This window comes from Streptomyces sp. NPDC053427 (assembly GCF_044544985.1).
GTDB lineage: Bacteria > Actinomycetota > Actinomycetes > Streptomycetales > Streptomycetaceae > Streptomyces.
Map to the genome: position 1 here is coordinate 1 of NZ_JBITYA010000021.1, position 49,524 is coordinate 49,524.

The 49,524-nt window shown below is 74.3% G+C and carries 9 protein-coding genes and 1 pseudogene; 6 read left to right on the forward strand and 4 right to left on the reverse strand.

Translation table 11 applies throughout. The features are described from left to right. The 4 genes from ACIGWZ_RS38430 to ACIGWZ_RS38445 all read left to right on the forward strand — a co-directional run. A partial coding sequence (locus ACIGWZ_RS38430) for a type I polyketide synthase (protein WP_400072531.1) occupies positions 1 to 15,534 on the forward strand: 15,534 nt, incomplete at its 5' end. Between the two features lie 20 nt (positions 15,535 to 15,554). Beyond that, positions 15,555 to 31,769: a type I polyketide synthase gene (locus tag ACIGWZ_RS38435; RefSeq protein ID WP_400072532.1), complete on the forward strand. Its 16,215-nt coding sequence runs from the start codon at positions 15,555 to 15,557 to the stop codon at positions 31,767 to 31,769. Between the two features lie 92 nt (positions 31,770 to 31,861). Then, complete coding sequence (locus ACIGWZ_RS38440) at positions 31,862 to 37,990, forward strand: type I polyketide synthase (RefSeq protein WP_400072545.1); 6,129 nt, start codon at positions 31,862 to 31,864, stop codon at positions 37,988 to 37,990. A gap of 96 nt (positions 37,991 to 38,086) precedes the next feature. Beyond that, positions 38,087 to 39,271: a cytochrome P450 gene (locus ACIGWZ_RS38445; protein ID WP_400072534.1), complete on the forward strand. Its 1,185-nt coding sequence runs from the start codon at positions 38,087 to 38,089 to the stop codon at positions 39,269 to 39,271. A gap of 74 nt (positions 39,272 to 39,345) precedes the next feature. Here the strand turns inward: ACIGWZ_RS38445 and ACIGWZ_RS38450 are convergent, their stop codons facing one another. The 4 genes from ACIGWZ_RS38450 to ACIGWZ_RS38465 all read right to left on the reverse strand — a co-directional run bounded on the left by ACIGWZ_RS38450 (position 39,346) and on the right by ACIGWZ_RS38465 (position 43,297). After that, complete coding sequence (locus ACIGWZ_RS38450) at positions 39,346 to 39,543, reverse strand: ferredoxin (protein WP_400072536.1); 198 nt, start codon at positions 39,541 to 39,543, stop codon at positions 39,346 to 39,348. A gap of 93 nt (positions 39,544 to 39,636) precedes the next feature. Then, on the reverse strand, positions 39,637 to 40,833 hold the full coding sequence (locus tag ACIGWZ_RS38455; RefSeq protein ID WP_400072537.1) for a cytochrome P450: 1,197 nt from the start codon (positions 40,831 to 40,833) through the stop codon (positions 39,637 to 39,639). Next, positions 40,830 to 41,888 carry a DegT/DnrJ/EryC1/StrS family aminotransferase gene (locus tag ACIGWZ_RS38460; RefSeq protein WP_400072539.1) on the reverse strand — a complete coding sequence of 353 codons (1,059 nt, stop codon included), beginning with the start codon at positions 41,886 to 41,888 and terminating at the stop codon, positions 40,830 to 40,832. Before ACIGWZ_RS38460 ends, ACIGWZ_RS38455 begins: the two co-directional genes overlap by 4 nt. Positions 41,889 to 41,905: 17 nt before the next feature. After that, entirely contained in the window at positions 41,906 to 43,297 is a 1,392-nt protein-coding gene (locus ACIGWZ_RS38465) for a glycosyltransferase (RefSeq protein WP_400072541.1), read from the reverse strand. A 318-nt stretch (positions 43,298 to 43,615) separates the two neighbouring features. On the opposite strand from ACIGWZ_RS38465, the pseudogene ACIGWZ_RS38470 reads away from it, so the two are divergent. Both ACIGWZ_RS38470 and ACIGWZ_RS38475 read left to right on the forward strand, forming a co-directional pair. Further along, positions 43,616 to 47,617 (forward strand): annotated as a pseudogene (locus ACIGWZ_RS38470) (type I polyketide synthase); the annotation flags it as partial. Positions 47,618 to 47,662: 45 nt separating this feature from the next. Then, the coding region (locus tag ACIGWZ_RS38475; protein ID WP_400072543.1) for a type I polyketide synthase at positions 47,663 to 49,524 on the forward strand (1,862 nt) is incomplete at its 3' end.

Here is a 49,524-nt window from a genome sequence, read left to right on the forward strand (position 1 = left end):
GGGGCCGTGGCGGAGGCCCTCGCGGCGAACGGTGCCGAGGTGCGCCGTCTGGTGCTGGACGAGGAGTGCGCCGACCGTACGGTGCTGCGCGAGCGTCTCGCCGAACCGGCGGGCGCCGACGGCCTCACCGGCATCGTCTCCGTCCTCGCCGAGGCGGAACGGCCCGGCGTACGGGGCACCGGTCTCGTCCTCGGTGTCGCGCTCACCGTCTCCCTGATCCAGGCGCTGGGCGACGCCGGCATCGACGCGCCGCTGTGGGCCCTGACCCGCGGCGCCGTCTCCACCGGCCGGTCCGACGCCGTCACCGCACCCGTCCAAGCCCAGGTCATGGGCATCGGCTGGACCGCAGCGCTCGAACACCCGCAGCGCTGGGGAGGCGTCGTCGACCTGCCCGGCACGCTCGACGTGCGCGCCGGGCAGCGGCTCGCGACCGTCCTGGCCGGCGCGGCCGGCGACGACGACCAGCTCGCCATCCGCTCCTCGGGCGTGTTCACCCGCCGTATCGTCCGCGCCGATGCCGCCCCGGCGCGTGCTTCCCGGGACTGGAAGCCGCGTGGCACGACGCTCGTCACCGGTGGCTCCGGCACCCTCGCCCCGCACCTCGCCCGCTGGCTCGCCGGACAGGGCGCCGAGCACCTCGTCCTCGTCAGCCGCCGCGGCCCGGACGCCCCCGGAGCGGCCGAACTCGCCCTGGAATTGCAGGAGTTCGGTACGGCCGTAACCGTGGCGGCGTGCGACATCACCGACCGCGACGCCGTCGCCGCGCTCCTCGACGGCCTCAAGGCGGACGGCCACACCGTCCGCACCGTCGTCCACACCGCCGCCACCATCGAGCTGCACACCCTCGACGTTACGACGCTCGACGACTTCGACCGCGTCCTGCACGCCAAGGTCACCGGCGCGCAGATCCTCGACGAACTCCTCGACGACGAGGAACTGGACGACTTCGTCCTCTACTCCTCCACCGCCGGCATGTGGGGGAGCGGGGCACACGCCGCGTACGTCGCGGGCAACGCCTACCTGTCCGCCCTCGCCGAGCGGCGCCGCGCCCGCGGTCTGCCTGCCATGTCCCTGTCGTGGGGCATCTGGGCCGACGACCTCGAGCTCGGCCGCGTCGACCCGCAGATGATCCGCCGCAGCGGCCTGGAGTTCATGGACCCGCAGCTCGCGCTCGGCGGGCTCGAGCGGGCCCTGGACGACAACGAGACGGCCATCGCCGTCGCCGACGTGGACTGGGAGACCTACCACCCCGTCTACACCTCCGGACGGCCCACGCCGCTCTTCGACGAGGTGCCCGAGGTCCGCCGACTGACCGCGGTCGCGGAAGCGAGCGCCCAGGCCGTCGTCGAGGGCGAGTTCGCCGCCGCGCTGCGCGCCCTGTCCGACGCCGAACAGCAGCGCAAGCTTCTGGAGACCGTCCGCGCCGAGGCCGCCTCCGTCCTGGGGCTGTCCTCCGCCGACGACCTCACCGACCAGCGGGCCTTCCGTGACGTCGGATTCGACTCGCTGACCGCCGTCGGCCTGCGCAACCGGCTCGCCGCCGTCACCGGTCTGACACTGCCGTCGACGATGGTCTTCGACCATCCCAACCCGGCCGCCCTCGCCGCGTTCCTCAAGTCCGAGATGACCGGCGTCCGGTCCGCCGGTGCCGCCGCCGTCCCCGCGAGCGGGCCCGTCGACGACGACCCGATCGCCATCGTCGGCATGAGCTGCCGCTACCCCGGCGGCGTCGCCTCCGCCGACGACCTGTGGCGGCTCACCCTCGACGAGGTCGACGCCATCTCCGGCTTCCCCGCCGACCGCGGCTGGGACGCGCAGAGCCTGTACGACCCGGACCCGGACCGGCCGGGCCGCACCTACTCCGTGCAGGGCGGATTCCTGCGCGACGTCGCCGACTTCGACCCCGGCTTCTTCGGTATCTCCCCGCGCGAGGCCCTCTCCATGGACCCGCAGCAGCGGCTTCTCCTGGAGACCGCGTGGGAGGCGTTCGAGCACGCCGGCATCGACCCCGTCGGCCAGCGCGGCGGCCTCACCGGCACCTTCATCGGTGCCAGTTACCAGGACTACGCCTCCAGCGTGCCGCAGAGCGAAGGCTCCGAGGGGCACATGATCACCGGCACCCTCTCCAGCGTGCTGTCCGGACGCGTCTCCTACCTGTTCGGTTTCGAAGGACCCGCCGTCACCCTCGACACCGCCTGCTCGTCCTCCCTGGTGGCGCTGCATCTTGCCTGCCAGTCCCTGCGCAACGGCGAGAGCTCCCTCGCCCTGGCCGGCGGCGTCAGCATCATGTCGACACCGATGCCGTTCGTCGGCTTCAGTCGGCAGCGCGCCCTCGCGGAGGACGGCCGCTGCAAGGCGTACGCGGAGGCCGCCGACGGCATGACCCTCGCCGAGGGCGTCGGCCTGATCCTCCTGGAGCGGCTCTCCGACGCCCGCCGCAACGGCCACCAGGTCCTCGCCGTGATCCGCGGCTCCGCCGTCAACCAGGACGGCGCCTCCAACGGCCTCACCGCCCCCAACGGCCCCTCGCAGCAACGGGTGATCCGCCAGGCCCTCGCCAACTCCGGCGTCCGGGCCGACGAGATCGACGTGATCGAGGGACACGGCACCGGCACCGCGCTCGGCGACCCGATCGAGGCCCAGGCCCTGCTCACCACCTACGGCCACGACCGCGACCCCGGCCGGCCGGTGCTGCTCGGCTCGGTGAAGTCGAACATCGGCCACACCCAGATGGCGTCCGGCGTCGCCAGCGTCATCAAGCTCGTCCGCGCTCTCCAGGAGGGCGTCGTACCGAAGTCCCTCCACATCGACCGACCCTCCACCCACGTCGACTGGTCGTCCGGCGCCATCGGCCTGCTGACCGAGCGCACCCCCTGGCCCGAGACCGGACGGCCGCGCCGCGCCGCCGTGTCCTCCTTCGGCCTCAGCGGCACCAACGTCCACACCATCCTCGAACAGGCACCCGCCGAGGACGGCGCACCCGCCGAGGACGGTGCGCCCGCGCCGCGGCCCCGCGACGGTCTCGTGCCTGTCGTGGTCTCCGGACGCGGCGAGGCCGCCCTGCGTGCCCAGGCCGCCCGGCTGCTGTCCCTCGTCGAGGAGCGGCCCGACCTGCACCTCACCGACCTCGCGCACTCCCTCGCCACCTCGCGCGCCGCACTGGAGCGCCGCGCCGCCGTCGTCGCCGCCGACCGCGACGACCTGATGCGCGGCCTGCTCGCCCTGCGCGACGGCCTGCCCGGCCCCGGCGTGGTCCAGGGCGGCGCGGGACGCGGCCGTACGGCCTTCCTGTTCACCGGGCAGGGCAGCCAGCGCGCCGGCATGGGCGGCGAACTGTACGACCGCTACCCCGTCTTCGCGGACGCCCTCGACGCCGTACTCGCCCGCGTCGACGGCGCGCTGGACCGGCCGCTGCGCGAGGTGCTGTTCGCCGAGGCGGGCTCCGCGGAAGCCGCCCTGATCGACCGGACCGGCTACGCACAGCCCGCGCTGTTCGCCGTCGAGGTCGCGTTGTTCCGCCTCGTCGAGTCCTGGGGCATCGCGCCGGACTACCTCGCCGGACACTCCATCGGCGAGATCGCCGCCGCACACGTCGCGGGTGTCCTCTCCCTGGACGACGCGTGCACCCTCGTCGCCGCCCGCGGCCGCCTCATGCAGGCGCTGCCCGAAAGCGGCGCGATGATCGCCCTCGAAGCCGCGGAGGACGAGGTCCTGCCCCACCTGGAGGGGCTGACCGGCCAGGTGTCCGTCGCCGCCGTCAACGGCCCGCGCTCCGTGGTCGTCTCGGGCGTCGAGGAAGCCGCGCTCACCGTCGCCGCCGTCTTCGCCGAACAGGGCCGCAGGACCACGCGCCTGCGGGTCAGCCATGCCTTCCACTCGCCGCTCATGGAGGCGCTGACCGACGACTTCGCCGCCGTCGCCCGCGGTCTGACCTACCACCCGCCGGTCATCCCGTTCGTCTCGAACGTCACCGGCACCCTCGCCACCGCCGAGCAGGTCTGCACGCCCGACTACTGGGTCGGACACGTCCGCGACGCGGTGCGTTTCGCCGACGGCATCGGCTGGCTGTCCGCCCAGGGCGGCGTCCGGACCTTCCTGGAACTCGGCCCGGACGGCGTCCTGTCCGGCATGGCCCGCGAGAGCCTCGCCGACACGCCGCGCACGGCGCTGCTGCCGACGCTGCGCGGCGACCGGCCCGAGGAGCAGGCACTGGTCACCGCCGTCGCCGCCGCCCATGCGCACGGCGTCGGCGTCGACTGGCCCGCCTACTTCGCCGGCAGCGACGCACGCCGCGTGGCCCTGCCGACGTACGCCTTCCAGCGCGAGCGCTACTGGCCCGACACGACCGGGGAACCGGCCGCCGAACCCGTGGGCTCCGCCCTCGACGCCGAGTTCTGGGCCGCCGTCGAGCGCGACGACGTCGAGGCGCTCGCCGCGTCCCTCGACCTCGACGACGCGACCGTCACCGCGATGGTCCCCGCGCTCACCGCCTGGCGCCGCCGCCGCGGCGAGCAGTCCGAAATCGACTCCTGGCGCTACCGCGTCACCTGGAAGCCCCGCAGCGGCTCCACGGCGCCCGCCACCCTCACCGGACGCTGGCTCGTCCTCGTCCCGCGCGACCACAAGGACGAGGCGACGGCCGCCTGGACCGCGGACGTCGAGGCCGCCCTGGGCACCGCCACCGTCCCCGTCGAGGTCGCCGGCACCGACCGGGCCGCCCTCGCCGACCGGCTCACCGAAGCCGCCGGAGACGGCGGCGAGTTCAGCGGCGTGCTGTCCCTCCTTCCGCTCGCCGCGGGAGACGCGGGCCACCCCGGCGCACCCGCCGCCCTCACCCTCACCACCGGCGCCGTGCAGGCACTCGGCGACGCGGGAATCGACGCGCCGCTGTGGAGCATCACCCGCGGCGCCGTCGCCGTCGGCCGCGCCGAGCGGATCACCGACCTCGACCAGGCCGCCGTCTGGGGCCTCGGCCGGACCGTCGCCCTCGAACTGCCCGCCCGCTGGGGCGGCAGCGTCGACCTGCCCCCGACGCTCGACACCCAGACCGCACGCCGCCTGCGCGCCGTCCTCGCCGGCACGGACGGCGAGGACGCCGTGGCCGTACGGCCCTCCGGCGTGTTCGTCCGCCGCCTCGCCCACAGCCCCGCCGGCACCGGCAGCGCCCGCACCGCCTTCGACCCGGCGGCCGGGACCGTCCTGATCACCGGCGGCACCGGCGGCATCGGCGGACACCTCGCCCGGCGCCTCGCCCGCGACGGCGCCGCGCACCTGCTGCTCACCAGCCGCCGCGGCCCAACGGCGCCCGGAGCCACCGAACTCCGCGCCGAACTGGAGGAGTTGGGCGCCCGCGTCACCGTCGCCGCCTGCGACGCCGCCGACCGCGACGCGCTCGCCGCCCTGCTGGCCGACGTGCCCGAGGACGCTCCGCTCAGCGCGGTGTTCCACACCGCCGGCGTGGTCGACGACCATGTCGTGGACGCCCTGACCCCGGACAGCTTCGCCACGGTCCTGCGCGCCAAGACCGTCGCCGCGCACCATCTGCACGAGCTGACCGCCGATCTGGACCTCGCCGCGTTCGTGCTGTTCTCGTCCACCGCCGGACTCCTCGGCGCCGCCGGACAGGGCAACTACGCCGCGGCCAACGCCCACCTCGACGCCCTCGCGGAACACCGCCGCGCCCAGGGCCTGACCGCACTGTCCGTCGCCTGGGGCCCGTGGGCCGGATCCGGCATGGTCGCCGACACCGCGGCGATCGCCGAGCGCGTCCGCCGGGGCGGATTCGAACCGCTGGCGCCCGAAGCGGCCGTCCGCGCGCTGCTGCATGCCGTCGACAATGACGACACCGCCCTCGCCGTCGCCGACCTGGACTGGGAGAAGTTCCTCCGCGCCTTCGCCGCGGTACGCCCCCTGCCCCTCGTCGCCGACCTGCCCGAGACCGCCCGCGCCGCGACGCCCGCCCCGCCCGGCGCCGAGTCCGGCCTGCGCCGGCAGCTCACCGACCTGCCCGCGAACGAACGCGCCGGGCACGTCCTCGACCTGCTGCGCGCCCAAGTGGCCGCCGTACTGGGCCACTCCGACCCGTGCACCATCGAGGACGACCGGGCCTTCCGCGACCTCGGCTTCGACTCCCTGACCATCCTGGAACTGCGCAACGCGCTCAACGCCGTCACCGGCCTGAGCCTGCCCGTCTCCCTCGTCTACGACCTGCCCACGCCGCGCGAGATGGCGGACTTCCTGCTCGCGGAACTGCTCGGCACCCTGCCCGACGACACGGCGGCCCCGCTCGCCACCACGGCCGTCGACGACGACCCGATCGCCGTCGTGGGTATCGCCTGCCGCTTCCCCGGCGGCGTCACCACACCCGAAGAGCTGTGGCACCTCCTCCAGGAGGGCCGCGACGGCATCGGCCCCTTCCCCGACGACCGCGGCTGGGACCTCCAGGCCCTCGGCGCCGGAGCCTCCGCCACGCTCGACGGCGGATTCCTGGACGGTGTCGCCGACTTCGACGCCCGCTTCTTCGGCATCTCGCCGCGCGAAGCCCTCGCCATGGACCCGCAGCAGCGCCTCCTGCTCGAAACGACCTGGGAGGCACTGGAACGCGCCGGGATCGACCCGGCCGCCCTGCGCGGCTCCGCCACCGGCGTCTTCGTCGGCACCAACGGCCAGGACTACCCGACGCTGCTGCGCCGTTCCGCATCGGACGTGGCCGGCTACGTCGCCACCGGCAACACCGCGAGCGTCATGTCCGGCCGCCTCTCCTACGCGCTCGGCCTGGAAGGCCCCGCCGTCACCGTCGACACCGCCTGCTCCTCCTCGCTCGTCGCCCTCCACTGGGCCGGCCGCGCGCTGCGGTCCGGCGAGTGCGACCTCGTCGTCGCGGGCGGCGTGTCCGTCATGTCGAGCCCGGATTCGTTCGTCGAGTTCAGCACCCAGGGCGGCCTCGCCCCCGACGGCCGCTGCAAGCCCTTCTCCGACGACGCCGACGGCACCGCCTGGTCCGAGGGCGTCGGCATCCTCGTCCTGGAACGCCTCTCCGCCGCCGTCCGCAACGGCCACGAGGTCCACGGCATCATCCGGGGCACCGCCGTCAACCAGGACGGCGCGTCCAACGGCCTGACCGCGCCCAACGGCCCGTCCCAGCAGCGCGTCATCCGCCAGGCCCTCGCCGGCGCCCGGCTCGCCCCGACGGACATCGACGCGGTCGAGGCGCACGGCACCGGCACCACCCTCGGGGACCCGATCGAGGCCCAGGCCCTGCTGAACACCTACGGCAGGGACCGGGACGACGCAAACCCGCTGCTGCTCGGCACCGTCAAGTCCAACATCGGTCACACCCAGGCCGCCGCCGGTGCCGCCGGTCTCATCAAGATGCTCATGGCGATGCGCCACGGCGCCCTCCCCAAGACCCTCCACGTGGGCACCCCGTCCCGGCACGTGGACTGGAGCGGCGGCGCCGTGGCGCTGCTCACCGAGCCGCGGGACTGGCCCGAGACCGGGCAGCCCCGGCGGGCCGGCGTGTCCGCGTTCGGCGTCAGCGGCACCAACGCCCACGTCATCGTCGAGCAGGCGCCCGCCGTCGAGGCCCCGGCCGCCCCGGAGCCCGTACCGGCGGTCGCGCCCGCCCTCGTCCCGTGGATCCTCTCCGGACGCAGCCGCGCGGCGCTCCAGGCGGGGATCGACCGGCTCACCGCCCACACCGCGGCCCACACCGACCTGTCGCCGCTGGACATCGGCCGTTCGCTGGCCACCGACCGCACCCTCTTCCCGCACCGCGCCGTGCTGCTCGCCGGCCCGGACGGGGTGCGCGAGGCGGCCCGCGGAAGCGCCGCACGCATCCCCGGAAGGACCGCGTTCCTCTTCTCCGGCCAGGGCGCCCAGCGCAGCCGCATGGGCCACGAACTGTACGAGCGCTACCCGGTCTTCGCCGACGCGCTCGATGCGGTCCTCGCGCAGTTCGACACCGAGCTCGACGTCCCGCTGAGGGAGGTGCTGTTCGCCGCGCCCGGCACCCCCGACGCGGAACGTCTCGACGAGACCGGATGGACCCAGCCCGCGCTGTTCGCCGTCGAGGTCGCGCTGTTCCGGCTCGTCGAGTCCTGGGCGCTGACCCCGGACCTTGTCGCCGGACACTCCATCGGCGAGATCGCCGCCGCACACGTCGCCGGTGTCCTCTCCCTGGAGGACGCCTGCCGGCTCGTCGCCGCCCGCGCCCGTCTGATGCAGGAACTCCCGCGGGACGGTGCGATGGTCGCCGTTTCGGCCACCGAGGACGAGGTCCTGCCGCTCCTCGACGAGCGGACCTCCCTCGCCGCGGTCAACGGACCGGACTCCGTCGTCGTCGCCGGAGCCGAGGACACGGTCCTCGCTGTCGCCGAACGCTTCGCCGCCGACGGCCGCCGCACCCGGCGGCTGCGGGTCAGCCACGCCTTCCACTCGCCGCTGATGGATCCGATGCTGACGACGTTCGCCCGCGTCGCCGAGTCCCTCACCTACCACGCGCCGCGCATCCCCGTCGTCTCGAACGTCACCGGCGCACCGGCCGGACCCGAACTCGCCACCCCCGCCTACTGGGTCCGGCACGTCCGCGAGACCGTCCGCTTCGCCGACGGGGTACGGGCCCTGCGCGACGCCGGCGCCACCACCTTCGTGGAGATCGGCCCGGACGGTGTGCTGTCCCCACTGACCCAGCAGATCCTCGACACCGAGACATCCGGCACCGGGACATCCGACACCTCCGGCGCCGCCGCGGTGGTCGTGCCGCTCCAGCGCCGCGACCGCGCCGAGGACCACGCGCTTCTGGAAGCCCTCGCCACCCTCCACACCCACGGCGCCGGACCGTCCTGGCCCGCCTACTTCGAAGCCACCGGAGCCCGCCGCGTCGCCCTCCCGACATACGCCTTCCAGCGCGACCGCTACTGGCCCGAGCCCGCCTCCCCCATGAGCGGCGACGCCCAGGACCCGGTCGACGCCGCCTTCTGGTCGGCCGTCGAGCGGGCGGACCTGGAGAGGCTGTCCGCCTCCCTCGGCCTGGACGGCGACACGGTCACCGCCATGGTGCCCGCGCTGTCCGCCTGGCGCCGCCGCCGCGGCGCGCAGTCCGCCGCCGACACCTGGCGCTACCACGACAGCTGGACCCCGCTCCCCACGCGTCAGGCACCCGCCGTCGGCGGCCGGGCCCTGGTACTCGTACCGGCCGGCCACGCCGACGCGGACTGGGTGGCCGCCGTCGTCACCGCGCTCGACGCCGACACCTTCACCGTCGACGCCGAACCCGGTTCGCTCGCCCGGCAGTTGGCCGCGGTCGAAGCCACTCCGTGGAGCAGCGTCGTCTCGCTCCTCGCCGCCGGTTCCGCCGCGCTGCCCGCCGACGAGTCCTGGCCCGCCGCCCTGCTCGCGGCACTGACCGACGCCGGCGTCGACGCCCCGCTGTGGTGCGTCACCCGCGGGGCCGTCGCCCTGGAGGGCGAGGCACCGACCGCCGTCGGACAGGCCGCCCTGTGGGGCCTCGGCCGGGTCGCCGCCCTCGAACACGCCGACCGCTTCGGCGGCCTCGCCGACCTGCCCGCCGACGTCGACGAGCACGCCGCCGGTCTGCTCGCCGCGCACCTGGCCGCGCCGGACGCCGAGGACCAGATCGCCGTCCGCGCCACCGGCATCCACGGCCGCCGCCTCGTCCGCACCCCCGCGGACCAGGACGGCGCCACCTGGCAGCCCCGCGGCACCGTCCTCGTCGTCGGCGGCACCGGCATCATGGGGGGCGCCGCCGCCCGCCGGCTCGCCCGCGACGGCGCCCGCCACCTCGTGCTGACCGCCCGGCCCACCGCGGAACCGGCCGACACCTCGGCCCTGCAGAGCGAGCTGCACGCGCTCGGCGCCACCGTCACGGTCGCCGTCTGCGACACCACCGACCACGACGCCCTCACCGCCCTCCTCGACGGCCTGCCCGACAACGAACCGCTCACCGCGGTCGTCCACGCGGGGGAGGACGGCGCCGCTTTCGCCGGCACCGCGGCCGCCCTGACGGCCGCGCTCGCCCCGGTCACCGCACTGGACGCCGCACTCGCCGGCCGGCCCCTGGACGCCTTCGTCCTCTTCGGCTCCCTCGCCGGAGTCTGGGGCGTCCGCGGCCGGGCCGCCGAAGCCGCGTGCGGTGCCTACCTCGACGCCTTCGCCCGCGCCCGCCGTGGGCGCGGCGCCCCGACGCTCGCCGTCGCCTGGGGAGCCTGGTCCGACCTGGTAGGCGCGTCGATGGCCGCCCATCTGCGGATGAACGGCCTGCCGGCGCTCGACGCCGACGTGGCCCTCACCGCCCTCGGCCGCGCCGTCGCCGACGGAAGCCCCGCCACGATCGTCGCCGACGTCCGCTGGGAGACCTTCGCACCGGCCCACCTGGAGGCCCGCCGCACCGCCCTGCTCCGCGCGCTGCCCGAGGCCCGCACGGCCCTCGCCGAGGCCGAACGCGACCGCGCCGAACGGCAGACGGCGACCGACGGCTACGGCCGGTGGCTCCTGGAGCAGCCCGAGGCGGACCGCGACGACATCCTGCTCGCCCTGGTGACCGAGAAGGCCGCCACGGTCCTCGGCCACGCCGACAGCTCCCTCATCGAGCCCGACCTGCCCTTCCGCGACCTCGGCTTCGACTCGCTGACCGCCGTCGACCTGCGCAACCAGCTCACCGCAGGCACCGGCATCGCCCTGCCCGCCACCCTCGTCTTCGACCACCCCAACCCGGCCGAACTGGCCCGCCACCTGCGCACCGAACTCCTCGGCGAACTCGCCCCCACCGCAGCCCCGGTGGCCGCCCTGGCCGTCACCGGCGACGACCCCGTCGTCATCGTCGGCATGGCCTGCCGCTACCCCGGCGGGGTCACCTCGCCCGAGGACCTGTGGCAGCTCGTCACCGACGAGGTCGACGCGGTCGGCGACTTCCCGACCGACCGCGGCTGGGACCTCGACGCCCTCGCCGGCGACGGACCGGGCCGCAGCGCCACCGCCCAGGGCGGATTCCTTTACGACGCGGCCGACTTCGACCCCGGCCTGTTCGGCATCTCGCCGCGCGAGGCCCTCGTGATGGACCCGCAGCAGCGGATCCTCCTCGAAGCGTCGTGGGAGGCGCTGGAGCGCACCGGCATCGACCCGGCGACGCTGCGCGGCAGCGGCACCACCGGTGTCTTCGTCGGCGGCGGCTCCGGCGACTACCGGCCGCCGGAGGAGGCGGGACAGTGGCAGACCGCCCAGTCCGCCAGCCTCCTCTCCGGCCGTCTCGCCTACACCTTCGGCATCCAGGGCCCGACCGTCTCGGTCGACACCGCGTGCTCCTCGTCGCTGGTGGCGCTGCACCTCGCCGCGCAGGCCCTGCGCTCCGGCGAATGCTCCCTCGCGCTCGCCGGCGGTGTCACCGTGATGGCGACACCGGTGGGCTTCGTCGAGTTCAGCGCCCAGGGCGCCCTGTCGCCCGACGGACGCTGCCGCGCCTTCTCCGACGACGCGAACGGCACCGGCTGGTCCGAGGGCGTCGGCATGCTCGTCGTCGAGCGCCTCTCGGACGCGCGGCGCAACGGCCACCGCGTCCTCGCCGTGCTGCGCGGTTCCGCCATCAACCAGGACGGCGCCTCCAACGGCCTGACCGCCCCCAGCGGACCGGCCCAGCAGCGCGTCATCCGCCAGGCCCTCGCCAACGCCCGCCTGGAGCCCGCCGAGATCGACGCCGTCGAGGCGCACGGCACCGGCACCAAGCTGGGCGACCCGATCGAGGCGCAGGCGCTGCTCGCCACGTACGGCCAGGACCGCGACCGGCCCGTGCTGCTCGGCTCGCTGAAGGCCAACATCGGCCACACGCAGGCCGCGTCCGGTGTCGGCGGCGTCATCAAAATGGTCCTGGCGATGCAGCACGGCCTCCTGCCGCGCTCCCTGTACGCCGAGAACCCGTCGTCGCACGTCGACTGGAGCGCGGGCGCGGCGCAGCTGCTCACCGAGCACACCGCCTGGCCCGAGTCGGGCCGCCCGCGCCGCGCCGGCGTCTCCTCGTTCGGCGCCAGCGGCACCAACGCTCATGTGGTCCTCGAACAGCCCGCCCACACCGCGCCCCCCGAGCGGCCCACCGGCGACGGCGCGACGCTGCCGGTCCTGCTGTCGGCCCGTTCGCGGAACGCGCTGCGCGACCAGGCCCGCAGGCTCCTCGCCCATCTCGACCGGCACCCCGCCGCCCGGCCGACCGACCTCGCCTACTCCCTGGCGACCACCCGCGCCGTCTTCGAGCACCGCGCCGCCATCACCGCCGGTGACCCCGAGACCCTGCGCACCGGCCTGGCCGCGGTCGCCGAGGGCGCCACCTCCGCGCATGTCGCCGAGCACCATGTCGAGCGGACACCGAAGCGCGCCGTGCTCTTCTCCGGTCAGGGCTCGCAGCGGCTCGGCACGGGCCGCGAACTCCACGCCGCGTTCCCGGTGTTCGCGGCGGCCCTGGACACCGTCCTCGACCACCTGGACGGCGCGCTCGGTGCGTCCCTGCGGGACGTGATGTGGGGCGAGGACGAAGCGCCCCTCAACGACACCGGGTACGCCCAGCCCGCCCTCTTCGCCGTCGAGGTCGCGCTGTTCCGGCTGTGGGAGTCCTGGGGCGTGCGGCCCGACTTCGTGGCGGGTCACTCCGTCGGCGAGATCGCCGCGGCCCATGTCGCGGGTGTGTTCTCCCTGGCGGACGCGTGCCGCCTGGTCGCGGCCCGCGCCGAACTGATGCAGGCCCTGCCGCGCGGCGGCGCCATGGTCGCCGTCGAGGCCACCGAGGACGAGGTGACGCCGCTGCTCACCGACGGCGTCTCGCTCGCCGCCGTCAACGGCCCGTCCGCCGTGGTCCTCTCCGGCGACGAGGACGCCGTCGGCAAGCTCGCCGGCGTCCTGGCCGAGCGGGGCCGCAGGACCTCGCCGCTGCGGGTGAGCCACGCGTTCCACTCCGCGCTGATGGACCCGATGCTCGACGCGTTCCGCACGGTCGCCGAGAGCATCGACTACCGGGAGCCGCGCCTCGCCGTCGTGTCGAACCTGACCGGCGACGTCGCCACGGCCGAGGAGCTGTGCACCGCGGAGTACTGGGTGCGGCACGTCCGCGAGACCGTCCGGTTCGCCGACGGGGTGCGGACCATGGCCGGCCGGGGCGTCGGCGTCTTCCTCGAACTCGGCCCTGACGCCGTCCTGTCCGCCATGGCGCAACAGAGCGCGCCCGACGCCGTCACCGTGCCCGCCCTGCGCCGCAACCGCGGCGAGGAGGACACCCTGATCGCCGCGGTCTCCCGGCTCCACGTGCACGCCGCGGGGCCGCGCTGGGACGCCTTCTACGAGGGCCGCGGCGCCCAGTGGCTCGACCTGCCGACCTACGCCTTCCAGCGCGGCAGGTTCTGGCCCGACGTCATGCCGGGCCTGGCCCCGGCAGCCGCCGCGCCGGGCGAGCCGGCCGAGACCGACGCGGCCTTCTGGGACGCCGTCGCGAAGGAGGACTTCACGTCGCTGGAGTCCGTCCTCGACGTCGAGGGTGACGCGCTCTCCAAGGTGCTGCCCGCGCTGTTCGACTGGCGCCGCCGCAAGGCCGACGAGTCCCAGGTGGACAGCTGGCGCCACCGCATCGTGTGGAAGCGGCTGACCGGCGCGGCCCTGGCCCACCGCAAACCGCTCACCGGCACCTGGCTGGCCGTCGTACCCGAGGGCCTCGCCGACGACGCCTGGGTGCGGACCGCGCTCGACGGACTCGGCACCCCGCTGGTCCGCGTCGAGGCACCGCGGGCCGACCGGAAGGCCCTCGCCGCCACCCTCCGCGACCAGGCACCGGACGGCACGCGCTTCGCCGGCGTCGTCTCGCTGCTGGCCCTGTGCGACACCGCCACCGGCGACGTACCCGACGGCGTCGCCCTGACCACCGCGCTCCTCCAGGCACTCGGCGACGCGGGCATCGAAGCGCCCCTGTGGTGCGTCACCCGCAGTGCCGTCGCCGCCAACCGCTCGGACCGTCCGCGCCGCCCGCTCCAGGCCGCCGTCTGGGGGCTGGGCCGAGTGGCGGCCCTGGAGTACCCGCAGCGCTGGGGTGGCCTCGTCGACCTGCCGGACCGGCCCGATGAGCGGGCCGCCACCGGACTCGCCGCCGTCCTGGCCGGACTCGACGGGGAGGACCAGGTCGCCGTCCGCGGTACCGCGGTCCTCGCCCGCCGCCTCGTCCCCGCCCCGCCCCGCCGGCCGGCCCGCGGCTGGGACCCGACCGGCACCGTCCTGATCACCGGCGGCACCGGCGCCCTGGGCGCCCACGTCGCCCGGCGGCTGGCCCACGACGGCGCCCAGCACCTCGTGCTGCTCAGCCGCCGCGGCCCGGACGCGCCCGGCGCACAGCAACTGCGCGACGAACTCGACGCGCTCGGAACCGACGTCTCCCTCGCCGCGTGCGACGTGGCCGACCGCGATCAGCTGACGGCGGTCCTCGACGCCATCCCGGCCGAGCGTCCCCTGACCGGCGTCGTGCACGCCGCCGGCGTCCTCGACGACGGCGTTCTCGACCGGCTCACCCCCGAGCGCTTCCAGGAGGTCTTCCGGTCGAAGGTGACCTCGGCGCTGCTCCTCGACGCACTGACCCGCGAGCGCGACCTCACCGCGTTCGTGCTGTTCTCCTCCGCCTCGTCCGCGGTCGGCAACCCCGGCCAGGGCAACTACGCGGCGGCCAACGCCGTACTGGACGCCCTCGCCGAGGAGCGGCGAGGGCTCGGCCTGCCGGCCACCTCGGTGTCCTGGGGAGCCTGGGGAGGCGGCGGCATGGCCGGCGCGGGCGGCGCCGGTGAGGCGGCCCGGCGCGCGGGTGTCGGCGCCATGGATCCGCGGCTCGCCGTCGAGGTACTGATGCGGCTCGTCACCGAGAAGGAGCCGACCGCCGTGGTCGCCGAGGTCGCCCTCGACCGGTTCGCCGGAGCCTTCGGCGGGGCACGGCCCGGCGCCCTGCTGCGGGAGTTCCCCGGCTACCGCGAGTCCGTCGCCGCCGCGGCGCCCCCTGCGGACACCGGCGGCCACCTCGCCGACCGGCTCGCGGCCATGCCGCGCGGCCGCCGCCTGGACACCGTCGTCGACCTGGTGCGCGCCCGCGCCGCGAAGGTCCTCGGCTATCCGGACACCGAGGCCGTCGGGGCCGAACGGTCCTTCAGGGACCTCGGTGTGGACTCGCTCGGCGCCGTCGAGCTGCGCAACCAACTGGGCACGGCGACCGGCCTGAACCTGCCGGCGACGCTGGTCTTCGACCACCCCACCCCCACGGCACTGGGTGAGTTCGTCCTCGCCCTGCTCGTTCCCGGCGAGCCCGCCGTATCCGACGACGAGAGCGAGATCAGGGCGGCACTGGCCTCCGTACCGCTCGACCAGCTGCGCGAGATCGGTGTCCTGGAGCCGCTGCTCCAGCTCGCCGGACGCGGCGGTCCCGCGGCCGACGCGGCCGACGAGTCCATCGACTCGATGACAGTGGCAGACCTGGTGCGGGCCGCGCTCAACGGCCAGTCCGACCTGTAGCGCGATTGATGGAGCAGACGATGAACGCGCCCGAGAACGTTGTGGAAGCACTCCGCGCCGCCGTCAAGGAGGCCGACCGGCTGCGACGGCAGAACAGGATGTTCGTCGCCGCGGCGAAGGAACCCGTCGCCGTCATCGGCATGGGCTGCCGCTTCCCCGGAGCCGTCGACTCCCCGGAGGCGCTCTGGGAGATGGTGGCGTCCGGCAGGGACGTGATGTCCGGATTCCCCGATGACCGTGGCTGGGACCTTCAGGCGCTGGCCGCCGGCGGCACCGACGCCCGCGACACGTCCGTCAGCCGGCAGGGCGGATTCCTGGACTGCATCGCCGACTTCGACCCCGGCTTCTTCGGGATCTCGCCGCGCGAGGCCGTCACCATGGACCCGCAGCAGCGGCTCCTGCTGACGACCGCGTGGGAGGCGATCGAGCGGTCCGGCATCGATGCCGGCCGGCTGCGCGCCACCCGTACCGGCGCGTTCATCGGCACCAACGGCCAGGACTACGCCTACCTCCTGGTCCGCTCCCTGGACGATGCGACCGGGGACGTCGGCACCGGCATCGCCGCCAGCGCCGCATCCGGCCGCCTCTCCTACACGCTCGGCCTCGAAGGCCCCGCGATCACCGTCGACACCGCCTGCTCGTCGTCGCTGGTGGCCCTGCACCTGGCCGTGCAGTCGCTGCGCGGCGGCGAGTGCGGCCTGGCCCTGGCCGGCGGCGTCAATGTGATGTCCACGCCGGGCTCCCTCGTCGAGTTCAGCCGGCAGGGCGGCCTCGCACGCGACGGCCGCTGCAAGGCGTTCGCCGACTCCGCCGACGGCACCGGCTGGTCGGAGGGCGCCGGTGTGCTCGTCCTGGAGCGGCTCTCCGACGCCCGCCGCAACGGCCACCCGGTCCTCGCCGTCATCCGCGGCTCCGCCGTCAACCAGGACGGTGCCTCCAACGGCTTCACCGCGCCCAACGGCCCCTCCCAACAGCGCGTCATCAAGCAGGCCCTCGCCAACGCCGGCCTCACCACCGGCGACATCGACGCCGTCGAGGCGCACGGCACCGGCACGCCGCTCGGCGACCCGATCGAGGCGCAGAGCATCCTCGCCACGTACGGGCAGGACCGCGCACGGCCGCTGCTGCTCGGCTCCGTCAAGTCCAACATGGGCCACACCCAGGCCGCGTCGGGCGTCGCCGGCGTGATGAAGATGATCATGGCGATGCGGCACGGCGTCCTGCCGAGGACCCTCCACGTCGACCGGCCCTCCACCCACGTCGACTGGACCTCCGGAGCCGTCGAGCTCCTCACCGAGTCCCGGCCCTGGCCCGACAGCGACCGGCCGCGCCGCACCGGCGTCTCCTCCTTCGGCGTCAGCGGCACCAACGCCCACGTCATCGTCGAGCAGGCACCCGAACCGCCCGCCGCCCCCGAGGACGACACCGCGCCCCGCGCCCCGCAGGCCCTGCCGTGGCTCGTCTCCGGCCGTACCGAAGCGGCCCTGCGCGACCAGGCCACCGCCCTCGTCGCCCACCTCGACGGCGCCCCGCGCGCCCTCGACACCGCGTTCTCCCTCGCCACCACGCGCGCCACCCACGAGCACCGCCTCGCCGTCGTCACCGACCCGGCCGGCACCACCGGCCGGGAAGCCCTCGCCGCCTGGCTCCGGGACGGAACGGCGCCCGGCACGTACGAGGGCCGTGCCGCGGGCCGCACCCGCTCCGCGTTCCTCTTCTCCGGTCAGGGCTCGCAGCGGCTCGGCATGGGCCGCGAACTCCACGCCGCTTTCCCGGTGTTCGCGGCGGCCCTCGACACCGTCCTCGACCACCTGGACGGCGCGCTCGGTGCGTCCCTGCGGGATGTGATGTGGGGCGAGGACGAAGCGCGCCTCAACGAGACCGGGTTCACCCAGCCCGCCCTCTTCGCCCTCGAGGTCGCGCTGTTCCGCCTCGCCGAATCCTGGGGCCTGGCACCGGACTTCGTCGCCGGGCACTCCATCGGTGAACTGGCCGCCGCGCATGTCGCGGGTGTGTTCTCCCTGGCGGACGCGTGCCGCCTGGTCGCGGCCCGCGCCGAACTGATGCAGGCCCTGCCGCGCGGCGGCGCCATGGTCGCCGTCGAGGCCGCCGAGGACGAGGTGACGCCGCTGCTCACCGACGGCGTCTCGCTCGCCGCCGTCAACGGCCCCGCAGCCGTGGTGATCTCCGGCGAAGAGGCCGCCACCCTCGCCGTCGCCGGGCAACTGGCCGCAGCGGGCCGCAGGACCACGCGCCTGCGCGTCAGCCACGCCTTTCACTCGCCGCTCATGGACCCGATGCTGGAGCGCCTGCGGGCCGTCGCCGAGAGCCTGTCCTACAGCGAGCCGGCAATCCCGGTGGTTTCCCATCTCACCGGCGCCGTCGCGACCACCTACGAGCTCTGCTCACCCGACTACTGGGTCCGGCAGGTCCGCGAGGCCGTGCGCTTCGCCGACGGCCTGCGCACCCTCGCCGACGCCGGCGTCGGCGTCTTCCTCGAACTCGGCCCCGACGGCGTGCTCGCCGCTATGGCCCAACAGTCCGCCACCGACGCCGTCGCCCTCCCCGTCCTGCGCAAGGGCCGCGCGGAGGAGCCCGCCGCGGTCGCCGCGCTCGCCCGCCTCCACACGGCCGGTGTGCCCGTCGACTGGACCGCCTTCTACGCGGGCACCGGCGCCCGCCGCACCGACCTGCCGACGTACGCCTTCCAGAACGAGCGCTACTGGCCGAAGGCCACCTACCGTGCCGCCGACGCCACCGGACTCGGCCTCGCCTCCGCGGACCACCCGCTGCTCGGCGCCGCGATGTCCGTCGCCGGCTCCGACGAACTCCTGCTCACCGGCACCCTGTCGCTCGCCACCCACCCGTGGCTCGCCGACCACGTCGTCGGCGGCATGGTCTTCTTCCCCGGCACCGGATTCCTGGAGCTGGCCGTCCGCGCCGCCGACCAGGCGGGCTGCGAACGCGTCGAGGAACTCCTGCTCGCCGCGCCCCTCGTCCTGCCGCGCACCGGCGCCGTCCAGGTGCAGATCTCGGTCGGCGCCGCGGACGAGGACGGCGGCCGCGACCTGCGCTTCTACGCGCGGCCCGGCGAAGACCAGGACGCCGACTGGACGCAGCACGCCACCGGCCGCGTCACCGGCGGCGAGCACACCATCGGCTTCGACACCGCCGTCTGGCCGCCGCGCGACGCCACCGCGGTCGACATCGACGGACTCTACGAGCGGTACGCGGGCAACGGCCTCGACTACGGCCCCGTCTTCCGCGGCCTGCGCGCGGTGTGGCGGCGCGGCGAGGAGATCTACGCCGAGGTCGCGCTGCCCGACGAGGTCGCCGATGCCGACGCCTTCGGCCTGCACCCGGCGCTCTTCGACTCCGTCCTGCACAGCACCCTCTTCGCCTCCGCCGACGGCGACGACCGCAGCCTCCTGCCGTTCGCCTGGCACGGCGTCTCCCTGCACGCCTCCGGCGCCGCCGCCCTGCGCGTACGCATCACCGGCTGTGGCGAGGACGCCGTCGAGATCGTCGCCGTCGACCCGCAGGGCGAACCCGTCGTCTCCGTCGAGGCGCTGACCCTGCGCGCCGCCGGACCGGCTCCGCAGGACGCGGGCCGGCGGGGCGACGTCAACTCCCTCTTCCGCATCGACTGGACGCCGCGCACCGCGCTCACCCCGGACACCCCCGCCACCTGGGCCGTCCTCGGCGACGACACCCTCGGCCTGAGCGCCGCGCTCACCGCCGCCCGCACGGACGGCACCGGCGTGGCCGCCGTCCGCGCGCCGCTCGCCTCCCTCGCCGAACTCACCGCCCGCGACGACATCCCCGTGCCCGACGTCGTCGCGGTGCCCCTGCACGGCGACACCGACCGGGGACCCGGCGCCGCCCACGACCTCACCCGCACCGCCCTCGACCTGGTGCAACGATGGCTCGCCGACGACCGCTTCGCGCGCTCACGGCTCGTCCTGGTCACCCGCGGCGCCGTCGCCGACGGCGAGGGCCGCGCGCTCGACCTGGCCGCCGCGCCGCTGTGGGGCCTGGTGCGTTCCGCGCAGTCCGAGAACCCCGGCCGCATCCTGCTCGCCGACCTCGACGACACCGCCGAGTCCGCCGCCCAACTGCCCGCACTGCCCGGCCTCCTCGACTCCGACGAACCGCAGGTCCTCGTCCGCTCCGGCACCGTCCGGGTCGGCCGCCTCGCCCGCCTGGAGTCCGGCCGCTCCCTCGTACCGCCCGCCCGCACCCCGTGGCGCCTGGACAGCCGGGCCAAGGGCAGCCTCGACGAACTCGCCCTCCTGCCCCACCCGGAGGCCCGGCGACCGCTGACCGGCCACGAGGTCCGCGTCGGCATCCGCGCCGCGGGCCTCAACTTCCGCGACGTCCTCAACGCGCTCGGCATGTATCCGGGCGAGGCCGGCCTGTTCGGCTCCGAGGCGGCCGGCGTGGTCACCGAAATCGGGCCCGACGTCACCGCACTCGCCCCGGGCGACCGCGTCATGGGCATGCTCTTCGGCGGATTCGGCCCGCTCGGCATCGCCGACGACCGGCTGCTCACCCGCGTCCCCGACGACTGGACCTGGGACGCCGCGGCCGCCATGCCGCTGGTCTTCCTCACCGCCTACCACGCCCTGGTCGACCTCGGCGCCGTGCGACCCGGCGAAAAGGTCCTCGTCCACGCGGGCGCCGGCGGCGTCGGCATGGCCGCCGTGCAGATCGCCCGGCATCTCGGTGCCGAGGTCTTCGCCACCGCCGGCGAGGGCAAGTGGGAGGTCCTGCGCTCCCTCGGTGTCGCCGACGACCACATCGCCTCCTCGCGCACCCTGGACTTCGCCGACGCCTTCGCCGCGGTCACGGGTGGCGGCGGCATCGACGTGGTCCTCAACGCCCTGGCCGGTGAGTTCGTCGATGCCTCGATGCGGCTGCTCGGCGACGGCGGACGGTTCCTGGAGATGGGCAAGACCGACATCCGCGATGCCGCCGACGTCCCGGACGGCATCCGCTACCGGTCCTTCGACCTCGGCATGGTCGATCCGGACCGCATCCAGCAGATGCTCACCGCCCTCGTCGAGCTGTTCGACGCGGGAACGCTCAGCCCGCTGCCGGTCCGCACCTGGGACGTCCGGCGCGCCAAGGACGCCTTCCGCTTCATGAGTACGGCCCAGCACATCGGCAAGATCGTCCTCACCCTGCCGCCCATCCCCGACCCCGACGGCACCGTACTGATCACCGGCGGCACCGGCGGCCTCGCCGCCGTGCTCGCCCGCCACCTCGTCACCGAGCACGGCGCCCGCCATCTGCTCCTCACCAGCCGCCGCGGCCCCGATGCGCCCGGCGCCCGGGAACTGCGCGACGAACTGGCCGCCCTCGGCGCCCAGGTCACCGTCGCCGCCTGCGACGCCGCCGACCGCGACGCCCTCGCGGCGCTCCTCGACGGCATCCCCGCCGCGCACCCGCTGACCGCCGTCGTCCACACCGCCGGCGTCCTCGACGACGGCACCGTCGCGTCCCTGACACCCGAGAGCCTCGGCACCGTCCTGCGGCCCAAGGTCGACGCCGCCTGGCATCTGCACGAGCTGACGCGCGACCTCGGCCTCGCCGCGTTCGTCCTGTATTCCTCGACGGCCGGCGTCATGGGCGGCCCGGGACAGGCCAACTACGCGGCGGGCAACGCCTTCCTCGACGCGCTCGCCGCGCACCGGCACGCCCTCGGCCTGCCCGCCACCTCGCTTGCCTGGGGCGCCTGGGAGCAGGGCGCCGGCATGACGAGCGGCCTGGCCGACCACGACGTACGGCGCGTCAGCGACGCGGGCGGCATGCCGCTGCTGTCCGTCGAGCGCGGCCTCGCCCTGTACGACGCCGCCACCGCCGCCGACGAGCCGCTGATCGTGCCGCTGGGCCTCACCGGCGGCTCGGTGCCCGCCGCCGTCGGCGTCCCCGCCCTCCTGCGGGGCCTGGTACGCGCCGGCGGGCGTCGCACCCGCGCCGGTTCCGCCGGTGTCTCCCGCGCCGGACTCGCCGAACGCCTCGCCGCCCTGCCGGAGGGGGAGCGGGCGCCGTTCGTCGTCGACCTGGTGCGCGCCGAGGCGGCCACCGTCCTCGGCCACCGCTCCGCCGCATCCGTCGACCCGTGCAGCGAGTTCCGCCGCCTCGGCTTCGACTCGCTCACCGCCATCGAACTGCGCAACCGACTCGGCAAGGCCACCGGCCTCACCCTGACCGCCACCCTGATCTTCGACTACCCGACCCCGGACCGGCTCGCCGCGTACCTCCTCGACGAACTCCTCGGCGCGGCGGCCGCCGTCGAAGTCTCCGCCCCCGAGCCCGCGACGGCCGCGACCGACGACCCGGTCGTCATCGTCGGCATGAGCTGCCGCTTCCCCGGCGACGTCGCCTCGCCCGAGGACCTGTGGGACCTGGTGGCCTCCGGCACCGATGCCATCAGCGGCTTCCCCGCCGACCGCGAGTGGGAACTCCACCCGCCGATCGGCGGGGGCGAGCCCGGCGACCTCGGCGGCCAGGGCGGATTCCTGCGCGACGTGGCCGACTTCGACGCCGCCTTCTTCGGCATCTCGCCGCGCGAGGCGCTCGCCATGGACCCGCAGCAACGCATCCTGCTCGAAGTGTCCTGGGAGGCCGCGGAGCGGGCCGGCATCGACCCGCTGACCCTGCGCGGCAGCCGCACCGGCGTCTTCATGGGCGTCAGCGGCCAGGACTACTCCGGCCTCGTGATGCGCTCCCGCGACGACATCGCCGGACACGCCACGACCGGCCTCGCCGTCAGCGTCGTCTCCGGCCGTCTCGCCTATGCCCTCGGCCTGGAGGGCCCGGCGCTGTCCGTCGACACGGCCTGCTCCTCCTCGCTCGTCTCGCTCCATTTGGCCGCCCAGGCGCTGCGCGCGGGCGAGTGCTCCATGGCGCTGGCCGGCGGCGTCACCGTCATGACGACCTCCGCGAACTTCGCCGGGTTCTCCCGGATGGGCGGCCTCGCCCAGGACGGCCGCTGCAAGGCGTTCTCCGACTCGGCCGACGGCACCGGCTGGTCCGAGGGCGCCGCTGTCCTCGTCCTGGAGCGCCTCTCCGACGCCCGGCGTTCCGGCCACCGCGTCCTCGCCGTGGTGCGCGGCTCCGCCGTCAACCAGGACGGTGCGTCCAACGGCCTGACCGCGCCCAACGGCCCGGCGCAGCAGCGCGTCATCCGGCAGGCTCTCGCGAACGCGGGCCTGTCCGCCGCCGACGTGGACGCCGTCGAGGCGCACGGCACCGGCACGCCGCTCGGCGACCCGATCGAGGCGCAGGCCCTCATCGCCACCTACGGCGAGGGCCGGAACCCCGAACGGCCACTGCTGCTCGGTTCCGTGAAGTCGAACATCGGCCACACCCAGTCCGCGGCCGGCGCGGCCGGGCTGGTCAAAATGATCATGGCGATGCGGCACGGCACCCTGCCGCGCACCCTGCACGTCACCGCACCGTCCTCCCACGTCGACTGGTCCGACGGCACCGTCCACCTGCTCACCGAGGAGACTCCCTGGCCCGCAACCGGCCACCCGCGCCGCGTCGGCGTGTCGTCCTTCGGCATCAGCGGCACCAACGCCCACGTCATCCTGGAGCACCCGCCGGCCGAACCGGCCCCGGCCGCCCGCGGCGACCGGCCCGCGCCGACCGCCGTGGCCTGGCCGGTCTCCGCCAAGAACGAAGCCGCGCTCGACGCCCAGCTCGCCCGCCTGCGCGCCGCACCCCTCCCCGCCCTCGACACCGCCCTCACCCTGGCGACCGGGCGCTCCGCCTTCGAACACCGCGCCGTCCTGCTCGCCCCCGGCGGAGAACACGCCCCCGGCGGAGACCTGCCGGAGGTCGCCAGGGGAGTGGCCGTGCCGCGCAGCACCGCCTTCCTCTTCTCCGGGCAGGGTGCGCAGCGTCTGGGGATGGGGCGTGAGTTGTATGGGGCGTTTCCGGTGTTTGCGGAGGCGTTGGATGCGGTGTTGGTGTTGTTGGACGGTGAGTTGGGGGTGTCGTTGCGTGGGGTGATGTGGGGTGAGGATGCGGGGTTGTTGGAGCGGACGCGGTGTGCGCAGCCGGCGTTGTTCGCGGTTGAGGTGGCGTTGTTCCGGTTGGTGGTGAGTTGGGGTGTGCGGCCTGATTTTGTGGCGGGGCATTCCGTGGGGGAGATTGCGGCGGCGTGTGTGGCGGGGGTGTTCTCGTTGGAGGATGCGTGCCGTCTGGTGGGGGCGCGGGCGCGGTTGATGGATGAGTTGCCTGCGGGTGGTGCGATGGTTGCGGTGGAGGCGGCCGAGGAGGAGGTGCTGCCGCTGCTCGGTGGGGGTGTGTCGATTGCGGCGGTGAACGGGCCGACGTCCGTGGTGGTCTCCGGTGAGGAGGCGGCGGTCCTTGCGGTGGCGGAGCGGCTGGCTTCGCGGGGTCGTAGGACCAGTCGTCTGACGGTCAGTCATGCGTTTCATTCGCCGTTGATGGATCCGATGCTCGACGCGTTCGCCGCCGTGGCCGAGAGCATCGCCTATCGCGCCCCGCGCATTCCCGTCGTGTCCCACCTTGCCGGTGCCGCATCCGGTACGGACCTGACCGATCCCGGCCATTGGGTGCGGCATGTGCGTGAGGCCGTCCGGTTCGGCGACGGTGTGCGTACGCTGGCCGACCGCGGCGTCACCGCCTTTCTGGAGATCGGGCCGGACGGTGTGCTGTCTGCCTTGGCGCGTGCCGTCCTGCCCGCCGACGCGGTCGTGACGCCCGCTCTGCGCAAGGGCCGTGACGAGGAGAGCGCCCTGCTCACCGGCATGGCCCGACTGCACGTCGCCGGCGCCGACGTCGACTGGGCCGCGGCCCTGGCAGGCACCGGGGCCCGCGCCACCGACCTGCCGACGTACGCCTTCCAGCGCGAGCGGTTCTGGCCGCGACTGGCCGTCGCCGACCCCGGCAGCGGCGCGGGCACCATGGACGCCGAGTTCTGGGCCGCCGTCGAGCGGGAGGACCTGGAGTCGCTCACCGAGCGTCTGGACATCGACGGCGACAGCCTCGGCGCAGTCCTGCCCGCCCTGTCCTCCTGGCGCATCCGCCGCCAGGCCGAGACGACCGTCAACGCTTGGCGCCACCAAGAGCGTTGGCGGCCTCTGGCCCTTGGCGGCGCGCCCACCGACGGCCACCGGCTCGTCCTCGTACCCGCTGCCGCCGCCGACGACCCCTGGGTCACCGACGTCGTCGCCGCCCTCGGCGCGGACACCCACCGCGTGGACCTCGCGGCCGAGGAAACCGACCGCGCCGCCCTTGCCGCCCTCCTCACCGAGACGGCGCAGCACAGTGACCTCACCGGCATCGTCTCGCTGCTGGCCCTCGACGAGCGGCGGAGCGCGGGCGGCGTGCCCGCCGGAACCACCGCCACCGCGGCACTCGTCCAGGCCCTCGCCGACACCGGCGTGGACGCACCACTGTGGGCCCTGACCCGCGGCGCCGTCGCCGCCGTCCCGGGAGAAGAGCTGCGCGCGCCCGCCCAGGCCGCCGTCTGGGGCCTCGGCCGCGTGGCCGCCCTCGAAATCCCGCGCCGGTGGGGCGGCCTGATCGACCTGCCCGCCGTACTCGACGAGCGCACCGCCCGCCGCCTGCCGGCCGCCCTCACCGGCGCGGGCGACGAGGACCAGATCGCCCTGCGCGCCACCGGAGCCGTCGGCCGCCGCATCACCCCCGCACCGGCCGCACCCGATGACGCCACCACATGGCAGCCGTCCGGCACGGTCCTCGTCACCGGCGGCACCGGAGCGCTCGGCAGCCACGTGGCCCGGTGGCTCGCCGCCCACGGCGCCGAACACCTCCTGCTGCTCAGCCGCAGCGGACCGGCCGCACCCGGTGCCGACGAGCTGACCGCCGAACTCACCGCACTCGGCGCCCGCGTCACCCTCACGGCCTGTGACGTCGCCGACCGGCAGCAGCTCGAACAGGCCCTCGCGGCCGTCCCCGACGACTGTCCGCTGACCGGTGTCGTGCACACCGCCGGAGTCCTCGCCGACGGCGTCCTGACCTCCCTCACCCCCGAGCGGTTCGAGGAGGTGTTCCACGCCAAGGTCGCCTCCGCCGTCCTCCTCGACGAGCTGACCCGCGACCTGGACCTTTCGGTCTTCGCCCTGTTCTCCTCCGTCGCGGGCGCCATCGGGAACCCCGGCCAGGCCGCCTACGCGGCGGCCAACGCGGTCCTCGACGCACTCGCCGGGCACCGCGCCGCCCAGGGCCGTGCGGCCACGTCGCTCGCCTGGGGCGCCTGGGCCGGCGGCGGTATGGCCGAGCGCAGCGCCCGCCCCGGGGCCAAGCCCGTCGGCCCGCTCGACCCGGCCCTGGCCATGAGCGCCCTGGCCCGCGCGGTCGCCGAGCCCGAACCGGCCGTCGTCCTCGCCGACCTCCGGCAGCCCAAGCTCCTGGAGACGCTCCTCACCCTGCGGCCCAGCCCGCTGCTCGCCGAACTGCCCGCCGCCCGCGCCGCAGCCCGGTCGGTCCGGGAGACCCGCCGCGACCGGCGGACCGCCGCCGGCGCCCTGCGCCACCGGCTCGCCGACACCGAGCCCGCCGGGCGCGTCGCCGTCCTGCTCGGCCTCGTACGGACCACGGCGGCCACGGTCCTCGGCCACGCGGGACCGGACGCGATCCGCGGCGACAAGCCGTTCCGCGGCCTCGGCTTCGACTCGCTGACCGCGGTGGAGCTGAGCAACGCCCTCGCCGCCGCCACCGACCTGGCCCTGCCCGCCAGCCTCGTCTTCGACTATCCGACGCCCCGCGCGCTCGCCGAGCACCTGGTCGGCGAACTCACCGGTGCGCACGCGGAAGCCCCGACCGCCACCACGCCGGCCCCCCTCCCGGACACCGACGACCCGGTCGTCATCGTCGGCATGGCCTGCCGCTTCCCCGGCGGCGTCCGCTCGCCCGAGGACCTGTGGCGGCTGCTCGCCGAGGGCCGCGACGGCATCGACGCGTTTCCGGCCGACCGCGGTTGGAACCTCGACATCCTCGCCGGCGACGGCCGGGGACGCAGCGCGACCCGCGAGGGCGGATTCCTCTACGACGCGGCCGACTTCGACGCCGCCTTCTTCGACATCTCGCCGCGCGAGGCGCTGGCGATGGACCCGCAGCAGCGCCTCCTCCTGGAAACCGCATGGGAAGCCGTCGAGCGCACCGGCACCGACCCGGCGCGCCTGCGCGGCAGCCGTACCGGCGTCTTCGTCGGCACCAACGGCCAGGACTACGCCGGCCTCGTTCTGCGCGCCCAGGAGGACGTCGAGGGCCACGCGGGCACCGGCCTCGCGGCCAGCGTCATCTCGGGACGTCTCTCCTACGCCTTCGGCTTCGAGGGCCCGGCGGTCACCGTCGACACGGCCTGCTCCTCCTCGCTGGTGGCGCTCCACTGGGCGGCCCAGGCGCTGCGCGCGGGCGAATGCTCGATGGCCCTGGTCGGCGGCGTCACCGTCATGTCGACCTCGACCGGCTTCGCCGGGTTCACCCGGCAAGGCGGCCTGGCACCCGACGGCCGCTGCAAGGCGTTCTCGGACGCGGCCGACGGTACCGGCTGGTCCGAGGGCGTCGGCGTCCTCGTCGTCGAGCGCCGGTCGGACGCCGTACGCAACGGCCACCAGATCCTCGCCGTGGTGCGCGGCTCCGCCGTCAACCAGGACGGTGCGTCCAACGGCCTGACCGCGCCCAACGGCCCGGCGCAGCAGCGCGTCATCCGGCAGGCTCTCGCGAGCGCGGGCCTGTCCGCCGCCGACGTGGACGCCGTCGAGGCGCACGGTACGGGCACCGTGCTGGGCGACCCGATCGAGGCCCAGGCCCTGCTCGCCACCTACGGCCGGGACCGCGATCCGGCGCGGCCGCTGCTGCTCGGTTCGGTGAAGTCCAACCTCGGCCACACGCAGGCCGCCGCCGGCGTCGCGGGCGTGCTGAAGATGGTCCTCGCCCTCCAGCACGGCAGCCTGCCGCGGACCCTGCACGTCACCGAACCGTCGGCCCGCGTCGACTGGTCGTCCGGCGCGGCCGAGCTGCTCACCGAGCACACCGACTGGCCCGAGACCGGCCGCGCCCGCCGCGCCGGCGTGTCGTCCTTCGGCATCAGCGGCACCAACGCCCACGTCGTCCTGGAACAGGCTCCGCCGCGCGAACCGGCCGCCCCCGCGACCGCCACCCGCACGCCCGCCGTCATCCCGTGGGTCGTCTCCGCGCGTTCCGAAGCCGCGCTCGACGCCCAGGTGGAGCGGCTGCACACCTTCGTCGCCGAACGGCCCGGCCTGTCCACGGCCGACATCGGACTATCCCTCGCGACAAGCCGCGCTACCTTCGAACACCGCACCGTCCTGCTGGCCGGCGCCGACGGCCTCACCCAAGCCGCCCGCGCCGAGGCACGCGAACGGACGACCGCCCTGCTGTTCTCCGGGCAGGGTGCGCAGCGTCTGGGGATGGGGCGTGAGTTGTATGGGGCGTTTCCGGTGTTTGCGGAGGCGTTGGATGCGGTGTTGGTGTTGTTGGACGGTGAGTTGGGGGTGTCGTTGCGTGGGGTGATGTGGGGTGAGGATGCGGGGTTGTTGGAGCGGACGCGGTGTGCGCAGCCGGCGTTGTTTGCGGTTGAGGTGGCGTTGTTCCGGTTGGTGGTGAGTTGGGGTGTGCGGCCTGATTTTGTGGCGGGGCATTCCGTGGGGGAGATTGCGGCGGCGTGTGTGGCGGGGGTGTTCTCGTTGGAGGATGCGTGCCGTCTGGTGGGGGCGCGGGCGCGGTTGATGGATGAGTTGCCTGCGGGTGGTGCGATGGTTGCGGTGGAGGCGGCCGAGGAGGAGGTGCTGCCGCTGCTCGGTGGGGGTGTGTCGATTGCGGCGGTGAACGGGCCGACGTCCGTGGTGGTCTCCGGTGAGGAGGCGGCGGTCCTTGCGGTGGCGGAGCGGCTGGCTTCGCGGGGTCGTAGGACCGGTCGTCTGACGGTCAGTCATGCGTTTCATTCGCCGTTGATGGATCCGATGCTCGACGCGTTCGCCGCCGTGGCCGAGAGCATCGCCTACCAGGACCCGCGGATCGCCGTGGTGTCCCATCTGACAGGCGAGGTGGCCGCGGCCGGGGAGCTGGGTTCCGCCGCGTACTGGGTGCGGCATGTGCGTGAGGCCGTCCGGTTCGGCGACGGTGTGCGTACGCTGGCCGACCGCGGCGTCACCGCCTTTCTGGAGATCGGGCCGGACGGTGTGCTGTCTGCCTCGGCGCGTGCCGTCCTGCCCGCCGACGCGGTCGTGACGCCCGCCCTGCGCAAGGGCCGTGACGAGGAGAGCGCCCTGCTCACCGGCATGGCCCGCCTGCACGTCGCCGGCGCCGACATCGACTGGGCGGACGTCCTCTCCGGTATCGGAGCCCGCCGCGTGGCGCTGCCCACGTACGCCTTCCAGAAGGAGCGCTACTGGCCCTCCCTCGCCGCATCGGCCCCCGGCGACGCCTCCGGGCTCGGCCTCGAGGCCGGACACCACCCGCTGCTCGGCGCCGCGACCACGGTCGCCGGATCCGACGAGTTCCTGCTCGCCGGCCGACTGTCGACCGCCGCGCAGCCCTGGCTCGCCGCGTACGAGGAGGACGGCACCGCCGTTTTGCCGGCGTCGGTCCTTGCCGAACTCGCCCTCCGCGCGGGCGACGAAGCGGGCTGCACGACCGTCGAGGACCTGACGGTCACCGCACCCCTCGTCCTCCGCGGCAAGGACGCGCAGCGCCTCCAGATCCGCGTGGCCGCCCCCGACGACACGGGTCGGCGCACCCTCGCCGTGCACACCCGGCCCGAAGGCGCCGCGACCGGCCCGTGGACCCTGCACGCCACCGGCGTCCTCGCCACCGGCGACCCGCGGACCCCGGCGTCCGGCACCGTCTGGCCGCCGGAGCGCGCCGGCGCCGTCGATGTCCTCCCCGAACCCGCCGGACCGGCCGTCCTGCGTGCGGCCTGGCAGCGCGACGGGGACGTCTTCGCCGAGATCGAACTCGCCGAGCAAGGCCCCGCCGAGGGTTCGTTCGCGATCCATCCGGGGCTCCTTGACGCCGCGGCCCGCGCCGGTGGCCTGCTGGACGGCGACGAGGCGCTCGACGCCGTCTGCTGGCAGAACCTCACCCTGCACGCCGCGTCCGCCACCACCCTGCGGGTGCGCCTCACCGCGGTCGGCGAGGGCACCTGGACGCTGGAGGCCGCCGACGCGCACGACGCGCCGGTCCTGTCCGCCACGGGCGTCACCCTGCGCGCCGTTGCCGGGCACCGTCCGGACCCGGCCGCGGGCACCGACGGCGCGACGCTGCTCACGCTCAACTGGACACCGGCGCGCACGGCCGCACCGGCCGGCGAGCGCCGCCGGTGGGCCGTCATCGGCGGCGACCTGCCCGAACTCGACGCCGCCCTCGCCGCGACGGAAGGCGTCCGTGCCGTGCGCGAGCCCTCGCTCGCCTCGCTCCTGGACAGCGGGATGCCCGTGCCGCCCGTCGTCCTCGCGCCGGTCACCGGCAACCCGGCCGCGACCGGCGGCCCGACCGCCGCCGTACGTGCCACCACCACCGCCGTCCTCGGCCTCCTGCAACGCTGGACCGCCGACGAACGCACCGCCGACTCCCGCCTCGTGGTCGTCACCCGCGGCGCCGTCGCCGCGGGCCGGGAGGACGTGCACGACCTGGCCGCGGCACCGGTCTGGGGCCTCGTACGTGCAGCCCGGTCCGAGAACCCCGGCGGCCTGCTGCTGCTCGACCTCGACGCGTCGGACACCGCCGACGAGACCCTCGCCGCCGCGCTCGCGTCCCTGCCGGCGCTGCTCGACGCGGGCGAGACCCAGGCCGCGGTGCGCGACGGCGTCGTCACCGTCGCCCGCCTCGACCACGCGGCGCAGGACCCTGCGGTGCCCGCCCCGCACCAGGTGCGGGACTGGGACCGCGACGGCACCGTCCTGATCACCGGCGGCACCGGCGGCCTCGGCGCCGCACTCGCCCGGCATCTCGTCACCGGCCACGGCCTCAAGCACCTGCTGCTCGTCGGCCGCCGCGGCACCGACGCGCCCGACGCCCAGGAGCTCAGCGACGAACTCGCCGTCCTCGGTGCGGAGGTCACCGTCGCCGCCTGCGACGTCGCCGACCGCGCGGCGCTCGACACGCTGCTCGCCCAGCTGCCCGCCGAGCACCCGCTCACCGCCGTCGTGCACGCCGCCGGAGTCCTCGACGACGCCACCATCGGCGCGCTGAGCGCCGAGCACCTGGACACGGTGCTGCGCCCCAAGGCCGACGCCGCCTGGCATCTGCACGACGCCACCCGCGGGCTGCCGCTCGCCGGGTTCGTGCTGTATTCGTCGATAGCCGGTATCACCGGCGCCCCCGGGCAGGGCAATTACGCCGCCGCCAACACGTTCCTCGACGCGCTCGCCGCGCACCGCGCCGCCCAGGGCCTGCCCGCCCTCTCGCTCGCCTGGGGACCGTGGGCACCGGACGCCGGGATGACCGGTGCGCTGAGCGCCACCGACCTGGAACGCATGGAGCGCTTCGGCGTGGCGCCGCTCACCGCGGAGCGGGGGCTGGCCCTGTTCGACGCCGCGATTGACCGCGGTGACGCGCTCGCCGCGGTCGTCCAGTTCTCCCGCGCCGCCGCACCGGCCACCGGAGACGTTCCCGCCGTGCTGCGCACCCTGGTGCGCGGCCGGCGCCGCACGGCGGCCACGGCCGCGCGCACCGGGGGACTGGCCCAGCGCCTCGCGGCACTCGATACCGAGCAGCGGCATCAGGCCCTGCTCGACCTGGTCCGCACCGAGACCGCGGCGGTGCTCGGCCACGCCACGGCGGCCGCCGTACCCGCCGAACGCGACTTCAGCCGACTGGGCTTCGACTCGCTGATGGCCGTCGAGCTGCGGACGCGGCTGTCCGCCGCCACCGGCGCCCGCCTGTCGGCCACGCTCGTCTTCGACCACCCCACACCGGACGCCGTCGCCCGGCACCTGGCCCCCGCCCTGCTGGGCGCGGCCACGGACGGCGCGAGCACATCGCCGCTGGCCGAACTCGACCGTCTGGAAGCGGCGTTGTCCGCCGACGGCGTCGACGAGGTCACCCGCAGCGGCGTCGCCGGACGGCTGCGGCAGCTGCTGGCGCGATGGGACGGCGCCGAGCAGGACAGCGGCCCCCGCACCGTCACCGAACGCATCGAGGCGGCGAGCGCCGACGAGGTCCTGGCCTTCATCGACAACGAGCTCGGCCGGTCGTCGGACTCCTGACCCCGCCCGAACTCCCACCAGCGCGCGAAACATCTGAGGAATCTGAGGAAGGTGCACGGACGATGCCCGACGAACAGAAGCTCGTCGCATACCTGAAGTGGGTCACGTCGGATCTCCACCAGACCCGGCGACGCCTCCAGGAGGCCGAGGCGGGCCGCCACGAACCCGTGGCGATCGTCGGCATGGCCTGCCGCTTCCCGGGCGGGGTGCGTTCCCCGGAGGACCTGTGGGAGCTGCTGGCCGCCGGCCGCGACGCCATCTCCCCGTTCCCGGCCGACCGCGGCTGGGACCTGGACGCCCTGGCCGGCGACGGACCGGGCCGCAGCGCCACACAGGAAGGAGGATTCCTGCACGAGGCGGCCGACTTCGACCCGGGCTTCTTCGACATCTCGCCGCGCGAGGCGCTGGCGATGGACCCGCAGCAGCGTCTTCTGCTGGAGACCGCGTGGGAGGCCGTCGAACGGTCCGGTATCGACCCGGCCGGGCTGCGCGGCAGCCGCACTGGCGTCTTCGTCGGCACCAACTCCCAGGACTACGCCCACCTGGTCCTCGCCGCCCAGGACGACATGGGCGGCTACGCGGGCAACGGCCTCGCCCCCAGCGTGATGTCCGGCCGCCTCTCCTTCGTCCTCGGACTCGAAGGCCCCGCCGTCACCCTCGACACGGCCTGCTCGTCGTCCCTGGTGACCCTGCACCTGGCCGCCCAGGCCGTCCGCGCGGGCGAATGCGGCCTCGCCCTGGCCGGCGGCGTCACCGTCATGACGACGTCGTCGAGCTTTGCCGGGTTCAGCCTCCAGGGCGGCCTGGCCCCCGACGGCCGCTGCAAGGCGTTCTCCGACGATGCGGACGGCACCGGCTGGTCCGAGGGCGTGGGCATGCTCCTCGTCGAGCGTCTCTCCGACGCACGGCGCAACGGCCACCCCGTGCTCGCCGTGCTGCGCGGCTCCGCCGTCAACCAGGACGGCGCGTCCAACGGCCTCAGCGCCCCGAACGGCCCGTCCCAGCAGCGCGTCATCCGCCAGGCCCTGGCCGGCGCCGGGCTCTCCCCGGCCGATGTCGACGCGGTGGAGGCGCACGGCACCGGCACCGCGCTCGGCGACCCCATCGAGGCCGGCGCGCTGCTCGCCACGTACGGCCAGGAACGCGACCCGGAGCATCCGCTGCGCCTCGGCTCGGTCAAGTCCAACCTCGGTCACATGCAGGCCGCCGCCGGTGTCGCGGGCGTCATCAAGATGGTGCTGGCCCTGCGCCACGGCCTGCTGCCGCAGACCCTCCACATCGACGCCCCGTCCTCGCACGTCGACTGGGACTCCGGTGACGTACGGCTGCTCACCGAACCACTCGCATGGCCCGGCGGCGCACGGGTGCGCCGCGCCGGGGTGTCGTCGTTCGGCATCAGCGGTACCAACGCCCATGTCATCCTCGAAGAGGCACCCGCCGCCGAGGAGACGTCCGCGGCCGAACCGGCGCCCGCCGGGACGGACGAACCGGCCGCCGCACCGCAGCCCCGTGTCACCCCGCGCGCCGTGCCGTGGCCGGTGTCCGCCCGCAGCGCCGCCGCCCTCGACGCCCAGCTGGAGCGCGTCCGCGCGCTCGCCACCACGCCCGGCGCGAACGCGGCCCGCATCGGCGCCGCGCTCGCCACCACCCGTACCGCCTTCGAGCACCGCGCACTCCTGGTCGCCGAGGGCGGCACCCTCGTCGAGGCCGCGCGCGGCAGGACGGCCACCGGCGACCGCGGCAGCCTCGCCGTCCTCTTCTCCGGCCAGGGCTCGCAGCGCCTGGGCATGGGACGCGAACTGCACGCCCGTTACCCGGTGTTCGCCGCCGCCCTCGACGAAACCCTCGCCCTTCTCGACGACCGGCTCGGCCACTCGCTGCGCGACGTCATCTGGGGCGAGGACCCCGTACGGCTCGACGACACCGGCCACACCCAGCCCGCGCTGTTCGCGGTCGAGGTCGCGCTGTACCGCCTGCTGGCCTCCTGGGGCATGCGGCCCGATTACGTCGCCGGGCACTCCGTCGGCGAGATCACCGCCGCGCACGTCGCGGGCGTCCTGTCCCTGGAGGACGCCTGCACACTGGTCGCCGCCCGCGCCACGCTGATGCGGGGCCTGCCGCGGGGCGGCGCGATGGTCGCGCTGCGGGCCACCGAGGAGGAGGTCCGCCCGCTGCTCGGCGACCGTGTGGCGATCGCCGCGGTCAACGGCCCCGAGTCCGTCGTCGTCTCCGGCGACGAGGACGCCGTCCTGGCCGTCACCGCGCACTTCACGGCACTGGACCGCCGCACCACCCGCCTCTCCGTGAGCCACGCCTTCCACTCGCCGCTCATGGACCCCATGCTCGACGCGTTCGAGAAGGCCGTCGGGGACCTCACCTTCGCCGCCCCGGCGATCCCCGTCGTCTCGAACCTCACCGGCGGCCTCGCCGCCGCCGAGGAACTGGCCACCGCGCACTACTGGGTGCGCCACGCCCGCCAGGCGGTCCGCTTCGGCGACGGCGTACGCACCCTCGCCGACCGCGGCGTGCGGACCTTCCTCGAACTCGGCCCCGACGGCGTCCTGTCGGCTCTCGTACGCGAGAACGTCCAGGACCCGGACCTCACCGCCGTCCCCGCCCTGAGCAAGCAGCAACCGGAGGAGACCACGGTGCTCGGCGCCCTCGGCGCCCTCTACACGCACGGCGCGGCCATCGACTGGGACGCCGTGTTCGCCGGGACCCACGACCCCCGGGCCGACCCCGTGGACCTGCCGACGTACGCCTTCCAGCGTGCGCGCTACTGGCCGACGCTACGCGCCAGCACCGGCGATCCCGCGGGCCTGGGGCTGACGGCCGCCGGACACCCGCTGCTCGGCGCGGCCGTCGTCCTCGCCGACTGCGACGAGACCGTCCTCACCGGCCGCCTGGCGCCCCGGTCCCACCCGTGGCTCGCCGACCACCGCGCCGACGGCCGCACCACCGTGCCCGGCGCCGTCCTCGCCGAACTCGCCCTGCGCGCCGGCGACCTGAGCGGCACCCCGCGCGTGGCGCAGCTCGACCTGCTCGCCCCGCTCGCGCTCGACGACCGCGACGCCGTCACCCTCCAGGTGCGCGTCGGCGCCGCCGACGACTCCGGGCAACGGCCACTCACCGTGCACGCCCGCCCCGCGGACCGGGACGACGCCCCCTGGACCGCATACGCCCGAGGCGTCCTGGCCACCGCCGCCGACACGGACCCGGTCGGCTTCGACACCGCGGAGTGGCCGCCGCGCGACGCCCGCCCCGTCCCCCTGGAGGAGTGCCCCGGCCACCCCCACGGCCCGCTGCCGCGCGGCCTCACCGGCCTGTGGCGCCGCGAGGGCGAAGTCTTCGCCGACCTCCAACTGCCCGCCGCCACCGGCCCCGACGGCTCCTACGGCATCCACCCGGCGCTCCTCGCCGGTGCCCTCCACGCCGCCGCGGCGCTCTACGGCGACGGCGACGGTGCCGTCGAGCCGACCGGCTTCACCGGCCTGGCGCTGCACGCCACCGGCGCCACCGCCCTGCGCGTCCGCCTGGCCACCGAAGGGCCCGACGCCGTCTCCCTCAGCGCCGTCGACGTCGAGGGCGGGCCCGTCCTGACCGCCGAAGCGCTCACCCTCGGCGCCGTCCAGGGCTCCCCGCAGACCGCGCCGACCGGCCGCACCGGACGCGGCGACCTGTTCACCCTGAACTGGGTGCCCGTCACCCCCTCCGCCCGCGCCACCGGCACCCGTTGGGCCGTCATCGGCGCCGACGAACTCGACCTCGGCTACGCGATGCACCGAGCCGCCGAGACCGTCAGCGCCTACGCGGACTCGCTCGGCGGAGCCATCGGCGACACCGGCATCGCCCCCGACGTCTTCCTCGTGCCCGTCGTCGGCGCCGCCGACGCCGGACCCGACGCCGTGCACGCCCTGACCTCCCGCGTCCTGGAACTGCTCCAGGAGTGGCTGGCGGAACCCCGCCTGTCCGGTGCCCGCCTCGTCTTCGTCACCCGCGGCGCCGTCGCCATGGACGGCGAGGACGTCACCGACCTCGCGGGAGCGGCCGTCTGGGGCCTGGTGCGCTCCGCCCAGACCGAGAACCCCGGAAGCCTGCTCCTCGTCGACCTGGACGACGCGTTCCTGTCCGCCGGCGTCCTGCCGGACCTCCTCACCCTCGACGAGCAGCAGCTCGTGGTCCGCAACCACTCCGTCCGCGCCGCACGCCTGGCCCGGCTGGCCGAGCCGGCCGCGGAGACCGCGCCCGCGTGGAATCCGGACGGCACCGTCCTGATCACCGGCGGCACCGGCGGCCTCGGCGCGGCACTCGCCCGCCACCTGGTCACCGCGCGCGGTGCCCGGCACCTGCTGCTCGCCGGCCGCCGCGGCCCCGAAGCACCGGGCGCCCAGGAGCTCGTGGCCGAACTGGCCGCCCTGGGCGCCGAGGTGACCCTCGCCGCCTGCGACGTCGGCGACCGCGCGGCCGTCGACGCGCTCGTGGCGTCCGTACCGGCCGCACACCCACTGACCGCGGTCGTGCACACCGCCGGCGTCCTCGACGACGCGCTCATCGGCTCGCTCACCCCCGAACTGCTGCGCACCGTCCGGCGGCCGAAGGCCGACGGCGCTTGGCATCTGCACGAGGCGACGCGCGGGCTCGACCTGGCCGCCTTCGTCCTGTACTCCTCGGTCTCCGGCGTCCTCGGCAGCCCCGGCCAGGGCAACTACGCCGCCGCCAACGCCTGTCTCGACGCACTCGCCCGGTACCGCACCGGGCAGGGGCTGCCCGCCGTGTCGCTCGCCTGGGGCCCGTGGGGACGGGGGAGCGGTATGACCGGCTCCGTCAGCGACCTCGACCTGGAGCGCATGGCGCGCGGCGGTATGCCGCCGCTGAGCATCGAGGACGGACTCGCCCTGTTCGACGCCGCCACCGCCCGCCCCGAACCGGTGATCGTGCCCAGCCGCATCAACATCGCCGGGCTCCAGGTGCAGCAGGCGCTGCCCGCGCTCTGGCGCGACCTGGTGCCGCGCACCCGCAGGACCGCGGCCGACGCCGGCCGCTCACCGGTCACCGTGCGCGAGCGACTGCGCCACCTGGACCCGGCGGGACGGCAGAAGCTGCTCACCGAGCTGGTCGTCGGCTACTCCGCCGGGCTCCTCGGCCACCCCGACCCCGCCGCCATCGACCCCGAACGCGGCTTCCTGGAGCTGGGCTTCGACTCCCTGGTCTCCGTCAGCCTGCGCAACCAGCTCGCCGAGATCCTCGGCCTGCGCCTGCCGACCTCGGTCGTCCTCGACAACAAGACCCCCGTCGAACTGGCCCGCTGGCTCCACCAGGAACTGGGCGAGCGCCCCGAGCCCGGCGCCGCCACCGGCACCACGCCCGCCGTGGCGCGCCCCTCGCAGCACGCCGACGACACACTGGAGGGCCTGTTCTACGGCGCGGTGCGCGCCGGCAAGCTCGTCGAGGGCATGCGGATGCTGAAGGCGGTCGCCAACACCCGGCCCACCTTCGAGACCCCGGCGGATCTGGAGGAGCTGTCCGAGCCGGTCACCCTTGCCGACGGCCCCGGCACCCCGCGGCTGATCTTCGTCAGCGCGCCGGGTGCCACCGGCGGCGTCCACCAGTACGCGCGGATCGCCGCCCACTTCCGGGGCAAGCGCCGAGTGTCCGCGCTGCCCCTGATGGGATTCGCGCCCGGCGAGCTGCTGCCCGCCACCAGCGACGCCGCGGCCCGTATCGTCGCCGAGAGCGTCCTGATGGCCAGCGACGGCGAACCGTTCGTCATGGTCGGCCACTCCACCGGCGGCTCGCTCGCCTACCTCGCGGCCGGTGTGCTGGAAGACATCTGGGGCGTCAGGCCGGAATCGGTCGTCCTGCTCGACACCGCGTCCATCCGCTACGGCGCCGCCGAGGGCAACGACCTCGACCGCACCACCAGGTTCTACCTCGCCGACATCGACTCCCCGTCCGTGACGCTCAACAGCGCCCGGATGTCGGCCATGGCCCACTGGTTCATGGCGATGACCGACATCGAGGCGCCGGCCACGACCGCGCCGACGCTCCTGGTGCGCGCGACGCAGGACGTCGACGGCTTCCGGCTCGACACCTCGGCCGTCCCCGCCGACGAGGTCCGCGACATCGAGGCCAACCACCTCTCCCTCGCCATGGAGCACTCCGCGCTGACCGCGCAGGCCATTGAACGATGGCTCGCCGACCTGCCGGACCCCACGGCCTGAGACCGGGCCCGGCCGGCGTCCATTCCCCCGCACCCGGCCGGGCCCTCGCACACCGGCACCACCGGCACCACCGTCGTCCCCAGGAGACCGCCCGCCATGACCACATCGCCCGAACTACCCTCCCTCAAGGCCGAGGTGCCGCCCGTCCTCCAGCTCAGCCCGCTGCTGCGCGACCTTCAGAGCAAGGCCCCCGTGTGCAAGGTCCGCACCCCCGCGGGCGACGAGGGCTGGCTCGTCACCCGGCACGCCGAACTCAAGCAGCTGCTGCACGACGAGCGCCTGGCCCGCGCGCACGCCGACCCGGCCAACGCGCCGCGCTATGTGCAGAACCCGTTCCTCGACCTGCTCGTCACCGACGACGCCGACGTCGCCCGCGCCCTGCACACCGAGATGCGCCGGCTGCTGGCGCCGCAGTTCTCCGCCCGCCGCGTCCTCGACCTCCTGCCGAAGGTGGAAGCGATCGCCGAGGGCGTCCTCGCGCACTTCGTCGCCCAGGGCAAACCCGCCGATCTGCACGGCCGGTTCTCGCTGCCGTTCTCCCTGTCCGTGCTGTGCGCGCTCATCGGGATCCCCGCCGAGGAGCAGGGCCGACTCGTCGCCGTCCTCACGAAGATGGGGGAGCTGGACGATGCGGCGAGCGTCCAGGAGAGGCAGGCCGAGCTGTTCGGGCTGCTCGTCGAGCTGGCCTGCCGCAAGCGCGCCGAACCGGAGGACGACGTCATCTCGCGGCTGTGCGTCGACGTGCCGTCCGACGAGCGCATCGGCCCCATCGCCGCCGGGCTGCTGTTCGCCGGTCTGGACAGCGTCGCCAGCCACATCGACCTGGGCGTCGTGCTGTTCACCCGGTACCCGGACCAGCTCAAGGCCGCGCTGGCCGACGAGAAGGTGATGCGCGGCGGCATCGAGGAGATCCTGCGGTCCGCGAAGGCCGGCGGTTCCGTCCTGCCGCGGTACGCCACCGGCGACGTGGAGATCGGCGACGTCACCATCAGGACCGGCGACCTGATCCTGCTGGACTTCACCCTCGTCAACTTCGACCGGCAGGTCTTCGACGAACCCGAGGTCTTCGACATCGGGCGGACCGCCAACCCCCATCTGACGTTCGGCCACGGCATGTGGCACTGCATCGGCGCGCCGCTGGCCCGGATGCAGCTCAAGACCGCCTACACGCTGCTGTTCACGCGGCTGCCCGAACTGCGGCTGACACATCCCGTCGAGGAGCTGCGGGTACTGTCCGGCCAGCTCTCCGCCGGTCTCACGGAACTGCCCGTCACCTGGTAGCCGCGCCTGCCGCGCATGCATGAGGGCGCCCACCCGGCCGGGTGGGCGCCCTCATGCGTGGCCGTCCGGTCCGCTCAGCCGTCCACGACGGTGATCGCGCCGGACGGGCAGACCGCCGCCGCTTCGCGGGCGCCGTCCAGCGCGGTGGGGTCGGCCGGTTCGACGAGGACGGTCACCAGACCGTCCTCGTTCTGGTCGAACACCTTCGACGCGGTCAGGACGCACTGTCCGGAGCCGACACAGCGGTGGGTGTCCACGCTGATGCGTACCATCGTTCCTCCATTCCTCCGAGGGGGTGTGCCGGGGAGCCCGGTGATCGGGCCGGCTTCGGCGCCTGGGAGCCCGTCCGGCGGATCATGGGGGGCTCACTTCCAGCGGACGGGCAGCTCGTGCAGGCCGAACAGCACCCCGTCGTACTTGACCGGCAACTCCTCGACGGGCACGGCCAGTTCGAGGGAGGGGATGCGCGCGAAGAGGGAGCGGTAGGCGATCTCCATCTCGACCCGCACCAGGTTCTGGCCCAGACACTGGTGCACGCCGTAGCCGAACGCGACATGCGAACGCGCCGAGCGCTCCGGATCGAAGCCGTCCGGTGCCGCGAAGACCTCGCCGTCGTGGTTGGCCGCGGCGATCAGCGGCACGATGCCCTCGCCGGCCCGGATCAGCTGGCCGCCGATCTCCACGTCCTCGACGGCCACGCGGAACGCCACCAGGTCGGCCACCGAGTAGTAGCGCAGGAGCTCCTCCACCACCCGGTTGTCGCCGATCCACTGCGGATTGGTGAGCAGCTGCACCACGCCGAGCCCGATGTTGTTCGCGGTCGTCTCGTGACCGGCGATCAGCAGCAGCATGGAGACCCCTGACAGCTCCTGCAGCGACAGGGTGCCCGCCGCGATGAGCCGGCTGATCAGGTCGTCGCCCGGACGGCGCTCCTTGATCCGGATGAGGCGGCCCAGGTAGCGCAGCAGCGCCTTGGAGGCCGCGTCACGCTCCTCGTCGGTCGAGCTGAGCGTCACCAGGACGCGGGTCCTGGCCTCGAAGAAATCACGGTCCGCGCGGGGCACCCCGAGCAGGCCGGCGATCACCAGCGAGGGCACGGGCAGCGCGAAGTCCGCGATCAGATCCGCCCGGCTTCCCGCGGCCAGCATCGCGTCGATCCGCTCGTCGACGATCCGCTGGATGGCCGGACGCATCTCCCGCACTTTGCGGACGGTGAACTCGGGGATCAGCGTCTTACGGAACCGGCCGTGCTCCGGCGGATCGAGCGCGACGAACCAGCCCGGCACCTCGTCCTGCGACGGCGCTCCGCCGGTGCGGCCCGCCTTCGGGAACCCGGGCTTCGACGGGTCGGCGCTGATCCGGGGATCGGTCAGCACGGCCCGTACGTCCTCGTGCCGCGTCACCAGCCAGACGGGGCCGCTGGGCAGCGCGGAGCGGACCAGGCCCTCGCCCGCGCGGTAGTCGTGGTACTCCGGCGGCGGGAAGGCCCGGCCCGGCTTGCGCAGCGGGAAGGCAACCGGGCAGCCCGGCGCGGCGGTCATCTCCTCGGCCCCCGTACTCATGCCGCTCCGTAGAACGCGCGGATCCGGCCGGTGATGAACTCCTGGTCCTGCGCGGTCAGTCCGGTGTGCGTCGGCAGGTAGAAGCCGTCGGCGCTGAACCGACTGGCGTTCAGCGAGGACCAGTTCTCGTCGAGATAGCCCGGCTGGCGGCTCATCGGCTTGAAGAACACGCGGGTCTCGATGCCCTCGTCGGCGAGGTACGCGCACAGCTCCGCACGGCGCTCGGCACGCAGGTCGTACATCCACAGCACGTCCCGGGGCGGCATCAAGGTGATGCCGGGAATGTCGCGCAGCGCCTCGTCGTAGCGCTTTTCGATGTCGCGGCGGGTCGCGAGGATCTGGTCGAGCTGCTCGGTCTGGGCGAGCGCGACCGCGGCCTGCATGTTCGTCATCCGGAAGTTGTAGGCCAGCTTCTTGTGCAGGAAGCTGTGGTCCTTCGTGAAGGCCATGGCCCGCAGATGCGCCATCTGCTCGGCCAGATGTGCGTCGCGGGTGAGGCAGACGCCGCCCTCGCCGGCTGTGATGATCTTGTTGGCGAAGAGCGAGAAGCAGGCGATGTCACCGATCGGCCGCACCCCGTGCGCCTCGGCGGAGTCCTCCACGACCCGCAGGTTGTACTCGTGGGCCAGGTCCATGACGGCGGCCATGTCGCACTGCCGGCCGTAGATGTGCACCGGCATGATCACCTTGGTACGGGGGGTGATCTTCTCCTCGATGCGGGCGACGTCGATGTTCAGATCGTCCCCGCAGTCCACGAACACCGGGGTCGCACCGGTGTAGGTGACCGACCACGCGGAGGCGATCATCGTGAACTCCGGGACGATCACCTCGTCACCGGGGCCGACGCCGAGCGCACGCAGTGCCAGCGTGAGCGCGGTCGTCCCCGAGGAACAGGCGACGCCGTGCGGCATGTCGTGGTACACGGCGAACGCCGCCTCGAACTTCTTGACGTAGGGCCCCTGCGACGAGATCCAGCCGCCGCTGACGGCCTCCGTCACATACTGGAGTTCCCGACCGGCCAGATAGGGCATGGACACCGGATAGGCGTAGGACATGAGTCTGCGCTCCTTGGTCAGTGGGTTGCCAGGGCGGGGAGGCCGAGCAGCAGGTCCGCCGCCGCGGCGCGGCCGCCGGCGTCGTGCAGCAGGCCGGCGAAGTGCTCCGCGCGCTCGGTGAAGGAAGGCTCGTCGAGCACGCGGGTGATCTTGTCCAGCACGTCGTCCGCATCGACGGTCTCCGGCCGGTCCAGCGTCAGGCTCACCCCGAAGTCCTGTCCGCGCACGGCCTGGTCGTCGCAGTCCACCCACAACGGCCGTACCACCAGCGGCTTACCGAAATACAGGCCCTCGTGGTAGCCGTTGCCGCCGGCGTGCGTGAAGAAGACCTTCACGTTCGGATGGGCCAGCACATCGAGCTGCGACGGCACCCAGCTCTCGATGCGCAGACCGTCCGGGAGCTCTTCGGCGGGCGGCAGCAACTCCTGCTGGCTGCGCGGCAGTTTCCACAGCACCTGGTGACCGGCGGCCGCCAGTCGCCGGGCGACGTCCACCAGCGATCCGACCTGCTCGCGCGTCAGTCGCGTAACGGTGCCGAAGCCCATGTACACCACGGACTTCTGCTCCGACAGCCAGTCCGAGAGACCGTCGTCCTCCGGCGCCTGCGGCAGCGGCGGCACCATCGTGCCGACCAGCCGCATCTTCTCGTGCATCGGGAACGGGTAGTCCAGCTCCGGAACCGAGTAGCACAGCACCATCTCGGCGTGGTCGATCCGCGCCATCATCTGCCGGGCCTTGGGCGCAATGCCCAGCTCGGTGCGGATCCGGTTGTCCTCCTCGACGACCTTGCGCACCGAGGACGTCATGAACATCCCCAGCGTACGGACGCGGAACAGCTCGTTCTCGATACGCTGCCGGAACGTCATCACGCCCGGCAGACCCGAGTGCGGCACCGGGAAGCCGGACGGTGTGTACGACGCGGCGAACGGCACATGGGACGTCAGCACATTGCTCGGCACGAACGGCACGCCCAGGACGAACGGAATGCTTTTGGTGATCGCCAGCTCATGGCCGAACTGGCACATGCTCTCGATCACCATCAGCGCCGGCCGGACCTCCTCGACGATCTTTTCGAGAGCCCGGTACTTCCCGATCCGCGACCGGGGCGCGAACGAGTGCTTGATGACGGCGCGGTGGGCCTTGAACCGGGACCGCTGCGTCACCTCCGCGTACGTCTCGTCGTCCCAGGTGACCGCCGACATCTGCGAAACGGTCTCGCCGAGCGAGGCGAACCGCACCGCACTGTCCACGCCCGCGGCCTCGACCTCGCCGCGCGCCTTCTCGTCCGCCGCGAACCACAGGTCCGCCACCCCGCGTCGCGACAATTCCTCCGCCAGGACCAGGAGTGGATTGAGCAGACCGCTTTCGGCATAACTGACGAACAGAATCGGCCGCGGATTCGCGCCCATGGGCAACACCCTTCGGAAAATGGCGGGCCGCTCGGCCCGCGCATCACACCTACACACACGGCCGGTCGCCGAGTGACCGCCTTCATCGAGCCGCCGCCCGTGGTGAAGCGGGACAGTAACTTCGTCTCACATCACGGGCCGGGGATTCCCTAGTCTTCGTATCGCGGCAGGTGTTTGTGGGGCCGTGCGGCCATTGTCCGTGGCGGACCTTTCTCATTCCTTAGGGAAAAGTACAGCCCTTGCGCCCATACGATCCGGCACGCAGGGGTGTTGGAGGACCGACTTTTCCGCAGGGGTGAGCGAGGCATGACGCTCGGAGTCGACGAGGACCCGGTAGTGGTCGTCGCAATGGCCTGCCGCTATCCGGGCGGCGTACGCGGCCCGGACGATCTGTGGGAGCTGGTGCGCTCCGGCCGCGACGCGATGACCGGCTTCCCCGACGACCGCGGCTGGGACCTGGCCGCGCTCACCGGCGACGGGCCGGGGCGCAGCGTGACCCGCGACGGCGGATTCCTCGACGGGGCCGCCGACTTCGACGCCGCCTTCTTCGGCATGTCACCCCGTGAAGCCGCCTCCACCGACCCCCAGCAGCGCCTCGTCCTGGAGACCTCCTGGGAAGCCGTCGAACGAGCCGGGATCGACCCGCACTCCCTGCGCGGCAGCCGCACCGGCGTGTTCGTCGGCACCAACGGCCAGGACTACGCCGCCGTCACCCAGGCGTCGCCCGACGACCTGGCCGGGCACGCCCTGACCGGACTGTCGCCGAGCCTCGCCTCCGGCCGTCTCGCCTACCTCCTCGGCCTCGAAGGCCCCGCCGTCACCGTGGACACGGCGTCCTCCTCGTCCCTCGTCGCCCTGCACTGGGCGGCGCGCTCGCTGCGCGCGGGCGAATGCACCACCGCCCTCGCCGGCGGCGTCACCGTCATGTCCACCCCCGTCGGCTTCGTGAGCTACACCCGGCAGGGCGGCCTCGCCCCCGACGGCCGGTGCAAGGCCTTCTCGGACGAGGCCGACGGCACCGCCTGGGCCGAGGGCGTCGGCATCGTCGTGCTCGAGCGGCTGTCCACCGCCCGCGCCGCGGGGCACCCCGTCCTCGCCGTGCTGCGCGGCTCCGCCGTCAACCAGGACGGCGCCTCCAGCGGTCTCACCTCCCCGAGCGGAGCGGCCCAGGAACGCGTCATCCGGGACGCCCTCACCGACGCCGGACTCGGCCCCGCCGACGTCGACCTCGTCGAGGCGCACGGCACCGGCACCCGACTCGGCGACCCGATCGAGGCGCGGGCCCTGCTCGCCACGTACGGGCAGGGCCGCGAGCCGGAACGGCCGCTGCGGCTGGGCTCCCTCAAGTCGAACATCGGCCACGCCCAGGCCGCCGCGGGAGTCGGCGGATTCATCAAGACCGTCCTCGCCCTGCGTCACGGCCTGATGCCGCGGACGCTCCACGTCGACGCCCCCTCGTCGCAGGTGGACTGGTCCGCGGGCGCGGTCGAACTTCTCACCGAGCAGACGGCCTGGCCCGACACCGGCCGGCCGCGCCGCGCCGCCGTCTCCTCCTTCGGCATCAGCGGCACCAACGCCCACGTCATCGTCGAAGAGGCCCCGGCCGAGGGCTGCATCGACGAGCCCGCTGCCTACGGCACCCCCCGCCCCACCGCCGCGCCCTGGGTCGTCTCCGGCGCTTCACCGGAAGCCCTCGACGCGCAACTGGCCCGGTTGCGCGCCTTCGCCCACGAGCGGCCCGGCCTCGACCCGCTGGACGTCGCCCACTCCCTGGCGACCGGACGGGCCGCCCTACGGCACCGCGCCGTCCTGTTCCCGGGCGCGGACCGCATCACGGAGGACGTCCGCGGCGAGGCCCGCGAGCGCACCACCGCCGTCCTCTTCTCCGGCCAAGGCAGCCAGCGCCTCGGCATGGGCCGCGAACTGGCCGCCCGCTTCCCGGTGTTCGCCGACGCACTCGACACCGTCCTGCACTCCCTCGACCGGCACCTCGAACGCCCCGTACGCGCCGTCCTGTGGGGCGACGACGCCGACGAGCTGAACCGCACCGGCTGGGCCCAGCCCGCCCTGTTCGCCGTCGAGGTCGCCCTGTACCGGCTCATGGAGTCGCTCGGCCTGCGCCCCGACGTCGTCGGCGGACACTCGATCGGTGAGATCGCCGCCGCACATGTCGCGGGCGTGTTCTCCCTGGAGGACGCCTGCCGCCTGGTCGCCGCCCGCGCGACCCTCATGCAGGCCCTGCCGGCCGGCGGCGCCATGGTCGCGGTCGAGGCGACCGAGGCCGAGGTGCTGCCGCTGCTCGGCCCGTACGCCTCCCTGGCCGCCGTCAACGGCCCCACGTCCGTCGTCGTCGCGGGCGAGGAGGACGCCGTCCTGAAGGTCGCCGAGCACTTCAGCGGCGGCAACCGGCGCACCAGCCGCCTCTCCGTCTCGCACGCCTTCCACTCCCCGCTGATGGAACCGATGCTGGACGCCTTCCACGACGTCGTCACCCGGCTCACCTTCCACGAACCCGCCCTGCCGCTCCTCTCGAACCTCACCGGCGACCTCGCCGGCACCCGGGCCGCCACTCCCGACTACTGGGTGCGGCACGTCCGCGGGACCGTCCGCTTCGCCGACGGCATCGCGGCCCTGAGCGAGGCGGGCATCGACGTCCTGCTCGAACTCGGCCCCGGCGGCGTCCTGTCCGCGATGGCCCGCGACACCCTCGGCGCGGGCACCGCCGTCGACGTCGTCCCCGCCCTGCGCAAGGACCGGCCCGAGCAGACCGCGTTCGCCGGCGCCCTGGGCCGTCTGCACACTCTGGGTCTGCCCGTCGACTGGCGCGCCTTCTACGCCGATACCCCGGCCCGCCGCGTCGACCTGCCGACCTACGCCTTCCAGCACGTACGCCACTGGCCCACCCCGCCGCGTCCCGGCGACACCGGAACCGGCGAGCCCGGCCATCCGCTGCTCGGCACCGTCGTCCCTCTCGCCGACGGCGCCGGCACCGTGTGCTCGGGGGCCCTCGCCGCCCGCAGCCACCCCTGGCTCGCCGACCATGCCGTCGGGGGCCGCTGCCTGCTGCCCGCCACCGCCCTCGTCGAGCTCGCGGTCCGCGCGGGCGATGAGGCGGGCTGCGACGTCCTGCACGCACTCGACGTGACCGGACCGCCCGCCGTGCCCGACCGCGGTGCCCTCCACCTCCAGGTGCGGGTCGGACCCGCCGACGACACGCATCGCCGCCGCACCGTCACCGTCCACTCCCGGACCAAGGACGCACCGAGCGCACCCTGGACCCTGCACGCAACCGGCGTCCTCGGCACGGAGGGCCGGTCCGGCCCGGCACCCGACACCGCCTTCGCCGCCCGTGCCTGGCCACCGGAAGGCGCAGTTCCGGTCGACCTCGACGACCACTACGGATGCCTCGCCGACCACGGCTTCGACTACGGGCCGGCCTTCCGCGGCCTGCGTGCCATGTGGCGCCGCGACGAGGAGGTCTTCGCCGAGGCGGAGCTGCCGCCGCGGATCGCCGCCGACGCCGCGGCCTACGGACTCCACCCGGCCCTCCTCGAAGCGGCCCGGCACGGCGCCATGACCGGCGACGGCGTGGTTCCCGTCGCCTTCCGCGGCCTGCGCCTGCACGCCGTCGGGGCCACCGCCCTGCGCGTCCGCATCGTCCGCGGCGAGAACGACACCGTCACGCTGACCGCCGCCGACCCGCAGGGCGCACCGGTCCTCACCGCCGACGCCGTCGTCGTACGCACCCTCACCGACCGGGAACGGACCATGCCCCGGCCCGTGCCGTGCCCCCGCACCGACTCCGGAGGCAGGACGGCCCGTCCCACCGCGGCCCGGCCCGGTTCGCCCGTCGCAAGCACGCCGGGTGCCGACGGGCCGGAGAGCTTCGCCGAGCGGATCGCCGCCCTGCCACCGGCGCAGCGCGAGCACCGGCTCGTCGACCTGGTACGCACCGAGGCGGCGGCCGTCCTCGGGCACCCGGGCCCCGGGGCCGTCGGCGCGCGCGGCGTCTTCAAGCACCTCGGGTTCGACTCACTGGCCGGCGTCGAACTCTGCGACCGGCTCACGGCCCTCACCGGACTGCGGCTGCCGAGCACGCTCGTCTTCAACTTCCCCACCCCGGAACTGGCGGCCCGCCGCATCGGCGAACTCCTCGCCGCAGCGGCCCCCCGGCCACAGATGCCCGGCCACCCGGACCGGGTTGGCTCCACGCTCCACCAGAACTCACCCGCAGAGGTGCCCTCCCTGGACGAGGACATCGACACGGTGTCGGTCGACAGACTGCTCGACATCATCGATGAAGAGTTCGAAACCGCATAAAGCGATTGTTGCTTTCGTTCGCGACCCGATGACGAGGACGGACCGATGCCGGAACGCCAGCAGGACCAGCAGAACCGAAAGAACCCGCAGGATCAGCAGGACCCGCAGGGCCGGCAAGGTCAGCAAGGCCAGCAGGAAAAAATCGTCGAATATCTTCGCCGGGTCACCTCCGATCTCCGCCGCGCTAATCGCCGGATCAGCGAGCTGGAATCCCGGGACAACGAGCCCCTTGCCATTGTCGGAATGAGTTGCCGACTGCCCGGCGGGGTGAACTCTCCGGAATCCCTGTGGGAACTCGTGGAATCCGGTGGCGACGCCATATCGGGATTTCCGGCCGACCGCGGCTGGAACCTGGAGGCATTGACCGGAAGCGGCGAGGGAAGCAGCACCACGCACGAAGGCGGATTCCTCTACGACGCAGCCGAATTCGACGCCGGGTTCTTCGGTATCTCGCCCCGCGAGGCCCTTGCCATGGACCCGCAGCAGCGCCTCCTGCTCGAAGTCTCCTGGGAGGCACTGGAGCGCGCGGGCATCGCCCCCACCGCCCTGCACGGCAGCCAGACCGGCGTCTTCGTCGGCTCGTACCACTGGGGCGCGCCGTCCGCCGACGCCGCGGGCGAACTCCACGGCCACGCGCTGACCGGCACCGCCGCCAGCGTCCTGTCCGGCCGCCTCTCCTACACCCTCGGCCTCGAAGGCCCCGCCGTCACCGTCGACACGGCCTGCTCGTCCTCCCTGGTGGCGCTGCACATGGCCGCCCGGTCGCTGCGTGCCGGGGAGTCCTCGCTCGCCGTCGTCGGCGGCGTCACCCTCCTCGCCGAACCCTCCGTCTTCGTGGAGTTCAGCGCACAGGGCGGCCTCGCCCCCGACGGCCGCTGCAAGGCGTTCTCCGACCAGGCCGACGGCACCGGCTGGGCCGAGGGCGTCGGCGTCCTCGTCGTCGAGCGCCTTTCCGACGCGCGGCGCAACGGGCACCCCGTCCTCGCGGTCCTGCGCGGCTCCGCCATCAACCAGGACGGCGCCTCCAACGGCCTCACCGCCCCCAACGGCCCCGCCCAGGAACGCGTCATCCGCCAGGCCCTCGCCCAGGCCGGCCTGTCCGCCGCCGACATCGACGCCGTCGAGGCGCACGGCACGGGCACCAGGCTCGGCGACCCCATCGAGGCACAGGCCCTGCTCGCGACCTACGGCCAGGACCGCGACCCGGCGCACCCGCTGTGGCTCGGCTCCCTCAAGTCCAACATCGGCCACACCCAGGCCGCCGCCGGTGTCGCGGGCGTCATCAAGATGGTCATGGCGCTGCGCAGCGGCGTCCTGCCGCGTACCCTGCACGCCGCGTCCCCCTCGTCGCACGTCGACTGGGAGTCCGGTGGCGTGCGGCTGCTCACCGAGGCGACCCCCTGGCACCGGACGGACCGTCCGCGCCGGGCCGCCGTCTCCTCCTTCGGCATCAGCGGCACCAACGCCCACGCCCTCCTCGAAGAGGCCCCCGAGCCCCCCGAGCCTGCCGAGCCCGCCGACGCGACCGACAGTCAGGCAACGCCGGCCGACCCGGCCACCGTGCCCGGCACGCTCCCGTGGATCATCTCCGGCCACACCGAGCAGGCCCTGCGCGACCAGGCCACCGCTCTCCTGTCCCACCTCGCGCACCACCCCGGCCCACGCCCCCAGGACATCGGCCACGCACTGGTCTCGTCCCGCAGCACGCACGAACGGCGGGCCGTCGTGCTCGGCGCCGACCGGGACGAACTCATCGCCGGAACAGCCGCGTTGGCCGCCGGACAGCCCCGGAACGGCGTCGTCGACGGTGTCGCCGATGTCGGTGGGAAGACGGTGTTCGTGTTTCCGGGGCAGGGGTCGCAGTGGGTGGGTATGGGTGCGCAGTTGTTGGATGAGTCTGCGGTGTT

Excerpts from the sequence above, each read along its gene's own strand:
- ACIGWZ_RS38450 (WP_400072536.1), bottom strand. The coding sequence starts at position 39,543 with ATGGTACGCATCAGCGTGGACACCCACCGCTGTGTCGGCTCCGGACAG.
- ACIGWZ_RS38435 (WP_400072532.1), top strand. The coding sequence starts at position 15,555 with ATGAACGCGCCCGAGAACGTTGTGGAAGCACTCCGCGCCGCCGTCAAG.
- ACIGWZ_RS38455 (WP_400072537.1), bottom strand. The coding sequence starts at position 40,833 with ATGAGTACGGGGGCCGAGGAGATGACCGCCGCGCCGGGCTGCCCGGTT.
- ACIGWZ_RS38445 (WP_400072534.1), top strand. The coding sequence starts at position 38,087 with ATGACCACATCGCCCGAACTACCCTCCCTCAAGGCCGAGGTGCCGCCC.
- ACIGWZ_RS38460 (WP_400072539.1), bottom strand. The coding sequence starts at position 41,888 with ATGTCCTACGCCTATCCGGTGTCCATGCCCTATCTGGCCGGTCGGGAA.
- ACIGWZ_RS38465 (WP_400072541.1), bottom strand. The coding sequence starts at position 43,297 with ATGGGCGCGAATCCGCGGCCGATTCTGTTCGTCAGTTATGCCGAAAGC.